A 57,671-nucleotide genomic window follows, 5' to 3' on the forward strand; every position below is an offset into this window, starting at 1 on the left:
ACCGAACCATCTGGATTGCCTGTGACATTGACCACTGGTGCTGTTGGGGCAGTTGTAGTATTGATAGCAAAGTTGGGACCAACACCACCAATACCAACATTACCTGTAATATCTGTAAAACTTCCTGCAATCACACTAATTTTATTATTGCTTGCCAAGAAATTTGCGTTGGGTGTGAAAATGGCTGTCCAAGTTAGACCACCATCATTACTGCTTACTGGACTTAACGTCCCATTTGATACCAAGATATCATCATTACCAAAGTTTTTTACGATCTCACTAAAACTAAAAGTTACAAGCGCTGATTCACCTATAGTTAGAATCGTATCACTCATACTAATAATGACTGTTGGTGCTGTACTATCTACTATTACTACCGCAGGCGGACTAACATTTCCCGATGCATCTACAGCGGTCACTTTAAGCGCTGTACCATCTGGAATAGGTGTTGTTGGTGTAAATGTAAATTTACCGTCTGATCCTGCTGTTGTAGTACCAATGACTTTACCTGAACTATCAGTAATATTTACCGTACTTCCTGCTTCTGCTGTCCCTGTAATTGGACTACCGTCTGTAGGATCAACGATGGGTTGAGCTGGTGCAGTACTATCAACAATCACTTGCGCAGGCGGACTAACATTTCCCGATGCATCTACAGCCGTCACTTTAAGCGCTGTACCATCTGGAATAGGGGTTGTTGGTGTAAATGTAAATTTACCGTCTGGTTCTGCTGTTGTAGTACCGATGACTTTACCTGAACTATCAGTAATATTTACTGTACTTCCTGCTTCTGCTGTTCCTGTAATTGGGCTACCGTCTGTAGGATTAACGATGGGTTGAGCAGGTGCAGTGCTATCCACAATGACTTGCGCAGGCGGACTAACATTTCCCGAGGCATCTACAGCCGTCACTTTTAGCGCTGTACCATCTGGAATAGGGGTTGTTGGTGTAAATGTAAATTTGCCATCTGGTCCTGCTGTTGTTGTCCCGATGACTTTACCTGAACTATCAGTAATATTTACTGTACTTCCTGCTTCTGCTGTCCCTGTAATTGGACTACCGTCTGTAGGATCAACGATGGGTTGAGCGGGTGCAGTGCTATCCACAATGACTTGCGCAGGCGGACTAACATTTCCCGAGGCATCTACAGCTGTTACTTTAAGCGCTGTACCATCTGGAATAGGGGTTGTTGGTGTAAAAGTAAATTTACCGTCCGGTCCTGCTGTTGTAGTACCGATGACTTTACCTGAACTATCAGTAATATTTACTGTGCTTCCTGCTTCTGCTGTTCCTGTAATTGGACTACCGTCTGTAGGATTAACGATGGGTTGAGCAGGTGCAGTGCTATCCACAATCACTTGCGCAGGCGGACTAACATTTCCAGATGCATCTACAGCCGTCACTTTAAGCGCTGTACCATCTGGGATAGGCGTTGTTGGTGTAAATGTAAATTTACCGTCCGGTCCTGCTGTTGTTGTCCCGATGACTTTACCTGCACTATCAGTAATATTTACCGTACTTCCTGCTTCTGCTGTTCCTGTAATTGGACTACCGTCTGTAGGATTAACGATGGGTTGAGCGGGTGCAGTACTATCCACAATGACTTGCGCAGGCGGACTGACATTTCCCGAGGCATCTACAGCCGTCACTTTTAGCGCTGTATCATCTGGAATAGGTGTTGTTGGTGTAAAAGTAAATTTGCCATCTGCTCCTGCTGTTGTTGTCCCGATGACTTTACCTGAACTATCAGTAATATTTACTGTACTTCCTGCTTCTGCTGTTCCTGTAATTAAACGACCATTAGTCGAATGAACAAGAGGCTGATTGGGTGGAGTCACATCTCCATTTTTTTTATCACTGGATGAATCGTTATTGGCTATAGCAGCAATAGCACCTATACCTAAAGCACCACCAATCACCCAAGGTAGAATCTCAATATTTACATCATGATATAGAAGTGGTTCTATATCATTGATAGAAATATAGTTTACAGTTTCTAAAACATCTTGTGTTTGATTTAATTCCAACAAAAATAATTTATTCTGGTCATCTTTTAAAACAATGTCATTATCTGAATGGGTAGCAAAAAAATTCTCAATTGAAATTTTCTCACCACTTTTTAATAGAATGACCAATGCATTTCCCACTCTTTCTGTTGATGCAATATCTTCTTTTTTCACATTAATAATAACAACTGAATTTTCAACCAACTTCACATCGGTTGAGCCCTTTAAGTCTAAAACCTGGTGAGTTTCTTTAGAAACTATTTGAATATTTAACATAATTTTTTCCCTTTATAATTTCATTAAATGTTTTGAATTTCATGTTTTTATTTGCAACGTTTTTGAGAGCACTTTTAATTGAATTGAACTATTTTTTAGTATTTTATTATTGAAATATAAAACGCACTAAACAAAATAACTAATATAAAAAGTCACAACATATACCCATGTTTTTTAATGATTTTATAAAAAAAATTAATCAAAAATTAAATAAAATAATTTAAATCAATATTTTTCAACATTTTATTATTTATTGTTTTTATCAAATTTAATAATCTATTAAATTAAATAATCATCATTATAAAATACATTCAAACATTAACAATAAATAGAACACAATATATAGAGTTAATGCAAACCACAACACATTAAATAAATAGTTAAATTCAAATATTCTAAGTATGAAATGCTAAAAAATATAAGTTTACTTTTGAACAAACATTCATCTTTTTTATTCCCAACATCTTGTCACAGATGAGCAAAAGAATTTCGACGCCTATATCTATAATTTTGTTGTTCTTTGAAAATGAAGTTTTTAGGATATTTCTAAAAGTGGTGAAGCTTTTTCAATCATGAAAGGTTAATCATTGTTTAACTAATGCCTAAGCCTTTAGGCTAATATTTAAAATAAAATACTAAAATTTATACAAGATTAACCCATTTTAAATGCTTAGTATAAAAACGCTAAACTCTAACTTATTTCAATTCAGTGGATGATTCGCATGGAAATACGTGATCAAATTATTCTTGTTACGGGTGGTGCACGTGGCTTAGGTCTTGCCATTACTCGTGCTTTAATACGAGAAGGTGCAAGGGTTGTTGTAAACTATTTCAATAGCGAAGAATCCGCACAACAACTTGCCAGAGAACATGCTGAACAAGTATTTATTTACAAGGCAGATGTGACTGACGAAGAGCAAGTGAACTTGATGTTCAAAAAAGCTAAATTGCATTATGGGCATGCCATTACTTCAGTCATTAATAATGCACTTTTATCTTTTAAATTTGATGGAGACTTACGTCCTAAAGTCGAAGCGCTGAGTTGGCATAGCATGCAACAGCAATTAGATAGTGCTGTTAAAGCAGCTTTAAATACAACTCAAGCTGCCTTAGAAGATATGAAGAAAGATCATTTTGGTCGTATTATTAATATTGGAACAAACCTCGTACAAAATCCTGTGGTTCCATATCATGATTATACAGCAGCGAAAGCAGCACTTTTGGCTTTTACTCGAACAACATCACATGATCTTGGACAGTATGGAATCAATGTCAATATGCTTTCAGGTGGTCTATTACGTAAGACTGATGCCAGTAGTGCAACACCAGATCAAGTCTTTGACTTAATTGCTGCATCGACACCATTACAAGAAGTCACAACCCCTGAGCAGTTTGCAGATGCAATATTGTTATTTTTATCGCCTTGGTCTAGAGCAGTGACAGGACAAAACCTCATCGTTGACGGTGGCTTAGTCAAAGGTTAATGATATAGCGAAGATTGAAGCAAATAAAATAAACAGTTAAAACAAAAATGAGAGCCTTTAGACTCTCATTTTTTAGATCATTTTTGAAATACCGGGATTAAGCCAAACCTTTCTTTTTCAATACATCAAGCATTGTTGAACCGAGTTCAGCAGGACTGCGCGTATATGCCATGCCTGCTTTTTCAAATGCAGCAAATTTCTCTTCAGCAGTACCTTTACCACCAGAGATAATCGCACCAGCATGTCCCATACGTTTACCCTTAGGCGCAGTAACACCAGCAATATAACCCACCACTGGTTTAGTGACATTTGACTGGATATACTCAGCAGCTTCTTCTTCCGCAGAACCACCAATCTCACCAATCATGATGATTGCTTCAGTTTGTGGATCTTCTTGGAAAAGTTTTAAGCAGTCAATTTGGTTCATACCCGGAATTGGGTCACCACCGATACCGATACAAGTCGACTGACCTAGACCAAGCTTGGTTGTTTGTGCAACTGCTTCATAAGTCAATGTACCAGAACGTGAAATAATCCCGATTTTACCTGGCTGATGGATATGACCTGGCATGATCCCGATCTTACATTCACCCGGTGTGATAATCCCTGGACAGTTAGGACCGATTAAACGTGCATTATTACCATAAGTTTCAAGGTAACGTTTTGCTTTAAGCATGTCTAAAGTCGGTACGCCTTCAGTGATCACAACGATCAATTCAATACCTGAATCAATCGCTTCAACGATTGAGTCCAATACAAATGGAGCTGGAACATAGATCGAGGTTGCATTAGCACCTGTCTCTTTTACTGCTTCACGCATCGTATTAAATACAGGCAAACCGATATGCGTTTGACCACCTTTACCTGGTGTTACACCACCAACAACTTTTGTGCCGTATGCAATTGATTGCTCAGAATGGAATGTACCATTTTTACCCGTAAAGCCTTGTACCAATACTTTTGTGTCTTTATTTACTAATACGCTCATGATTGATACTCCTTACGCTTTCACTGCAGCAACAACTTTTTCTGCCGCATCGGCTAAACCGTTTGCAGAAATTAATTTTAAACCTGATTCATCAAGTAATTTTGCACCTAACTCTGCATTGTTCCCTTCTAAACGAACAACCACAGGCACAGTTACATTTACTTCTTGAACCGCTGCAATAATCGCTTCAGCAATCATGTCACAACGAACAATACCACCGAAGATATTGATCAATACACCTTGTACTGAACTATCTGAAAGAATGATTTTGAAAGCTTCAATAACACGATCTTTCGTTGCACCACCACCTACATCAAGGAAGTTAGCAGGTTGACCACCGTACAGTTTGATAATGTCCATGGTCGCCATCGCAAGACCTGCACCATTCACCATACAACCAATATTACCTTCTAATGCAACATAGTTTAGATCAAATTCAGATGCTTTTAGCTCACGTTCATTTTCTTGAGATTTGTCGCGCATTGCAGCAATCTCAGGTAAACGATATAACGCATTTGAATCGATGCCAACTTTTGCATCTACACACAAAATTTCACCATTTTCACGAACTGAAAGTGGGTTAATTTCAAACAATGCAAAATCATTTTCAACAAATGCTTTATATGCACCCGTCATAATCGTTACAAACTGATTGATTTGTTTGTCTTTAAGCCCCAATTGGAAGCCAACATCACGTGCTTGGAAAGGCAATAAACCTACCAATGGATCAACTTCAACTTTAATAATTTTTTCTGGTGTTTCTTCTGCAACTTTTTCGATTTCCACACCACCCTCAGTCGACGCCATAAAGGTCACGCGACGGCTAGAACGATCGACAACTGCACCGAGGTACAATTCACGCTCTACTGGGTATACATCTTCACAAACAAGAATACTATTTACAGGCTGACCATTTGCATCAGTTTGATAGGTGACTAATCGCGTACCTAATAAATTTTTTGCGTATTCAGCTGCTTCTTCTTTTGACTTAACAACTTTCACACCACCCGCTTTACCACGACCACCTGCATGAACTTGGGCTTTCATCACCGCGAATTTGCCACTAATCTGGTCAAATGCTGCTGATGCCTCTTCTGGAGTAGTGATTAAAATGCCTTCTTGAACTGGCATACCATATTTTTTCAACAGCGCTTTCGCTTGATACTCATGTAGATTCATCTTTTACCTTTTACTACTTTTCACATTGTTATGACACACCAATACCTAGACTTCCATCACAATAACTATTGGCATTTATTAAAAATTGTTGTTGTATTCTTAGATGATTATTCAATTAAAAACAACCATCAAAAGTAAAAAGAGCGGTCGAAACCGCTCTTTTTTGTTTTATTTACGTTTACGTTGGATGGCGTGAATCGCACGACCATCAACTGCAAGAGCAGCTTCGTGAACGACTTCTGAATATGTTGGGTGACCGAAAGTCATCAATTGTAAATCTTCTACAGAAGATACAAACTCAAGCGCAATCATACCTTGGTGTACGATGTCTGAAGCGCCAGGACCGATGATATGCATACCCAATAAACGATCTGTTTTAGCATCCGCAACGAATTTCACAAAACCTGCTGATTCATTTGCAGCTAAAGCACGACCATTCACAGCAAACGGGAATTGACCAGTTTTAACTTCATGACCTTTTTCTTTAGCCTGTTCTTCAGTTAAACCTACCCAAGCCGCTTCAGGATGTGTATAGATCACAGAAATAATGGTGTCATAGTTTACTTGTGCAGCATGACCGTGCATTCGCTCAACAGCCATTACACCTTCTTCCATTGCTTTATGTGCAAGCATTGGACCACGCACCAAGTCACCAATCGCATATACACCATCAACAGATGTTGCACACCAATCGTTTACTTCAACCAAACCACGCTCAGTCAATTTAATGCCTGAATCTTCAGCCAACAAACCTTCTGCATATGCTTTACGACCCACACAAACAATCAATTTGTCAAAAGTTTGAGTTTTGTCTTCACCAGCTTGGTTGTACTGAACAGTCACTTCACGACCGTTGATTTCAGTACCAGAAACTTTAGCGCCAATACGAATATCTAAACCTTGTTTCGTTAAAAGTTTTTGATAATCTTTTGCCAAAGCTTTGTCCGCCATTGGTAAAAATGTATCTAATGCTTCAAACACAACAACTTCAGAACCCAGACGACGCCATACTGAACCAAGTTCTAGACCAATTACACCAGCACCAATCACACCTAAACGCTTAGGTACTTCTTGGAATTCAAGTGCACCAGTAGAGTCAACAATTAAGTCTTCATCTACTTTTGCAACTGGAATATTTACAGGAACAGAACCAGTCGCAAGAATCACATATTTAGGCTCTAAAACTTGAACGTCACCACCTTCTAATGGTGTAAATTCAACTTTTTTACCCGCAAGTAATTTACCAGTACCTTGTAACCATTCGATGCCGTTTCCTTTAAGGAGCTGAGCAACACCGCCAGTTAAATTGTCAACAACTTTGTCTTTACGAGCAAGAAGCTTTTGAAGATCAAGTTGTACATTTTCAACTGAGATTCCGTGTACATCTAAGCCATGAAGTGTGTCTTCATAGTGATGTGAAGAATCTAATAATGCTTTAGAAGGAATACATCCTACATTCAAGCAAGTACCACCTAAAGATGGCTTACCTTTGTGTACACGTTTTTCGATACACGCAACTTTAAAACCAAGTTGTGCAGCGCGAATTGCCGCTTCATAACCACCTGGTCCACCGCCGATTACAACAAGATCAAACTGTTGAGACATGCTTATCTCCAAGAACAAGCCTAGAGGATCGCCCTAAGCTTGTGATGTTATTCTAAAGAATTAAAGGTCAAGGATAAGTTTAGCTGGCTCTTCAAGTAACTCTTTAACCGTTACCAAGAAACCAACAGCTTCTTTACCATCAATCATACGATGGTCATAAGAAAGCGCTAAATACATCATTGGAAGAATTTCAACTTGACCATTCACTGCCATAGGACGCTCTTGGATCTTGTGCATACCTAAGATTGCAGTTTGTGGTTGGTTCAAAATAGGCGTTGAAAGTAATGAACCGAAAGTACCACCGTTGGTAATTGTGAACGTACCACCAGTCATTTCTTCGATAGACAATTTACCTTCACGTGCTTTAGCAGCATATGCACCAATACCAGATTCAACTTCAGCATAGTTCATGCGGTCAGTATCACGAAGAACTGGAACAACAAGACCACGATCAGAAGAAACCGCAACACCGATATCATAATAACCATGATAGATGATGTCATCGCCATCAATTGATGCATTTACAGCTGGATAACGTTTAAGCGCTTCAGTACAAGCTTTAACGAAGAATGACATAAAGCCTAGACGTGCACCATGACGTTTTTCGAAAGCATCTTTGTATTGCTTACGCATTTCCATGATTGGCTTCATGTTCACTTCGTTAAACGTTGTCAACATTGCAGTTTGCTGAGTTGCAGCAAGAAGGCGCTCAGCAACACGTTTACGTAAACGCGTCATTGGAACACGTTTCTCGATACGCTCACCTACAGCAACACTCAATGGGGTTGCAGGAGCAGCAGCTGGTTTAGTTTGATGATTGGCAACATCTTCTTTGGTGATGCGACCACCACGACCAGTACCATCAACATCTGCAGCAGCAATACCTGTTTCAGTAAGTGCTTTACGTACTGCAGGTGCTTGATCTTGCACTTGAGCACGCTCAACAACAGGTGCATTACCTGCTTGAGTTTGTGCAGCAGCTTGCTCAACTTTCTCTTCAGATTGAACTGCTTGAGTTTGAGCTGCACCAGAAACTGCACCCTCTTCAAATGTTGCGATTACTTCAGCAGAAAGAACTGTATCACCTTCATTTTTGATGATTGCAGAAATAGAACCATCAGCAGGAGCAACAACTTCTAAAACAACTTTATCCGTTTCAATATCACAGATCACTTCATCACGTGATACTGCTTCACCTGGTTGTTTGTGCCAAGTTGCGATTGTTCCGTCAGCAACTGACTCTGGGAACACAGGTGCTTTAATTTCGGTTGCCATTATTTAGATTCTCCTGATTGATCAGCCACGATCGCTAAAGCGTCATTTACGAGCTGAGCTTGTTGTTTTGCATGCAAATATGGTGAGCCACATGCAGGTGCAGCTGAAGCTTCGCGTCCTGCATAGCTAATTTGAACTTGTAGACCAGATTTCATTACACCTTCATATAAACGAGGAGCAATGAACAACCATGCGCCTTGGTTTTTCGGTTCTTCTTGACACCAAACGAGTTCTTTCACGTTTGGATAAGTAGCAAGAACTTCTGCAAGACGTTTTTCTGGGTACGGATATAACTGTTCAACACGTACAACTGCAATGTTCAAGTTTTCTTCACGACGTTTTTCAAGTAAGTCGTAATAAACTTTACCACCACAAAGTACAACACGTGTTACATCTTGTTTGTTGATTTGATCCACTTCATCAATCACAGTCTGGAACGTACCAGTTGCAAGCTCATCTAAAGTAGATGTTGCAAGTTTGTGACGAAGTAATGATTTAGGCGAAGTCACAATCAACGGTTTACGGATTGGACGTACCGCTTGACGACGCATTGCATGGAAAATCTGTGCAGGTGTTGTTGGTGTAATCACTTGCATGTTTTCTTCAGCACATAACTGTAAGAAACGTTCAAGACGTGCAGATGAATGCTCTGGACCTTGACCTTCGAAACCATGTGGAAGAAGAAGTGTTAAACCACAAACACGCTCCCATTTGGTTTCACCAGATGAGATAAATTGGTCAATTACCACTTGCGCACAGTTTGCAAAGTCACCGAACTGAGCTTCCCAAATCACTAAGCTTTTTGGCAATGTAGTTGCATAACCATATTCGAATGCAAGAACCGCCATTTCAGACAATAATGAGTCATAAATTGCAGTACGTGGCTGGTTTTCTTTGATATGACAAAGTGGGATGTAAACAGAACCATCAACTTGGTTATGTAGTTTTGCATGTCGGTGTGAGAATGTACCACGACCAACGTCTTCACCTGTCAAACGAACCAAATAACCATCATCAAGAATAGAAGCATACGCTAGAGTTTCTGCTGCACCCCAGTTGAGTGGCATTTCACCTGTTTGCATTTTAAAGCGATCATCAATTACTTTTGAAACTTGGCGTTGCATCACGAAGCCTTCTGGAAGCTCACGCATTTTTGTACCAAGTTCTTTTAAACGCTCAATCGGGAATGTTGTATCCCAATCATCGGTATAGTCATGACCAAGGTATGGTGTCCAATCAACAAACATTTTTTTGTTTGGCTCAAGCACCAATGCATTTGCAACGTGATTTCCTGCTTCAAGATCTTCACGGTATTTTTCAACCATCGCATCAGCAGATGCACGGTCTAATACTTTTTCTTGTACCAATTGGTCAGCATAAAGCGTACGGGTCGTCGGCTTTTTGCTAATAACTTGATACATCATCGGTTGAGTTGCTGCTGGCTCATCTGCTTCGTTGTGTCCACGACGACGGTAACAGAACATGTCAATCACAACATCTTTACGGAATGTATGACGGAAATCATGTGCCAATTGAGAAACAAACAATACTGCTTCAGGATCATCACCATTGACATGGAAGATCGGTGCCTGAATCATTTTAGCGATATCAGTACAGTATTCTGTTGAACGCGCATCACGTGGATCAGAGGTTGTGAAACCCACTTGGTTGTTCACTACAATGTGAACTGTACCACCTACGGTATAACCACGAGTTTGTGACATTTGGAAGGTTTCTTGGTTGACACCTTGACCTGCAAATGCAGCATCACCGTGAACAATCACTGGCAATACGTCATCACCACCAATGTCTTTACGACGGACTTGGCGAGCACGTACAGAACCTTCAACAACAGGTCCAACGATTTCTAAATGTGATGGGTTAAATGCCAAAGCCAAGTGAACTTCACCACCAGGTGTCATTACATTTGAAGAGAAACCTTGATGGTATTTTACGTCGCCTGAACCTTTTTTATTCAGTGCTTTACCTTCAAACTCACCAAATAAATCAGCAGGGTTTTTACCCATGATATTGACAAGTAAGTTTAAACGACCACGGTGAGGCATACCAATAACGACTTCTTTACAACCTACAGAACCTGCACGTTGAATCAGTTCGTTTACCATAGGAATGAAAGATTCACCACCTTCCACACCGAAACGCTTAGCACCAACATATTTATTGCCAAGGAATTTTTCTAAACCTTCAGCCGCTGTTAAGCGTTCAAGTACATGTTTCTTTTGATCTGCTGAAAAGCCAAATTGACCACGCGCACTTTCAAGGCGTTGTTGAATCCAACGTTTTTCTTTTGTGTCAACGATGTGCATATATTCTACACCAATAGAAGCACAATACGTCGCTTCCATTGCGTTAACCATTTCACCTAAAGTGGCTTCAGTTTTACCAATCGCCAAGTTACCCGCATTAAAAACCGTATCTAAATCAGACTTGGTTAAACCATGGGCAGCAAGGTCTAAATCAGGCACGTCTTCGCGTTTAGCCAAACCAAGTGGATCAAGTTTTGCTTTTTGATGACCACGGTTACGATATGCTGCAATCAGTTGCAATACACCGATTTGACGACGTTCATGCTCAGTACTTACTTCGCTTTGAACCACTGGCTGAACACGACTTGAATTACGACCTAATAATAAGAATTGCTCACGAATATTTCCGTGTGGTTGGTCGCCTTTAGGGAATTTATCGAAATATTGACGCCAATCCTCACCTACTGAGGTTGGAGAAGAAAGGTACTGTTCGTAAAGCTCTTCAATATACGCTGCGCTGTCAGCGGAAAGTTCAGTATCAAGACGCAATGCGTCAGCAACTTCTTGCATTTGTGGACCCATTTCCTATTGCAAAAACATTAGAGGGTGCTTTTTAAGCACTCCCATGATTGATAATGCCAAATCGGTAAATTGACATTCACCCATCAGGTACTAATGACCATGGGGCGTTATAAACATTAGCTTATTACTAATGCATACAATGAATCATAACGCCTTCATTGGCATCATCACTCACTTATATACTCAACCGAGGCTGAGCAATTTTTTGCAAATCGACTTAGAAAAAACAAAAGACTTTTTGCTTTTTCTAAAGCGGTTCTAAACGGCATCTATAAAAAAGATTTATAAACCGATCTGAGTCACACTTATGTTGAAAAAATGTACCAAAAACAAAGTCACTTTTTCACATATAGTGGTTTGTTAAATCGTAACATGATCTGCCACTTCAATTGATTTTTTTGACACATACCATCTATAAATTAGCGAAATACATACAAGAAATAATCAATTATTATCCCTCCATTTATATCGGGTCAGTTGTTCTGTTTTCAACGCTTTTATCGCAAATCATCACAATAAAAAACAACATTCTCCTTTCCTGCTCTCTCCTCAATGAATTTGCATAAAAAAAAGAGCGCACATCTAGGATGTGCGCTCTTTATTGACGTCGTATTAACCTGCTTGGTCAAGCAACATGCTACGGATATGACCGATTGCTTTTGTTGGGTTTAAACCTTTAGGGCATACAGATACGCAGTTCATGATTCCTTTACAACGGAACAATGAGAATGGGTCATCAAGACGTGATAAACGGTCTTGAGTTGCTGTATCACGAGAGTCAATGATAAAGCGATACGCATTCAATAATGCTGAAGGACCCAAGAATTTATCCGGGTTCCACCAGAATGATGGGCATGAAGTTGAACAACATGCACAAAGAATACATTCATACAAACCATTTAAGTGTTCACGCTCTTCTGGAGATTGTAAACGCTCTTTAGGTGGCGCAGGTTGGTTATTGATCAGGAATGGCTGAATTTTGTCATACTGATCGTAGAACTGATTCATATCCACAACTAAATCTTTAACCACTGGCAAACCAGGTAATGGACGAATGACGATTTTTTCAGGTAAATCGTTCAAGTTCCATAAGCAAGCAAGACCGTTTTTACCATTGATGTTCACACCATCAGAACCGCAAATACCTTCGCGGCAAGAACGACGGAATGTCAATGATTCGTCTTGAACTTTCAATGCTAGAAGTGCATCAAGCAACATACGATGCTTATCTGTCAACTCTAGTTTAAAAGTTTGCATATACGGCGCTTTATCCTTATCAGGATCATAGCGGTAGATTTCGAACGTACGAGTACCTCTACTCATCTTATCTCTCCCGATTAGAATGTACGTGGTTTAGGTTCAATTGGGTCTACAGACAATGGGCTGTAACGTACAGGTTTGTATTCAAGATGATTATCTGCTGAATACCATAACGTATGTTTCATCCACTCATCATCACGGCGACCATATGAATAGTGCTCATCATCAGCAGGCAATTCATAATCCACAACTGTGTGTGCACCACGACATTCTTTACGCGCAGCAGCAGAAATCAAGGTTGCTTTTGCGACTTCATATAAGTTTTCAACTTCTAAAGCTTCAATACGTGCTGTATTAAATACTTTTGATTTGTCTTTCAAATGAATGTTACGTACACGTGGTTCAATCGCAAGGATTTGTTTAACACCCTCATCAAGCAATGCTTGAGTACGGAATACACCTGCGTGGTCTTGAACGATGTCACGAATCGCATCTGCAACTTCTTGGGCATTTTCACCAGAAGTTGAATCATCTAAATGACGAATACGCTTCAAAGTGTTTTCAAGCACATCATTTGGAAGTGGTTGATAATCATCACCGTGGTGTTTTGTCACATAATCAATGATGTGCTCACCTGCAGCTTTACCGAATACAACCAAGTCAAGAAGTGAGTTAGTACCCAGACGGTTTGCACCATGTACAGATACACATGAACATTCACCAATTGCATAGAACCCTTTTACAGGTACTGTGTAATTCATTGTGCCATTGGTTGTATATTCATTGGCTGCTTTATCAAATCCAGCATAGAAGCCTGGTTCATTTTTAGCTGCTTCAGGAATAACCACTTGACCATGAATATTCGTTGGAATACCACCCATTTGATAATGGATTGTTGGTACCACTGGAATAGGCTCTTTGGTAATATCCACGTTGGCAAATTTCTTACCAATTTCGAATACTGAAGGTAAACGTTTCATGATCGTGTCCGCACCTAAGTGCGTCATATCAAGAAGAATATAGTCACCTTTAGGACCACAACCACGACCTTCTTTGATTTCTTGGTCCATTGAACGTGATACAAAGTCACGTGGTGCCAAGTCTTTCAAAGTTGGTGCATAACGCTCCATGAACGGTTCGCCGTCTTTGTTACGAAGGATTGCACCTTCACCACGACAACCTTCAGTCAACAATACACCCGCACCAGCAACACCCGTTGGGTGGAATTGCCAGAATTCCATATCTTGTAATGGAATACCAGCACGTGCAGCCATACCTAGACCATCACCCGTATTGATATAAGCATTGGTAGATGCTCGGTAAACACGACCAGCACCACCCGTAGCGAATAAAGTTGCTTTTGCTTGAAATACTGCAATCTTGCCTGTTTCTTGGTCAATTGCAGTTACACCAAGTACATCACCTGCTTCGTTACGAATTAAATCCAATGCGATCCACTCAACAAAGAATTGAGTACCCATTTTCACATTGCTTTGATACAGCGTATGAAGAAGCGCATGACCTGTACGGTCAGCAGCAGCACATGCACGAGGAACTGGTTTTTCACCATAGTTCGCAGAGTGACCACCAAAGGGACGTTGATAAATTGTACCGTCAGCGTTACGGTCAAATGGCATACCTAGGTGTTCAAGTTCATAAACAACTTTAGGTGCTTCACGACACATGAACTCGATTGCATCTTGGTCACCTAACCAGTCAGAACCTTTTACTGTGTCATAAAAGTGATAGTGCCAGTTATCATCTTGCATATTACCAAGTGATGCACCGATACCACCTTGTGCCGCAACAGTATGAGAACGTGTTGGGAATACTTTAGTTAGCACTGCAACTTTCAAACCTGCTTGAGCAAGTTGATATGAAGCACGCATACCTGAACCACCACCACCAACGATGACTGCATCGAAGAACTGGCTTGGAATATTTGAATAATCTTCTTTAGGGGTTAAAGCGCCCATGACATCTTCCTATCAATTCGCCCAAAAAATCTGGATTGCCCAGATCGCATATGCAATTACAGCAATAATCACTGCTGAAGTTAACACGATGCGTAAACCTGAAGCTGAAGGCCCCATTTGACGAGTAGTCACATAGTCAGTGAATACTTGCCACATGCCAATCCAAGCATGCGCAACAAGAGATAAGACTGCCAATAAAGATAAAATCTTCATTGGAAGTGTCATCATAAAGCCGAACCATTGCTCATAGTTAAATCCGCCATTGCACAGAATCCAACCTAATACCACAACAGTATAAACAGCTAGAACAACAGCACTTACGCGTTGGATATACCAATCACGAGAACCTGACCCCGTTAAACCTGTAGCACTTTTCATTAGAGAACAATCCATACGAATGATGCGATAATTGCTATCACAGCCAAGATTAATGCAATAGTTGCTGCTACGCGACCACTTTGCAACTCTTCAGCAAAACCTAGGTCAGCAAGTAGATGCTTAATACCCATAATGAAATGGAATAATAAACCAGCGACAAATACCCATACGATGAAGCGTACAACGAAGCCACCAAAGATTGCTTGAACTTGAGCAAAACCTTCAGGCGAAGACAAAGACTTGTCTAAAAGCCACAAAAGTACCGGTACGAGTAAAAATACGATGACACCTGAAAGACGGTGTAGAATTGATGCAATAGCCACAGGGGATTTTAAGTTTACATCTAAAACTTGACCCATGGACAAATTGACAGGTCTGTTGCTTTTCACAGCGGGCATCCTGTAAGTAAAAACTCCATCCGGAGTTTGTTGGAATTAATTCGAAGGAAAGCTAGCATTGTCAGACAAGTTAAATTGTCTGAACTTTAAACGACACTGAATTATAAAACGTGAACAGTCAAATTACAAACTGTCGGAATTGGCTTTTTCTTTAAAAAACACTCAAATAAGAATCATTTACATTCATTTGTAAGCTTATATCAATATTTTAAATCAAGCATTTAGCGCTATCCCTTTATTTTTTATGATTTTTAAACATAATACTTTTCGACATCATAATGGTGGATATTATTTTCATAAATTTAGACTAAAGCACAACAATACGGACAAAAGCGTCCTCTCCTACCCTTATCCTAGAATTTTAAATTCTGTATTCAATTTAACCCTATACAGATACCCATTATGTCGCTTCTAAATATCGCTTTATTTTCATTTTTAATGGTCATTATTTTATTCTGTGATTTAATTTAAAGCTTTACAATAAGAAAGAACGACTTAGTTTGTGAATAATTCAATTTTGACTGCTCAATATTGCGCACATTTGCTTGTTTTAACAACATGTAAAACCTGATTTAACGGTTGTTTTGGGTGTTTTTTGTACCAAAAACTAGATTGCAAAAACTATTTTTTAATCAATTAAGCACTAAAATGAAAATAAATATTTCATCATTTCATTTGGATGCTTTTCATACTGCCATTACATTAAAAGCTATGTAAGTCGTGAAATTTAGAAGTTTTTAAAACATGGAATCTAAGGAATTTGGCTTACAAAAACATCAAAATATTGGTCTAAAATGCCATTTCCTGTCTAGCAATCCTAATTATTTTTCTGCACCTAACTCTGAATTTACCTTATTATACTGACCGACTCTGAAATTTGATGCTCAATCTAACTGGTTAAAGTTGGACTAACTGTAGATGAAAACATGACTTTTTCATCCATAAGTATAATTGACAAAATTTCAGTACTCACTAAGCTAAATAGCAATTTTTGATCCGTCTGACTTGTGCATTACAAGATGACTAAGCAAGTTAGATAAAATATCCACCAGGACAGGAGATCTATTGAATGTCTGCAGCAACTGGCAAGAAAGCCGTTCTAGAGCTTGATGGCAAAAAAATTGAATTACCAATTTACAGCGGCACATTGGGCCCAGATGTAATCGACGTTAAGGATGTGTTGGCTTCAGGTCACTTTACTTTTGATCCTGGTTTTATGGCGACAGCTTCTTGCGAGTCTAAAATCACTTTCATCGATGGTGATAAAGGCGTTCTTTTACACCGTGGCTATCCTATTGCTCAACTTGCGACTCAAGCTTCTTACTTAGAAACTTGCTATTTATTGTTAAGCGGTGAGCTTCCAACTGCTGAACAAAAATCAGACTTCGAAAACAAAGTCCGCAACCACACTATGGTTCATGACCAAGTAAGCCGTTTCTTCAATGGTTTCCGTCGTGATGCTCATCCAATGGCTGTGATGTGTGGTGTTGTTGGTGCGTTATCTGCGTTCTATCACAATGGTTTTGACGTTGAAAACGTAGATCACCGTGAAATCACTGCAGTTCGTTTAGTTGCTAAAATTCCTACTTTAGCTGCTTGGACTTACAAATATACTATCGGTCAACCGTTCGTATATCCACGTAACGATTTAAGCTATGCTGAAAACTTCTTATACATGATGTTTGCTACTCCAGCAGATCGTGACTATAAAGTTAACCCTATTCTTGCTAAAGCAATGGACCGTATCTTTACGCTTCATGCTGACCATGAACAAAATGCCTCTACGTCTACAGTACGTTTAGCTGGTTCTACTGGTGCTAACCCTTACGCTTGTATTGCTGCAGGTATTGCTGCGCTTTGGGGTCCTGCTCACGGTGGTGCAAACGAAGCAGTTCTTAAGATGCTTGATGAAATTGGCACTGTAGAAAACGTTGCGCCGTTCATGGAAAAAGTTAAAACTAAAGAAGTTAAACTTATGGGCTTCGGTCACCGAGTTTATAAAAACTTCGATCCACGTGCGAAAGTTATGAAAGAGACTTGTGACGAAGTGTTAAGTGCACTTGGTATCAATGATCCACAACTTGCGCTTGCAATGGAACTTGAACGCATTGCGTTAAGCGACCCGTACTTCATTGAACGTAAACTTTACCCGAACGTAGACTTCTATTCAGGTATCATCCTTAAAGCGATTGGTATCCCAACAGAAATGTTTACTGTAATCTTTGCGCTTGCACGTACTGTGGGTTGGATCAGCCACTGGTTAGAAATGCACAGCGGACCTTACAAGATCGGTCGTCCTCGTCAGCTTTATACTGGCGAAACTCAACGCGATATCAAACGTTAATTCGTTACGCGTTCAGATCGAACAAGAGACCACCCTTTGGGGTGGTTTTTTATTACATATTCATACCAGCTGGCACAATCTATTTATTTTAAAATTCTTTTAAAAATCAAAATATAACAATATTAATAATAAGTATTGAAAGCTCAAATTCATATGTTCTCGATAAAACTTACAAATCACTACTTTATAAAACATCCAACCAATAACTTTATTTTATATATTGTTTAAAAATTTTTAATCATACATTTTCAAAGGAATTGAAGATGCCTCAATATTTATCCAAACAAGTGCTCGACCCAGACCAAGCTTTTTTTGGTCACCCTAAACCATTAAAAGGTTTATTTTTTACCGAGCTTTGGGAACGTTTTTCCTATTATGGTATTCGCCCTCTATTAATCCTCTATATGGCGGCTTTAGTTGCTGATGGCGGTCTCGGTTTAGATCGCCCAACAGCATCAGCAATTGTCGGCTTATTTGCAGGCAGTATGTATTTAATGACCGTATTGGGTGGATGGGTTGCTGACAATTATCTCGGTCAAGAGCGCGCTGTGTGGTATGGCTCACTGATCATCGCACTCGGACATTTATCCATTGCATTGGCAGCCTTATTTGGACATTTCTTTTTTTATTTTGGTTTAGTTTTGATTGTGATCGGTTCTGGTTTATTTAAAACCTGTATTTCCGTCATTGTTGGCACTTTATATCAGGCTCAAGATTCACGGCGTGATGCAGGATTTTCCATTTTTTATATGGGAATTAATCTAGGTTCATTGACTGCCCCACTATTGACTGGTTTATTGGTAAAAGAACATGGTTGGTACTGGGGATTCGGCATCGGTGGGGTTGGAATGTTAATCGCCTTACTGATTTTTAAGTTAATCACTGTGCCTCAATTAAAACAATTTAATCATGTGCGTGGCAATGAAAATAACTGGGCTCGTCCTGTACATTACAATCCTAAAGCACCCCAAATGATCATAGGATTTCTTGCAGTTGTTGGCTTGATTATCGCTCTAGTTTCTTTTGGAATAATCAACATCAATCCAATTCAGATCGCCACATATTTCACAATCACAATTTGTATTTGTATTGCCTTATATTTCTGCTATCTATTGCTCTTTGCAGGTTTGAATAATACCGAGAAAAAACAAATCATCATCTGTTTTATTTTACTCATCACTGCTGCACTGTTCTGGTCAGCATTTGAACAAAAGCCAACATCTTTTAATCTTTTCGCCCAAGACTTTACAGATCGCCAATTCTTTGGCTTTGAAATACCCGCCGTTTGGTTTCAATCAATTAACCCGCTTTTCATTATTATTTTCGCACCAATCCTGGCATGGCTTTGGGTTAAATTAGGCAAACAAAACCGTGACCCTGGCTATATCACCAAATTCATTATTGCTTTACTCCTCGCTGCGGGTGGTTTCCTCGTAATGAGCATTGCCAGTTACTTGATCACCCAAAATGGTGGAACTGTTTCTGCATTGTGGATCGCATCAAGCCTCCTGCTTTTAACGCTAGGTGAATTATGCTTAAGCCCTGTTGGGCTCTCAACAATGACCAAACTTGCTCCAACCATCATTCGTGGACAAGTGATGGGACTTTGGTTTACAGCATCTGCTTTAGGGAATTTGATGGCAGGTTTAATCGGTGGTCATGTTTCTATCAATGAAGTTGAGCAATTACCCCTCCTATTTATGCGATGTGTCATCGCTTTACTTCTAGGCGCACTCGTTCTATGGTTAATGAAAAAACCGATTCGTAAATTACTCAATCAAACATCAACCCCCTCTCAAAAATCTCTTGATATGCAATTGGAAAAAGTATGAACGCTTTATCACCTGCCAACAAATTAGAAAACCTTCGTACAATTATGAAGAAATATCAGCAGGATGCTTTTATCGCCATGAGTGCAGATCCACATATGTCAGAGTATCTACCTGATTATTGGAAAATACGCCAATGGCTAACAGGCTTTACAGGTTCAGTTGGCACAATTGTCGTCACTCAAAACTTTGCAGGTTTATGGGTAGATGGTCGATATTGGGTACAAGCTGAACAGCAACTGGAAAATACAGGTTACGTTTTACAAAAGCAGACACCTGATCCTGCTTCAACACATTTGTCTTGGCTTTCACAACATTTAGCCAAAGATGCAAAAATTTGTGTCAATGGAAATACCATTTCAACTCAACAATATAGCGCATTATCAGCGCTTGCAATAGAACACAATTTCTTTATCCAAACAGACTTCGATTTAATTGATGAAATTTGGACTGAACGCCCAGCACTGCCCCTACAACCCATTTGGCAAATGGCAGATGATTTCAATGCACAAACACGTTTAGAAAAAATAATTGCGATCCGTGACAAACTTATTCAGAAAAAAGCAACGGGGCATTTTATTTCTGCACTCGATGATATTGCTTGGATTTTAAATTGTAGAGGCAGTGATGTTGAATATAATCCCGTGTTCTTAGCACACTTATATATAGATCATTCTCGAACTGTGCTTTTCATTGATGATGCAAAACTTTCGACTGAAATACAGCGAAGATTTGCTTTGGATAACATCGAAATCTTACCTTATAACGCAAGCATCGAGTTTTTGGTCGAACTTAAACAACAAAATATTTTAATTGATCCAGCAAAAACATCGATTGCTCATACACAAGCGATTGAACACCATAATCACTTGATTCTAGATATCAATCCCAGCACATTATTTAAATCCCAGAAACACCCTTCAGAAATTCAGCATGTGCGCAATGCCATGATCAAAGATGGTGTAGCCTTGTGCCATTTTTTTCAATGGTTAGATACAGCGCTAACAAATAATGAATCCATCAATGAATTAACGATCGATGAGATGATCACTGGTTTCCGCGCCAAGCAAAAGGACTTTCTAGGACTAAGTTTTTCAACGATTGCAGGTTTTAATGCCAATGGGGCGCTACCCCATTATCGAGCAACTAAAGAAAGTTTCAGTGAAATCACGGGTGACGGCTTGTTACTGATTGATTCAGGTGCGCAGTATGCAGATGGTACGACAGATATCACCCGAGTTGTCCCTATCGGAAACACAAGTATTGAACAAAAACGTGATTATACGCTGGTATTGAAATGTCATATTGCGCTTGCTCAAACTGTCTTCCCAGAAGGCATTGAATCACCTCTTTTAGATTCGATCACACGTCAAACCCTGTGGAAATATGGTTTGGATTATCGTCATGGTACAGGTCACGGTGTAGGCTATGCATTGAATGTTCATGAAGGACCTCAAGTCATCTCTTATTATGCGCCAGCGACATCTTTTACCAAGATGCGTGAAGGCATGATTAGCTCTAATGAGCCAGGCTTATACCATCAAGAAAAGTATGGGATTCGCATTGAAAATCTTGTCGTCAACAAAATTAAGCATTTTGAAGATACGACTTATGGTCAGTTCTTAGAATTCGAAACACTTACACTGTGCCCGATTAACCGAAGCTGTATTATTTTAGAGTTGTTAAATGATGATGAAAAAGCATGGCTGAATCAATACCATCAAATAGTCAGAGAACGATTAGCGTCCCACTTAGAAGGTGATGTTTTAAACTGGCTAAATGAAAATACCCAAGCAATTTAACTCTCTATATCAATCAAAAAAGCGCAGAGCCTTTTGACTGTGCGCTTTTTTGAAAATCCATATACCATTGATGCGTATAATAAATATAAAATTCCGTACTTTATTGCATAGTGAGTTTATGAAAAACACATACAATAAAATATCGTTTATCTTCAATAATAAAATTAACCATCGAATATATTGGGTGATGATATGAGTGTTGTGACCACCCTGCCTTATGTTTAAAGTTTAATGACTTTGCACAGATGATGCTTCATTTCTTCAAAGATGGAAAAAGTGAATCCGATCTGATCGAATCACCGAACACTGCAATCAACAAGAGCACTTATAGTACGATTTTGATTCTTTCCGTTTGGGTTGTGACTTTTGCATTTTTACATGCATTGGATGATTGAATAGTTTTAATCACTTCATTGCGACGGGGTAAAATCTTTAAACTTGAAACAATTTCCCCACCCGTTTTACAATCTTGCTCACCCAACTTCTCACTAAAACGACCCGGATGACTCGAAGATTCAGCAGTTGCAATAATTTTAGCTTTCCACCCATCAAAATAGACTAAATCCGTTGTCTGGGAAACTTGCCCCTGCCCCGAGCCAGCAGACTCTATTTCAACCAAATCGATTGGTTTTGCTCGATATTGCACCGTATGTACTGTGAAATCATTGGCTTGACCACCGAACTCAAGTATTCGAGATTGTTTTAACTTTGGGCGCGTCAATATATAGCCTCCCCAAAAATTTCGTCCTGCATTTTCAAATGTTACACCAGAGAGATAAGCCAGCTCTCCAGACAACAAATGAACCTCTTTCATATAATCAATCATGATCGCTTTGGCGGGTGTCGCTTGAGAATCGTTTAGGTTCGTTATACTGTTGATCACTGCTTGATCTGTAGGAGTTGCTGCAAAACTCAGGGCAGATGCGCTTAGAACAAAAACCATAGTACTCAATCGAACTGAAGAATAGTAAAGCATAAAATAAACGCTCAAATTTTGTGATGGATTGTGTGCTTAACGTCCCCATTCCATTTTAGCCATGTATGGACGTATTTTTTTAATTCGTTGAATATTGGTTTTTTCAATCTGAGTTAATTGGTTTTCTACATTGGTACTACATGGCATATACCAGTTTTGATCAGCAAATTGATTGGCAATTTCACGATTTGCAAATGAATAACCATGTCGTGCATAAATTTCATTACGCATCCAATCCAGTTCTTCTGCGGGAATTTGTATATCTTGATCTTTCAATAAACGTTGAGAAGCAACAGGATAATCACCCACATCTTTTTGATAACGACATTGTTGCGGTTTTAAGTCAAAATATTTAGGTTTTACTTTTGCTGTTGTAGACTCCCAACTCGACTCCAACAAATTAGGTTGACTATGACTTACCACAAAAGTAAATACCCCACTGCTTGAAGGTGCACCGCTTTCAGTTGCGGTAATTTTATAGCCTTGAGCTGTGTTCTGCACCTTACCTGTGAAGTTCTGTTTGTTCTTACCCAAAATACTGTAACCTTTGACCTGATTTCGATCTATTGATTGAATAAAAACACCGATTTTTTGTTCATCATATTTTCCAGACCAAGATTTCTGTAATTGTTGAATATCCAGTGCATAGCCACTTTGAGTAAAAATTGCGGAAAGCCCTATACATGTTATTAATCGCTTATTCATTGTTATTCCTATTTGTTATGACGATGAGTGATACATATTCACGGTAATTTTAAAACAAATTATCGTATTTGTGGTGCAACATGATGCAAAAAAATCAAATTCAATCCAAATATAAACACTGTGTTTGGATATATCTTTGATTATAATTTACTGAACCCGTTTTATTACATAACAGTATGGCAAAAATAAAAAACAATCTGCCCACGATAAGTTTAGGTATAGTTTCTCTCTTGGTCTATGCCTATCTGTGTTACCTCATGGTCGCAATATGTTTGCAATATTTTCCTTGGAACACAGAACAGCATTTTTTATTGCTTAAGCAAGATGTAGTCAATACTCAACCTTGGCAGACGGCTTTTAAAATCCATGTGATCAGCAGTAGCTTTGTACTCATCGCTGGATTTACACAGTTTTTCCGTGTCTTTCGCACGCGTTTTCCCCGAATTCATCGTTGGAGTGGTTGGCTGTATCTGATCACCATTTTAGGGTTTTCTTTACCCAGTGGTTTAATTCTAGCTTTTTCAGCAGCTGGAGGGTTATCTACCCAAATCAGCTTTGTCTTATTAAGTTCACTCTGGGCAATTACCACCCTATCCGCGTTGTACTTTTTATTGAAAAAACGTTGGATTTTACATCGTGACTGGATGATTCGGAGCTTCGCTCTCAGCCTTTCTGCATTAAGTTTAAGAACATGGAAAATGGGACTTTACACTTTACAGCCCTATTTTGATTGGCTGACACCTGTGCATATCTATCAATTGGAGTCTTGGTTAGGTTGGGTGGTTAATTTAATTGTCGCAGAGATCATTATTCTCAAATTGCATTTATACAAGACAGAAAAGCCCTAAATAAATTTAGGGCTTTCGAATCACCTTCTACAATTTAGTGAACGTTTTAATCTTTTCGCGTCACCGTGTAATGATTTAAATCCAGTTGTTTTAACTGATTACGAAGCTCTTGCAATGACCAAGGCCATGCCGCAAAATTTCGTCCATTTTCATCCAGATAATAAGACTTACAGCCACCTGCATTGAATACCGTTGTTTTTAGATGCTTTTGTAGACGTCGATTATGTTGGGTAATCACATCTCCCTTAATTTCAAAACGGGTGAACTTCTGATCACGCATTTTTAGTAAACCATCAACAATATAGCCGACTTGCGCTTCCGCAATACCAATAAATGAATCATAGACCAGAATATTTGGACCCAAGACCAAGAATGCATTGGGAACATGTTCAATGCTTGCACCTAAATACGCTTCTGGAGAACTGTTTTTCCATCGCTCTGCAAGGACTTGACCATTGGCATCATAAACACGTTTACCAATCGGCGGATGAGAAACTTCAAAACCTGTTCCCCAAATGATCACATCAACTTCATGACACTCACCATTGGCTGCAATCACCGTATTACCGTCTATTTCCACCAAACCATGAGGAACAAGGTCAACATTGTCTTGTTGTAAGGCTGGATAATAATTGTTCGCAAACAATAAACGCTTACATCCAATGGTAAAGTTAGGGGTCACGTCTTTACGCAGTTTTTCATCTTTAATTTGTAATTTGAGTAATTGCTTACTTAAAAAATTGACAGGTTCGAGTACTTTCGGATTGCGTAACCCAAAGTTAATCCCATTTAAAATCTGAGCAATACTGTTGCGCCAAGTTTGTTGAATGACTGGAAACTTAGAAATAATCCCTTTCGCAGTTTCATTCAATTCCATGTCAGCCTTAGGAAGTACCCATGGTGCTGTGCGCTGGAACACAATCAATTGTTTCGCTAAAGGTTGAACTTGTGGAATAAATTGAATTGCTGAAGCGCCCGTACCAATGACAGCCACACGTTTACCTGTTAAATCATAATCATGATTCCAACGTGCAGAGTGAAACATTTCCCCCTTGAATGTTTCAATACCTTTTAATTTAGGCATCGAAGGTTCAGTAATTGGACCTGTAGTAAAAATCACTGTTTTTGCTTGGTAAGCGCCTTTAGATGTTTCTAAGTGCCAAATATGTTGTACTTCATCCCATTTGGCACTGATCAATTCATTATTAAATTCAATTTTCTCACCAAGGTCGTATTTTTCCACCACCTCTTCTAAATAACTTAATATTTCAGGCTGTTTGGCAAACAGATGACTCCATTTATGACTAGGAGAGAATGAAAAAGAATAAAGCGCAGATGGCACATCACAACCGCAACCTGGATAATTGTTATCACGCCACGTACCACCAACACGGTTGGCTTTTTCTAGTACAACATAGTCATGATAGCCCACTTGATTCATTTGATAAGCCGCAGCAATTCCAGAGATACCTGCCCCGACCACAATAGTATCATAGGTATGAACGGGCTGTTTTTTCTGAGCACTGGTTACTTTTTTATCAGCAGTCTGTTCAGCGCTCTCTGGTTTCACTGTTGTTTGAGTTGTAGCTTTTTGTTGAGTCGACTTTACCGCAGCTTTAGCCGTTTTTTGAATCTCCGCTTTAGCAGCGCCAACTTTCGCAGCAGTGGATTTCGCAGGCTTGGATACGGTTTTTACTTCTAATGCTTTGTCTTCTAAATTTGCAGATTGTGCTGTGTTCGGTTGAGTCACATGCTTAATCTCTTCCAACGTTGTTTGCGTTGTCGTCTTTTTCACGCTTTTATCTTCTGGATGTGTATCTAAAGTGGTTTCAGTCGTCATAGTCGTCTACTCAAATCTTATTTTACGTATTTATTAAATAATGGATAACCAATACCCAACATCTTGGCATACAATGCTGGCGAAGCACGTTTCATGATCCAGAACAGCTTTGCATCGGGTTGCGGAATGGTATAAAGCTTGTTTGCATCCAGATTATTTAAGGTCTTGATAGCAACTTGATCGCTGGTGGTAAATGCATGATTCATTAGCAAATCATCGGCTAGCCCTGCGTAATGTCCCGGTAAACGACCATTTTTCATAATATTGGTTGGTACCAATGTTGGACATAACACATTGACGCGAATATTGTCTTTGCGAAGTTCAGCGGATAGGGTTTCTGACAAAGCCAATACACTGGATTTGGTCACGTTATAAGCCGTCATCTCTGGTGCTGCGGTATAACCAGCCGCTGAAGCCACATTAATAATTGCGCCGCGACCTTGTTGTTTAAACTTTGGGACAAAGTAATGACAGCCGTGAATCACTCCCCACAAATTGACATGCATACACCATTGCCAATCCTCTAAAGAAACTTCATCAAACTTGCCACCTAAACCGACACCCGCATTATTAATAACCAAACTCACAGGATGATTCATTAATTTTTCAGCCTGTTCAGCCAGCGCTTTGACTTGCTCTTTCAGTCCAACATCACATTGCACCGCAAAGGCTTTTCCAGAAGTTTGTGACTCAATCAAATTTACCGTTTCTTGAGCAGCGTCTAAATTAATATCAGCACAAACAATCGTTCCACCACGCTTGGCAAGCTCCAAGGCAAAACTACGACCAATTCCACTGCCAGCACCAGTCACCACTGCATAAGCATTTTGGCTAGGTTTTGCCTTTTTAGAAAAAAATCCCATATCTCTTCAATCCATCTATTTTTTTATTTTACGAACGCAATGTCGGGTAAAATTCTTTCGTTAAATAAGGCGTAAGAATACCGTTCTCAGGGTTCAGCAACTTTTCTTTGTAATATTCCAAAAATTCAGAGGTATCATGATCATTTGGATGAAAATTTGGACGTAGATAATCAAAAATATGCTTAAAGCTACTGCCATAAACACCATCTTTTAAACCAAAAATCAGGCGAAAATTGTAAGGAATCTCACGCCAATAACGTAAGCTGATTAAATTTTTTGGATTCCGATAAAAAGGAACCAAAAATGAAGCTGCTGAAATCAATACAAGAATCGTGATCAAAGCAGGGAAAAATCCAGCAATACGTAATAAATAGTTATTTGATAATTCTTGAAAAACATCAAAGGCAATGTCTTTATGCTCAGATTCTTCAAGCATATGCCACATCCAGATCGCACGCTGTTTTTCATCTTGAGAACGGAAGAAAATTTCCTCATGATTCATCATGTATTCCGCCAAAACAGCCGTGAAATGTTCAATTCCCGCCATCAATGAAAGTTTCATTGGCTGAGGAAGACGTTCAAATCCATATTCAAACGCCCATCCTGCCCAAGTACGGAAAAGCTTTACAGGCAAATCACGAATTAAATAGGCTTCGTTTAACTCTTCATGCATTTTAGAATGAATGGCTTCTTGACCAATCAATGATGTTACACGTTGCTTAAGCAATGGATCAGTGATGAAATCACGATGATATCGTGCTGTATCAATCACCAAATCTTCACCGCGTGTCAAAAAAATTGACAATGAAGCAAAGTAAGCACTTGCTAACTCGGCATCCATATAAAATCTGTGATCGAGTTTTGCTGGATCAAAATCAAATTTCATATGCCGAATAGGAATAATCGGTGTTTGATTTGCCAAACTAAATGGCGCTGCAGCAAACATTTTAGCGACAGCTTTTTTTAACGGTTTCACGAACATAGAAAATACTCTTTATTCATTTAATCTGGTCACCCATGCACAGGTCTATTTAACACATGGCACAGCTTGCCTTTTGAGTAAAAACTCTAATTTGATCACTAAAAATTACGACATGCTTTGTCAATTACCATTGGCATATGCAGACATTCGATTAGCAAATTATGACAACCACAATGGATTGTCTAACAATTACTCTACAGTGTTGTTCTTCAAGATAGAAAATGTCCTATGAAGATAAGTTCTGTGATGTGTTGAGAAATCAAAACGGGTCAAATGTGCTATTAAGCAATACAAAAAAAGAGCAACTATTTAGTCACTCTTGTTTAAAAAGATGTTCAATTCACTCAGATTTAGCTGCGGATCGCTGGCGTAAATTCTTTGATAAAATATGGAGTCAGCGTTCCTGTCTCTGGATCAAGTAGCTCTTTCTTGAAATAGTCCAATAGTTCACTGGTGTCATGATCATTGGGATGAAAGCTTGGACGTAGATAATCAAAAATATGCCCTAAACTACTGCCAAACACCCCATCCTTTAAGCCAAAGAGTAAATTCCAACTCCCCTTCGCTTCTCTCCAAAAGCTTAAGCTCAAGGTATTTTGCGGGCGCCGTAAAAACGGCAAAAATAATGCACCTGCACCGACACCTACCCCAAGCGTAATTAAGGCAATAAAGAATCCTAAAATGCGTAAACTATAATTTGCTGAAAGAACTTGATAGGTATCATATGCAATATCTTTGTGTTCAGATTCTTCAAGCATATGCCACAACCATAAAGCACGTGTTTTTTCATCGAGTGAATGATTAAAAATATCTTGGTGTGTCATGGCATATTGAGCAAAAACAGCAGTGAAATGCTCGATTCCAGCCATCATTGAAAGCTTCAATGGCTGTGGAAATTTTAGAAAAGTATTGTTAAATACTTGTTCAGCTAGAAAACGGTATAGTTGTACTGGCAAATGATTGGGAATCATCGTTTCATTATATTCTTCATGGACTTTAGAATGAATCGCCTCTTGCCCAATTAAACTGGTTAAACGCTGTTTCAAGATTGGATCTTTGATTTGGTCACGATGGTGACGTGCAGTTTCAATCACCAATTCTTCGCCATAAGTCAAAAAAATTGAAAGTGCTGCAAAATAAGCAGTCGCCCATTCCTTTTGCATAAAAAATTTGACATCCAGCTCATCAGGGCTGAATTTAAAATCAAAATGACGAATCGGAATATTAGCAACCTGCTCAGTTAAATCCACCAATTGGCTGGGAAAAACTTTTGCAAAGACCTTTTTGACTGGTTTAGCAAGCAACATATAAAACCTCATCTATTTATCTATAGTGCAAAGCTTTGTCTAAAAATCCAGTACAAATTCACATTCCTAGTCAAAACCATGCTTTTATACAGCCGAAATTAAGACATATTGCATCAAATACCATTAGCATTTACGGTCAATCGATTGGCAATTTATGACTATCCAACAAAGTGTCAGACAAATAACCGAAACAAGTGTATTTGCTGATAAATAATGACCCGAGAGGACATTTTTAATCATCCACTTAACTTGAACCTGAGTTTAAAAAGTCGTTATGGTGAGTCACAGATTGATTTGATGAAGAAATGAGATTGCCTACGATCGATTAGGCTTTGGACAATCATCTCCCCATCCCGACTTCTGGGATATTGATTTTGTGAAAAATGAAGCAATAGAAGGTTTTTCAGTCATTTTAGAGCAATTCAAAATTCAAGATTTTATGGTGATGGGACATAGTGTAGGTGGTGGGATGGCAACTCACTGTTCTGTTCAGTATCCAAAGCAATGTAAAGCCTTAATCACCATTTCAGCACAGGCTTTTGTAGAACAACAAACCCTTATTGGAATTCAAGATGCCAAAACCAACTTTCAACATCTAGGACAAATGAATCGTCTTAAAAAATATCATGGAGAAAAAGCTCAATGGGTTTTAAATGCTTGGACTGAAACATGGTTATCTTCCCAATTCCGCCATTGGCAGTTAAGAGACACGATAACACAAATACAATGTCCTCTCTTGGTCATTCATGGAGAACTGGATGAATATGGCTCTTTGGCTCAACCTCAACAGTTTATCGATTATGCAACTAAAACAGTTCAATTAGAAATTATTGCATGTGCAAAGCATATGCCACATAAAGAAAATCCTCAGCAAATATTAAATATTATTCATACTTTTATTGTAGGACTTGAAATTGCATAGCGTCATTTCATAAAAATGATTTGATTTCAATCTCATTCAATCCAATGAACTTTAGGGTCTGTGGACATTTCATAAATGGCTTGCGTTGTAGGTTAAAATTGAGCAGGCATGAGGAGTATACTCCGCAAGGAAATGAAGAGAATAGCGAGACTATTTTTAAGTTTCATAACGTAGCCTGAGATAATTTTAGCCACAACCCTGAGCCAGAACAAAGCACTGCTTTGTTTGCAGCGCAAGGCGCAGCGGGGACTAGCGTGTTTTTTGTCGCTTCGTCGTTACGAACTACTTATTTAGAATGACTAAATTTCGTATTTCGCGCCTAGAATCGCCTAAAAAACACACCTAGTCGCAAACATAGACGAATTGTCCACAGACCCTATACTTTTATCAAGATTCTTAGAAAATTTGTGAGTCACAGATAAGCATATTTAATTGATACAGATGATCTCGTTGGACTTCCTCATCATTATAAAATTGATTGTTATTTGGCTGTCCTATATTCAATGCTAAACTGATTCTAACTTTATTTTAATCCCTGCTAACAATGTTGAATTACTTTTGGCGCTTGGCAAAAATACTCAAAATTGATCAATTTAAATATCGCCCATTAACAAATGGAGAAATTCGAATTAGCCGAACTGTGTTTGGTGACTTGATTGATTATGATCAGGTAAAAATCATGAATCACCCATATTTGCCTTGGCAACCCGTTGGCATCTTAATGGCACCTAATGGCTATATTCATTTAAAAGATGCCGATTATTGTGAAGATTTTTCATGCATGAGTTTAGCCTATCAAGCTGTATTCATTCATGAAATGGCCCATATCTATCAATACCAACGCCATGAAAAAGTCCTGCTAAAAGGTGCAATTTTGCAGTCTGCAATGTATCTTAGTTTTGGTCGCTATAACCCTTATCGCTATACTTTGGTTCAAGGAAAGTCTTATTTTGACTATAATATCGAGCAACAAGGAGACATCGCTAAAGACATTTATTTAAATCGAATTGAAAATATCATTTTGAATTAAATCAAAGCTAAAATTTGACACTTTTCGCTTTGCTTCGGACTTTTTTGTGATCTATTTCATGATTTTTTTAAAAAGAACATTAATTCCGATGTAAAAAGCAAAAAATAATGAAAAATCACTAGTTTCTACAAAAAAAATACTCTAAATTCATGGTGTCATTGATGCTGCACTGAATAAACTTGATGAATCACTAGCTTCTGACATTTTTTTAGTTAAAATACTCAATGTCTGAAATTTTTGCCTTGCAAAAAAATAAAGATTTTTGATGATTTTTTGATGATTTTATAGCTTCGCCCTTTGGCAGTTTTTGTTGTGTCTATATATACATACGTTGAATAACTACATTTTAAAAATCAACAAAATGTATATAAATTACCCTATTGGAATAGGATTTGGTTTAAATGAAAAGTTTTAAAATTGCTCTTGCGCAATTCTCTCCATTCATTGGTGATCTTGATTCAAATGTTCAAAAGATGATTGAGCAAGCCAATGAAGCAAAAAAACAGAATGCTGAAATTATTGTTTTCCCCGAACTTTCTATTATCGGCTATCCAGCTGAAGATTTATTTCTACGCCCAAGCTTAGCTAAACGTACAGCTCAAGCTTTTGAAAAACTAGCCACGATCAAAGATATTGTTTTGGTATTTGGTTTTGTAAATCTTACAGATGATGGTCAACGTTATAATGCTGCTGCTGTCATGAAAGATGGTCAGGTACTCGGTATTTATAACAAACAAAATTTACCTAACTATAGTGTATTTGACGAAAAGCGTTATTTTAATGAAGGTCATCAACACCTCGTTTTTGAATACTTGGGTCATAAGTTTGGTGTATTGATCTGTGAAGATGTCTGGTCACTCAATACAGTTCAACAGTTAGCTCAATTGAATGTCGAAAGCGTATTGGTACTCAATGCTTCACCTTATGAAGTTGGTAAACCTCAACACCGTATCGTAACGCTGAAAGAATTAGCGAAACAATTGAATTTGCACTTGGTCTACGTCAACCAAGTCGGTGGGCAAGACGATCTGATTTTTGATGGTACAAGTTTTGTGATTAACCAATCAGGCGAAGTTGCATTACAAGCACCGAGCTTCATTGAAGACCTCTACTTTACAGAATACCAAATCGAAAACAAAAGCTATCAAGTCGTCGAAACTGCACCTGCTTTAAGTACCATGGCTGAGATTTACCAAGGTTTAGTTTTAGCAACACGTGACTATGTGCAACGCTCAGGCTTTCCTGGTGTAATTCTTGGATTATCAGGAGGTATTGACTCCGCTTTAACGCTTGCAATTGCTGTTGATGCCATTGGTGCGGATAAAGTTCAAGCGGTAATGATGCCTTATACTTATACCTCTCAAATCAGTGTTGAAGATGCTACTGAGCAAGCAAAGCGTATGGGAGTGACATTTGGTATTGCTGAAATTCATCCAATTGTAAACAGTTTCATGCAAACGCTCTATCCTTTCTTTGGCAACTCACCTGCTGATGCAACAGAGGAAAACCTTCAAGCTCGTGCGCGTGGCACACTGTTGATGGGTTTATCTAATAAATTTGGTAATTTAGTGCTTTCAACAGGCAATAAATCTGAACTTTCTGTCGGTTACTGTACTTTATATGGCGATATGGTGGGTGGTTTTGCAGTACTGAAAGACGTTTATAAAACCATCGTGTTTGAATTGGCGAAGTATCGTAACAGCATTTCTGAAACGCCTGTAATTCCTGAACGTGTGATTACCCGTCCACCTTCAGCTGAACTTCGTCCAGATCAAAAAGACCAAGATTCACTACCTGCTTACGATATACTCGATGCGATTTTATACGCCTATATCGAAGAAGAACAAAGCCAAGAGGACATCATCGCCAAGGGCTTTGAACGTGAAGTGGTCGAAAAAGTAATTCGTCTTGTTGATCGCAATGAATACAAACGCCGTCAAGGTTCAATTGGACCACGCATCAGTTCACGTGCATTTAGTCGCGAACGTCGCTACCCGATTGTAAATGGCTGGAAACCTGGTGTATAAGCCTCGTGAATGTGAATAATTCACTCCCAGCGAGCTTTGCTCAGGAACTTGCTCAAGCACTTTTGCTTGAGCAAGTGCGTTATACCAAACAACAATTACTTGATCAAAAAAATCCTCAATTCATTCAAAATTTTATTTCTCAAACTTATCAGAATGCTGACAAAATTCTTTTAAAAGACGTGATACAACTTGAACAACTCTGTTCAGTGGTTCAAAAATATGCATTTGAACTAAATTTGGGCGCTGATATTCTTGAGTTTATTGGTGTCGTTGCGCAAAAAATTCATCAATATGCAATTGGTAGCCAAACCGTTATCAATGATTTACTTTCAGATGAATCATTTGAATTATGGATGTTCAAAATTTTAGAACTTGAACAGCTCCGAGATTATCTTCAAGAAAATTTACAACATAATCCGCAGATTCAACAGGTCAGCTTACAACTCGCCAATCAAATTGTTGAAAGTAACACACCTTGGCTTAATCAACTTCGCCACTACACAGTTAAACAAAATCGTCTTGGTTCCAAAGTCATGAGCTTTATCCAAGACCAACAGCAAAATATTGAATTAAAATTAGAAAACCAACTTGCGTCAGCAATACGTAAACAACTCAGCACGATTATTATGCTTCCCAATGAGGATTTAGCAGATATCGCGACACACATCTGGACTGAAATCAAACAACGCTCCTTAAAAGAAACATTTTCTCAACTTCAATCCATAGATTTTGAAGAGTTCTTTATCTTAGTTTATGAAACATGGAAAGAGCTTCGTGAAACAGAATATATGCAACAGGTTATTCTTAACGTAGTAGAAGCATTTTATGAATATTTTGGTGAATACAGTCTACAGGAATTATTACACTCTGTAGGTCTAGATAAAAATGACTTATTCATTGAAGCAGATCGCTTTATTCCACATACATTAGGTGCATTAGAACAGCACGGCTTGTTAGACAGTATCATCCAATCTTTGATAGCACCATTCTACTTAGATCCACAAACCCAGCGCTTTATAGAAAATTTTCTTGCTGAGAAAGCATAACCATTGATAAAACATAGATCGTCTTTCTATAGACAACGTCTCAGTTAAGCGATTTAAATCATCAATATAAAGTACATTAACCTGAGTACGATAAAAATCCTTGATGAAAGATGATACAGTCAAACCGCCTGATTATTCATACAAGTGATTTGGATGATTCATTTATTTTGTACTTTTTGAATCATTGATGGTCTTGCTATCGTGAGGCGACATGAATGTCGCCATGTTGAGCGGGGGTAAAGGATGTACCCCTCGCTCAACGAGAGATTTTTGTCACTTTTCATCTCTGAAAAGTGAGCCATCGGCTACGCAAAAGAATTTAAACTTTAGCACTAAAGCGTGGCAGTACAAGCTTTAGATCATCAAACAATCTATTGATCGCCTTCATTTTATTGGTCAAGAGAAATAAAACTATATTGATGGTTGCGCTTACGGAGCTTCGCTCCTCATACCAAAACAAGTATGGCGAGCCCTTGCGGAGCTCCGCTCCTCATCCTAAAATCGGATGAAAATCCAGAAAAAATCCACATAGATTTATTATCTTTCAATGAGTTGAAGATTTAATTGTATCGAATTCACGTTACATTAATAAAAGCTTAATATCATCAAACAACATTTTCATATCATGGATTTTATGAGTCAAAGCAAATTAGATTTTACTGTAACTGCTTTCAACAGATTGAGGATATGTATATGTAGCACTAGAAATTTCATGGTTGATAAAGCTTGCACTTATTTAAAAAACCATCACGACACGTACATTGGTAAAAGGCTAATATATGACTACGATGTGTTGGATAAATTGAACATCCTCATGTAACAATTTCAGTTCTCTTGTTTTGGTTATAAACATATCAAGCTTTATTAAAATAATGTTTGATTTAATTCAGCCTGATCACACAAATTTTTTAAACTCATGTGCTCGACATAGGGTTTCGCGCTAAAAAAATTTGAGGACACAAAAAAAGAGACCATGCGGTGAGCATGGTCTATAAAAATGGTGGCTATGACGGGACTTGAACCTGTGACCCCCGCATTATGAGTGCGGTGCTCTAACCAACTGAGCTACATAGCCATAAACTGTGTGCGCATTATCTAAAGTTATACACCCTACGTCAAGCACTTAAATAAACTAATGCTCACACTTTAAACAATTGATATTTAAATGTTTAAAATTAATACATATTTATGTTTTTATCAGAAAATTAGCATATTCAAGCGATAAAATTATCCTGCAATCTACCTACAATATTTTAATCGTCGCTAAATTAAAGATTTAATTTTTTATAGATGAAGATGTTTGAATAAAATAAGACTTAAACAAAACAAACGACCCAAAATAATTTTATAACCATTGAGCACTATAGCAACTATCGAATTTTAATGTTTCCAAGATTCAAATCTTGCAATAAAAAAGAGAGTGTTTACCACTCTCTATTTGCAACCAGCTCTTCCATTTCAAGATCAAGATAACCTTGATCCTGTATCACCATCATCAACGCTTCAGCAATATAATCTGCAGCAGTATCATCCAGTGAGGAGTCTAAGTCTTCAAACTGAGGCTTCATTTCATTAATTTCAGTCACAGTCAGATTTGCCAAAGAGTAAATTTCAGCATCGCTAAAACTGGTTTTAGCCACCTTTTTAGCAAATTGTTCAATGAGTTGCTTTATTTCGGCAACTAGAATATCGGGATAATATTCATCATCGAACATTGGGAGAAGTAGATCGTTAAACATAGCAACCTAAAATAAAACAGCAATTCACGCGCTTATATAACACAAACCATACAATTCACCAAATCTACTTGCGACCTTAATGCTATTTTTTTAAATCACTTTTCTGGTTAGAGAGAGAAATGCGCTCCAATCGTCATACTTATACCTTTGAAGAAAGATCATTTGATCCAATCAAATTCAATTTGAAACACCTATCGCTAAATCGCGGTACGCATTGCCTGCCAAATTTGAATGGCGTCTGACATTGCTTTCACATCATGTGCACGTACCATACATGCACCTTGCTGAATACTCATCAAATGCGCAGCGACACTGCCTACTGCACGATTTTGAGCATCTGCTCCACCTAAAGCCTCTCCAATAAAACGCTTACGTGATAAGGCGGATAAAATGGGATATCCCATTGCGTTCAATTTATAAAACTCATTCAATAATTTTAAGTTCTGTTGCGCATTTTTAGCAAAACCAAAACCGGGATCAATCATGATGTTTTCAGGCTTAACCCCTGCTTGTATCGCTTGATCGACACGTTGTTGAAGTTCCTTAATCACATCCAGAGTTACATCCTGATATTGGTCCAGTTGGTTCATGGTTGATGGTTCACCACGCATATGCATAATAATCACAGGAATATCTAGTTCTGCAGCTGTTTGCAATGCATTTGGACGAGTTAATGCTCTTACATCATTCCAAATATGTGCGCCGACCTTGACTGCTTCACGAATCACTTCTGGTTGCGAAGTATCAACCGATATCACCACGTCATATTGGGCAAGCTCAGCAATTACAGGAATGACGCGTTGGATTTCCTCAGTGATTGCTACAGTTGATGCACCAGGTCGTGTAGATTCACCACCGACATCAATCACAGTTGCACCTGCATCAATCATTTGTCTAGCATATGCAATGGCTTGATCTTTTTGATTATGTAGCCCACCATCACTAAAAGAATCTGGAGTTACATTCAGTATCCCCATGACATGCGCTTTTGATAGATCTAAACTCAAACGCCCGCAACGCAAAATTTTATTCGGCAGTGACACCAATTGCATGTCGCTTCTCCATGATTAATTTGCATTAGTTTAGCAATTACACTCCATTTCAAGATAAATTCTTTTAATAATAAATTGTATTTGCATAAAAAAAGAGCCTCATATGAGACTCTTTTTTGATTTATTCCAATCAGGTTGCCGGTAATGGTGGCGGAGTTGACGGACCATCTGTAGGCGTCACATCAATCACTGGATTATCAGCAACATAAACCTTAGGTGGTTGCGGCTCACGACCTTCCATGATGTCACGGATTTGATCACGGTCAATGGTTTCCCATTCCATCAAGGCTTTCACCATTGCATGCGCAATATCTTTGTTATTTTCAAGAATATCACGTGCAACTTTGTACTGTTCATCAAGAATACGACGTACTTCTTGGTCAACTTGTTGTTGAGTTGCTTCAGAAATAGTGCGACTACCTACGTTTCCAAAGAAACCATTTTGGTTTTCATCTTCGTAAACCATCACACCCATTTTGTCAGACATACCGTACTTGGTGACCATTGCACGCGCCATTTTAGTTGCACGTTCAAAGTCGTTAGAAGCACCTGTCGACATTTGGTTAATGAATACTTCTTCTGCAATACGACCACCGAATAAGATAGAAAGTTCATTCAACATCTTAGACTTGTAATGGCTGGTTTGGTCATGTTCTGGCAGCTGCCAAGTCACACCAAGCGCCCAACCACGCGGCATAATGGTTACTTTATGTACTGGGTCTGTACCCGGAAGAATTTCCGCTACAATCGCATGACCTGCTTCATGATAAGCGGTCGCACGACGTTCTTCTTCACGAATCACCATCGACTTACGCTCAGGTCCCATATAGATCTTGTCTTTAGCATCTTCAAAGTCATGCATATCGACAGTGTTCTTATTGCGACGTGCAGCAAATAATGCTGCTTCATTGACAAGGTTTGCCAATTGCGCACCAGAGAAGCCCGGTGTACCACGTGCAAGTACTTTAAGATCAACACCTGTCACAGATGGAAGTTTCTTCAAATGCACTGCCAAAATCTGTTCACGACCTTTGATGTCAGGAAGACCCACCATCACTTGACGGTCAAAACGTCCAGGACGTAACAATGCTTTATCAAGTACGTCGGCACGGTTGGTTGCAGCAATAACGATAATACCTTCATTACCTTCGAAACCATCCATTTCAACCAACATCTGGTTTAATGTTTGCTCACGCTCATCATGACCACCACCAGTACCTGAACCACGATGACGACCAACAGCATCAATCTCATCAATAAAGATGATACATGGTGCATGACGTTTCGCTTGTTCAAACATATCACGTACACGCGAAGCACCCACACCTACAAACATTTCAACGAAATCAGAACCAGAGATGCTAAAGAAAGGAACTTTTGCTTCACCCGCAATCGCTTTCGCAAGTAAAGTTTTACCTGTACCTGGAGGACCAACCATCAACACGCCTTTAGGAATTGTTGCTCCTAAGCGTTTGAATTTTGCAGGGTCTTTTAAGAAATCTACGATTTCAACAACTTCTTGTTTCGCTTCATCACAACCTGCAACATCAACAAATGTTACTTTAATTTGGTCTTCCGAAAGCATTTTTGCCTTCGATTTCCCAAAACTCATTGGACCATTTTTACCGCCTGCACCACCGCCCATGTTACGCATGAAGAACATGAACAATAAAATAATTAAGAGTACAGGGAAACTTGCAATGAGAAGTTGCATCAACAAACCTTGACGTTGAGGTGCAGTACCTTCAACAACAACGTTATTTTTGATGAGTGTAGGCATCAGTTCAGGATCTTGAACTGCTGGGCGAATACTTTCAAAGTTCGAACCGTTCTTTTTTTCGCCGCTTATTCTTTCACCATCAATTGTGACTTTACTAATTTGACCAGCATTCACCGCTGTGACGAATTCAGAATAATTCATCGCAGAAGGCTTACTGCGGTCACTGAGATTGCTGAAGATTAAGATCAGCACACCCAGTATGACCAGCCACAATACGGCATTTTTGAAGTAATCGCTCAAAGCTTTATTCCCATATATAACTATTTTGATCAGGCTCAATCATGCTTGATCGTAACAAAAAGCGAGTAATGAATTTCGCAATAAAGATTAAAAAGGTACAAAATGCACAATTTTTAACAACTTGGCAAGCATTTGTTGGCAATTCATTACGAACTACGAACATACCTTAAAAATGCCCGCTATTGCGAAACTTTTTTACGACCCTGTCCAATTAAAAAAACTTCTTTTGAACGTGCACGTGAAGCAGCAGGTTTTGCTGTTTTCAATACATCAAAACTGTCCACGACTTGCTTTCGGAACTCATCAAATCCACTGCCTTGGAAAACCTTAACTACAAATTGCCCTTTAGGTCCTAAGACTTTATTGGCAAAATCTAACGCAAGTTCACACAAATAAATCTGGCGAGGTTGATCTACAGCCCTATTACCTGATGTATTGGGGGCCATATCTGAAATTACAACGTCTACAGTGCGTCCATTTAAAATATTTAACAATTTTTCGAAAACTTCTTCTTCTCTAAAGTCACCTTGTAAAAAAGTAACATCTGGTAAAGCGTCCATTTCCAAAATGTCTGAAGCAATCACTAAACCCTTATCACCGACCAGTTTTCCTGCGATTTGCGACCAGCTTCCTGGTGCAGCTCCCAAGTCAACTACAGTCATTCCGGGTTTAATCATTTTATATTTTTCTTGAATTTCAAGAAGTTTATATGCTGCGCGAGCACGATAGCCTTCTTTTTGTGCTTTTTTCACAAAAGGATCATCTAAATGCTCTCTCATCCACGCACGACTACTTTTGGATAACTTCTGGTTGGTAATGCGTGTAGCCATAACTCTCTTGATCTAAACAGATAACTAACTTGTGATTGTACGTGAAAAATATTCTCATTGCAGTATACATATGGATTAAAATCGATAGATATTGATATGTTTTTTTGAATAAGCCTCATCGAATATTTCTACAGAATTTACAGCGCAGCGATATGGCTTTTGTTATACTAAGTCGTTTTTAAAATCAGGTTATTTTTTATGGCGACTCTATCTATCCAAGAACGTAAACGTTTACGTCAAATCGGACATGCATTAAATCCAGTTGTAATGCTTGGTGATAAAGGCTTGACTGAAAGTGTCGTTGAAGAATTAAACCGTGCTTTAAATGATCATGAGTTAATTAAAGTTAAAATTGCGGGTGAAGATCGCGAAGCACGCACAGCAACCATCACTGAAATAGCTGAAACAACTGGCGCAGAAGTGGTGCAAACCATCGGTAAAATTGCTTTGCTTTACAAAAAAGCAGCCAAACAAAATCAAAAACTCTCTAATTTGGTTCGTCACGCTCATCTTTCTAATTAAGATTTATTTTCATGGCAAGTTACGAACTGAATGCTTTTGATCGTCGTTTTCAAAGTATCTCTTTAGTGGGTGCGATTGAGCAGGTCAATCCCTACACCTTAAATGTAGGTTATTGGTTAAGAGATCCCAATCAATTTATTGTATACCCTGAACCTGTTACAGCACATCCGCGTCAAGATTTTCTTTGGGAAAATACCTGTTTTGAAATTTTTATTGGCGTGCAGGGCGAAGATCAATATCGAGAAGTTAACCTCTCCCCTTCTCAAGCTTGGCAAGCCTATCAATTTGAAGAATATCGCTATCCTGAGAATATGCCTCCTGTAGTTGCATACGATATTGAATTAAATCAGCTTAAGCGTACACATTATGGATTAAATGTGAGTTTAGATCTGACTGAGTTTATGCTTGCACATAAACTCAAGTGGTCTGATCTATTTATAGGACTCAGTGCTGTTTTGAATACCACACAAGGTCAACACTTCTTCGCCATGCAGCATAGCGGACAGCAAGCTGACTTTCACAACAAACGCGACTGGTTACATACCTTTTAATCGTCACTGTTGAATTGTCTTTTAAATAAAAAGTGAGGCATTTGCCTCACTTTTTATTTAGGTATAGTTGTTTATATACAGCCCAAACAACAACTTATTGCTTTGTCGTAACTTTATGCCAAACTTCCAACGTATGCTCTTTAGAACGTTTTAGTGTTTCAGTGAGCTGAACTTTATGCTTAGAGGAAATTTGTGAAACATCTTCACGAATTTCTTTACCTACTTCAGTCAACTCTTTCACCAAAAGGCTTAATTCCGATTTTAACAAATCAGCTAATTCAACCAAGTCTTTTTGTGAAGTAGAAAATTGAGTTTTGATTACATCAAGACGTTGTACCAAATCTTGTTTGAAGTTTTTGACTTGATCTTGAACCTGTTCATTCAGTTGCTCTGTTTCAGCTTCCAGTTTTTTCTGAGTATCCGCCACAGCTTGAGAGACTTTTTGCTGCGCATCTTTGCCCAGTTTCTCTAAATTTTCCGCAGTTTCAGCTACAACCTCTTTCAAAGCTGCTGTATCTTTTGTTACTTTTTCAGTCACACTTTCTTTAGATATCGTCATATTGATTCCCCCTGGAATACGAAACAATAAGATAGCGTGAAGAAATAAATTTTAGATTTTGATTTGTCTGACAATTATTAAATACTTACAATTTCAAAAAATTCATATGAAAAGCAGAACTAGTAAAAAATAGCAAGGCATTTATCTCACAATATCCACCTAAATAAAATGGACTTTTAATCAGTTCATGCGTATAATGCGCTGTTAAGTTATAAGCGAGCAGACAAGAGGAGGGTAGGATTTAATTAGCCTTCCTTTTTTTTCGTCTACTCGCTTTTTTACAGCCCTATTTTTGTGGTTTTAGTTCAGGAGCTATGGTTTGAGCACCCCCGCCATTTTAGCCCTTGCTGACGGTACTGTTTTTAAAGGTACATCGATCGGCGCTACGGGAAGTACGACTGGTGAAGTCGTTTTTAACACTGCCATGACTGGTTATCAAGAAATTTTGACTGATCCAAGTTATGCACAGCAACTTGTAACTTTAACTTATCCTCATATCGGTAATACTGGTTGTAATGAAGAAGACACTGAATCAGGTCGAATTCATAAAGTCTGGGCGAATGGTCTCATCATTCGTGACCTACCTTTATTACACAGCAATTTCCGCGCAAATCAATCTCTTGGCGAATATTTAGAACAACATAACGTCGTTGCCATTGCTGATATTGATACACGAAAATTAACACGAATCTTACGTGACAAAGGTGCACAGAACGGTTGTATTCTTGCAGGTGAAAACATCACTGAAGAAGAAGCAATTGCTCAAGCACGTGCCTTTGGTGGCTTAAACGGTTTAGACCTTGCTAAAGAATGTTGCGATCCTGAAGGTTTTGAATGGACTGAAGGTTCATGGACATTAGGCAAAGGCTTCTCTCAACCTGAAACTAAATTTCATGTAGTTGCATACGATTATGGTGTCAAAACCAACATCTTACGTATGCTTGTAGATCGCGGTTGTAAGTTGACTGTGGTTCCTGCTCAAACCCCTGCTGAAAAAGTGCTCGCACTTAATCCAGATGGTGTGTTCCTTTCAAATGGTCCTGGCGATCCAGCAGCATGTGATTATGCGATTGAAGCTGTGAAGACTATTGTTGAAACTACAAACCTGCCTGTATTTGGTATTTGTTTAGGTCACCAAATTCTTGCTTTAGCATCTGGTGCTAAAACAGTAAAAATGCCACATGGTCACCATGGTGCAAACCATCCTGTACAAAACATTGATGACCAAAGTCAATACCACGGTACAGTGATGATTACTTCTCAAAACCATGGCTTCGCTGTAGATGCAGAAACTTTACCTGCAAATCTTAAAGCAACGCACAAATCTTTATTCGATCAAACTCTACAAGGGATTCATCGTACAGATAAACCTGCGTTTAGCTTCCAAGGTCACCCTGAAGCAAGCCCTGGTCCACATGACTGTGCCCCATTGTTCGATCATTTCATCGAACTTATTGAAGCATCTAAGAAGTAATTAAGGAAGCGACCATGGCTAAACGTACAGACATTAAAAGCATCTTAATTATTGGTGCGGGTCCGATTGTCATCGGACAAGCATGTGAGTTCGATTACTCAGGTGCACAAGCATGTAAAGCCCTTCGTGAAGAAGGCTATCGTGTTATTTTGGTGAACTCTAACCCAGCCACCATTATGACTGATCCAACAATGGCAGATGCAACGTATATTGAACCGATTACGTGGCAGACTGTAGCTGCGATCATTGAAAAAGAGCGCCCAGATGCTGTTCTTCCAACAATGGGTGGTCAAACGGCATTGAACTGTGCACTTGCACTTGATGCCAACGGTATCTTAAAAAAATATAATGTTGAATTAATCGGTGCAACCAAAGAAGCGATTGAAAAAGCTGAAGACCGTAAATTGTTCGACATCGCAATGCGTAAGATCGGTTTAGAATGTCCTCGTGCCGATGTTGCTGAAAGCATGGAACATGCACTTGAAATTCAAGCGCGTTTTGGTTTCCCTGTCATCATTCGTCCATCATTTACGATGGGTGGTTCAGGTGGTGGTATCGCTTACAACAAAGAAGAATTTATTGAAATTTGTGAGCGTGGTTTCGATCTTTCGCCAACTAAACAATTGTTGATCGATGAATCATTGATTGGTTGGAAAGAATACGAGATGGAAGTTGTTCGTGACAAAAACGACAACTGTATCATTGTCTGTACCATTGAAAACTTTGATCCAATGGGTGTCCATACAGGTGACTCAATCACTGTTGCGCCTGCACAAACACTGACTGATAAAGAGTTCCAATTACTCCGTAATGCGTCTTTGGCTGTACTTCGTGAAATTGGTGTAGAAACCGGCGGTTCAAACGTTCAATTCGGTATTAATCCGAAAGACGGTCGTATGGTCGTGATCGAGATGAACCCTCGTGTATCTCGTTCTTCTGCTCTTGCATCTAAAGCAACAGGTTTCCCTATTGCAAAAATTGCAGCGAAACTTGCAGTCGGTTATACCCTTGATGAATTGAAAAATGACATCACTGGCGGTACTACACCTGCATCATTCGAGCCTGCAATTGACTATGTAGTGACTAAAATTCCTCGTTTCAACTTCGAGAAATTCCCACAAGCTGACGCAACATTGACAACACAGATGAAGTCGGTGGGCGAAGTGATGGCGATTGGTCGTAACTTCCAAGAGTCTGTACAGAAAGCATTACGTGGTCTTGAAGTCGGTACTTGTGGTTTCGATGAACAAATCGCTGTGGGTACAGAAGGCGCAAAAGATAAAATCTTAGTTGAGCTTAAAGTACCTGGTCCAGATCGTATTTGGTATGTTGCTGATGCCTTCCGTCATGGCTTTACTCTAGAAGAAGTTTTCGCTGCAACCAATATTGATCGTTGGTTCTTGATCCAAATCGAAGACATCATCAAGACTGAAGAACAAATTAAAACTTTAGGTTTTGGTGACTTAAACGCTGACAATATCCGTTCATTTAAGCGTAAAGGTTTATCTGATTTGCGTATCGCAAACTTAATGGGTATTTCGCAAAAGCAATTCCGTAAGCATCGTTGGAACTTGGGTGTATATCCAGTTTACAAACGTGTTGATACCTGTGCTGCTGAGTTTGAATCAGATACAGCCTATATGTATTCAACTTATGATGAAGAATGTGAATCTAATCCGTCTAGCAAAGACAAAATTATGGTCATCGGTGGTGGTCCTAACCGAATTGGTCAAGGTATTGAGTTCGATTACTGCTGTGTACATGCTGCGCTTGCTATGCGTGAAGATGGTTATGAAACCATCATGGTCAACTGTAACCCAGAAACTGTTTCAACAGACTATGATACTTCTGACCGTTTGTACTTCGAACCAATCACACTGGAAGACGTACTTGAAATCGTACGTACTGAAAAGCCAAAAGGCATCATTGTACAGTACGGTGGTCAAACACCATTGAAATTGGCGCGTGCTTTGGAAGAAGCTGGTGCTCCAATTATTGGTACATCTCCTGATGCAATTGACCGTGCAGAAGACCGTGAACGTTTCCAACAAATGGTTCAACGCTTAAATCTTCGCCAACCAAGTAACAGCATTGTCAAATCTGCTGAAGAAGGTATGGCTGAAGCATCTAAAGTGGGTTATCCATTGGTGGTACGTCCTTCTTATGTGCTTGGTGGTCGTGCAATGGAAATCGTCTACAATGACGATGAACTTAAGCGCTACTTACGTGATGCGGTTCAAGCATCTAACGAAGCACCTGTATTACTCGATCACTTCCTTGATGATGCGACAGAAGTTGATGTTGACTGCGTATCTGACGGTAAAGATGTTGTGATTGGTGGAATTATGCAGCACATCGAACAAGCAGGTATTCACTCTGGTGACTCAGCATGTTCGATTCCACCTTACTCTCTTTCTCAAGAGATTCAGGATGAAATGCGTCGTCAAACAGTGGCTATGGCGAAAGAGCTTGGCGTTATTGGTTTGATGAACGTTCAATTTGCTGTAAAAGGCAACGATGTTTATATTCTTGAAGTTAACCCACGTGCATCTCGTACAGTACCATTTGTATCGAAATGTATTGGTGAATCGTTAGCAAAAGTTGCTGCACGTTGTATGGCGGGTCAATCTTTAGAATCTCAAGGATTCACAAAAGAAATTATCCCAACTCATTTTGCAGTAAAAGAAGCAGTATTCCCATTCAATAAATTCCCAGGTGTTGATCCAATTCTTGGACCAGAGATGAAATCTACTGGTGAAGTTATGGGTGTTGGTAAAACTTTTGGTGAAGCTTTCTACAAAGCTGTGTTAGGCTCTAATGATCGTTTACCAGGAAAGCCAACTGAAGGTGAAGTGAAACATGTATTTATTTCAGTACGTGATTCAGACAAACCTCGTGCACCAGGTATTGCGAAACAATTGGTGGATTTAGGCTTCAAAATTATCGCAACTGGCGGTACTTATGATGTCATTAAAGACGCTGGTATTGAATGTGAACGTGTGAACAAAGTCACTGAAGGTCGTCCTAATATTGTTGACCGCTTGAAAAATGGCGAGATTCACCTCATTATCAATACTACTGAAGGCAAACAAGCTCAGCAGGATTCATTCTCAATCCGTCGCTCTGCACTCCAAGGTAAAGTGTATTACACAACAACCTTGAATGGTGCTGATGCTGTATGCCAAGCTTTAGCAATTCAATTGCCAATGGATGTATATCGCTTGCAAGATTTGCAAACACTAGGTTAATTCGTTTCCGATAAGTCCCGTCACCTTATCGGTGGCGGGCTTTTTTCATTTCTAAACCAGTATTTTTTAAATACGAAACTGAGGGACAACAATGCAACGTTATCCTATGACTCCCGAAGGCAAGGTTGCCTTAGAGAAAGAATTACAACAGTTGAAATCTGTTGATCGTCCACGTATTACTGCTGCAATTGCAGAAGCTCGTGAACATGGGGATTTAAAAGAAAACGCAGAATACCACGCAGCACGTGAACAACAAGGTTTCTGTGAAGGTCGTATTCAAGACATTGAAGGTAAACTCGGTGCTTGCCAAGTGATCGATGTAAAAGAACTTGAGCAAACAGGTCGTGTTGTTTTTGGTGTAACAGTAACGATTGAAAACTTAGATACTGAAGAAAAGAAAACCTATAAGATTGTAGGTGATGATGAAGCAGATTTTAAAATTAATAAAATCTCAGTGAACTCTCCTATCGCACGTGGTCTTTTAGGTAAAAATGAAGGCGATGAAGTAAAAATCGTCACGCCTCAAGGCGAAGTAGAATATGAAGTGGTAAGTGTTGAGTATATCTAAGTAACACTACTCATCATATTGAGGGCTGATTATTCAGCCCTTTTTCTTTTCGAGAATAATATTTGATTCTACAACAACAATAATTCAAATAACCTGTAAAAACTAATCCATCATATGCAATTGTTAAGGAGGCATCGCTTGCGCAAATCAATTTACACTTTAGAGCTAAAATAACAAAATAAAAATTATATTTTTCAAATATATATTATAATTTTTTAATCTTTTCACTCAGGATAAATTATATTTTCCTGGATGAGTTTTTAACAAATTGGCTATACAGAGAAAGATCTGATGCCTTAAAAATAGCAATTATCACCACCTTGTCCAAATTTATTGCCATTGTTAAATAATCTATTTGCATTAGATTGATGGAAAATAAAAATTTCTTGAGGAACAATATGAAAGCTGGGCGTGTAAGTCGCACAGCAGAAGCAGCGGCTGCTCTGCGTGCCAACCACCATTTAAACGCTAGCGATCCTGTATTTTCAGATCCGTACGCTTTAGCAATGACCAATAGCCGCTGGCGGGTATTACTGAATAATGCCTTGTTTTGCAAAACACTTAATTCAAAGTTGATGAATCAAACCTTTGGTAAATTGACTGGGCAAGTGGTTGGTCGTTCACGATATTGTGAAGATCTTTTACAACATGCAATTGAGAACCATCAAATTCATCAATATGTCTTGGTCGGTGCAGGCTTAGATTCATTTGTTTTACGTTTAGCAGCTCAATATCCGCAACTTAAAATATTCGAAGTTGATCATCCTGATACACAGAAGACCAAAATACAAAAGTTAAAAAAGATTTCTACATCCCAACAATTGCCTGAAAATGTTGAATTTGTCAGCATTGATTTTGAAAAAGAAAAGCTTTCTGAAGTTTTAACCCGAAGTGGTTTCCAATCTAAACACCCTGCTTTTTTCTCTTGGTTAGGCACAACGCATTATTTAACACCGCAAACCACATTAGCCACTTTGAAAAATATTGCCTCGATTGCACATAAACAAAGTGAAGTGGTTATGGACTACTCGATTGATTATAGAGAATTACAAGGTATAGAACGGTTTGGTGCGTTTGCTTTAACTCAATTTACTCAATTTCTTAAAGAACCTTTGATCGGTGCTTTTGGTTCAGATGCTTTACATCAGGCAGTGATCAAAATGGGATATCAAGTCTTGGAAGATTTATCAGGTCAACAGATCACTGAGCGCTATTTTAACCATCGTGCAGATCATATTCGTCATACGCATGGCTCGCATTTGCTTCATTTAAAACTTATTTAAAACAAACCAAGTTGAAATATCATTCAGATATTTCTCACTTTTTAAAGATAGAACATGGAAATGATGCTGATTTACTTAGGCTATTTTATTGAATTTATATAGCTCAATCCTATAAAGCTCATATAAAATAGTCACAACACTCTCCGCACATCAAGCAACCTTTAGAATGCCTAACTCGATAAATTCACCAGTAAAACACTGGTGTGAATTTGAATTTATTTCCAAAACTGTTAAAAATCCAAACATTCATATAAAAGGTAATTACTCCTATTACTCAGCGTATTGGGATCAAGGTTTTGAGCGTTGTGTAGTGCGTTATTTACATGACAAAGCATCCACTACCGAAAAGCCGATTGACCAATTGTATATCGGTAACTTCGTTTGTTTTGGTGCTGAATCCGTAATCATGATGGGAGGGAATCAGTTACACCGCCCTGACTGGATCTCAACATTTCCTTTTGATACCCGTAGTTTTTTACCTGCCGGGGATACAGTCATTGCGGATGGTTGTTGGATTGGGAGTCGTGCCATGATCATGCAAGGCGTAAAACTCGGTGAAGGTGCTGTTGTTGCAACAGGTGCAGTAGTCACCCAAGATGTCCCACCGTATGCAATTGTGGGCGGTGTACCTGCGAAGCTCATTAAATATCGCTTTACTGAGCAAGAGATTGCACAACTACTCTCCCTAAGGCTTTATGACCTTGATGAAAAGCAAATATTGAAAATGCGAGCGCAATTACAGACTGATGATCTACTTCAACTAATACAATTCTTAAAAAATCAAACCAATGAGTAAAATGTAGGCTCAATCTTATCAAAACAAAAAAGGGTTAAATTTTCATTTAACCCTTTTTATAAGATTTAACCAATTGTTGCTTATAGATCTGAATTTAAAGCTACATTGCGATGCGCATTCTTTAACTTTTTTTGTTTTAGATAGTAGGCAAACATCAAACACAATATCCAAGCAGGAATCATCATTACGGCGATGCGCATATCAGGGGTAAATGACATCACAACAAGAATACCGAACATAAAAATCATGCACAGATAATTACTGAATGGATAAGCAATGCTAGGGAATTTGGTGGTTTGCCCTTGCGCTAGCATAGCTTTACGGAATTTTAGATGTGTCCATGAAATCACCACCCAGTTAATCACAATCGCGGCAACCACGAGCATCATTAACAAACCAAATGCTTTTTCTGGAAATGCATAATTCAACAATACACATAAAACAGTGACAAATGCAGAAACAAGCACTGCATTGGTTGGGATGCCACGTTTATTGATATGTTTAAGAAACTTCGGTGCATTGCCCTGTTGAGCCAAACCCAATAACATACGGCTGCTACAATAGCTCGTTCCGTTATAGACCGAAACTGCTGCAGTAAGAATCACAAAGTTCAACAGAGTCGCTACGCCTTGACTATCCAGCGAAGCAAAGACCATAACAAAAGGGCTTCCACCTTCCGCCATTTTGTTCCAAGGGAACAAGGCAAACAAAATAAACAGTGTCGCGATATAAAAAATCAAAATACGATAAATAATTTGATTCACAGCCTTAGGCAAAGTTTTATCAGGATCTCTCGCTTCTGCGGCAGTGATTCCAAATAATTCAATACCGCCAAAAGCAAAAATAATCACTGCCATTGCCATGATCAGACCTTCAACACCAAATGGGAAGAAACCGCCCAATGCCCAGAGATTGGTAATACTTGCTTGTGGTCCTGCTGTACCCGTTGCAAGTAAATAGGAACCAAAGCCAATCATCGCCAAGATTGCCAAAATTTTGACGATGGAGAACCAAAACTCCATTTCACCAAAAAATTTTACATGCAAAAGATTAATGCCGTTAATTAAAATAAAAAACGCCAATGCTGAAATCCATGTTGGGATTTCAGGCCACCAATATTGGATATATAAACCAATTGCACTGAGTTCAGCCATACAAACCAGAACATTGAGTACCCAATAGTTCCAGCCTGACATAAACCCTGCAAATGAGCCCCAGTACTTATAAGCAAAATGGCTGAATGAGCCACTGACTGGCTCTTGCACCACCATCTCACCTAACTGTCGCATCATAAGAAACGCAATCAGCCCTGCAATCGCATAACCGAGGATCACTGAAGGTCCCGCAAGCTTGATCGACTGCGAGATCCCGAGGAACAACCCAGTACCAATTGCACCACCCAGTGCAATCAACTGAATATGGCGATTGCTTAAACCATGTTTCAGGTTTCCTTGCTCGTGTTCTGACATATGATTATTCTCATCCTTGTCGCGTAATTTTTATATTCAAAATTACGTATATCATAAGTTAATCAAAAATGCCTATATCTAATCGAAAAATAATTGATTTACTTTTCTCATAACTGCGCATATAAGCAGAAATTTCAACAAATAACAATTATTATGAATTATGTAATTAAATTATGTATTGCGTAATTATTAATTTTCAGTATGATAGAAATCATCATGTAGATCATTCTGGACTAGTCAGCATAATGAAGACGAATAAAAACAATAATATTTATTTGTTTTTCATAAGCTTGAGTGGAAAAAGAGAAAACGAAATAAGTTCTCATTCATAAGAGACAAGGAAAGCGCACCATGACACAACATTTAACGACCTTTCTTGAGATTGCACCTCAATCTGATTTCAGCATTCATAATTTACCTTATGGCATTTTTAGTGAAACCGCTCAGGGAGATAAACGTGTCGGTGTCGCGATTGGTGATTGGGTAATCGACCTCGCTGCTTTAGAAACATTAGGATTACTTCCAAATTGCAAAACTCAGTGTTTTAATCAAAGCAGCCTGAATAAATTTATCGAAACAGGTAAAAAAAATTGGCATTACATTCGCCAAACCCTACAAGACTTGCTTTCTGCAGACAATCCAACCCTTCGTGATCATCCAGAATTACGCCAAAAAGTATTATTCAAACAAAATACAGTCACCTTACATTTACCAGTACAAATCTCTGGCTATACGGATTTCTACTCCTCTAAAGAACATGCAACCAATGTTGGAACTATGTTTAGAGATCCTAAAAATGCCTTGCTTCCAAATTGGAGTGAGCTACCTGTGGGTTATAATGGTCGTGCCAGTTCTGTGGTTGTTAGCGGTAAGGAGATTGTCCGCCCTTCTGGTCAAATTAAACTTCCTCATGAAGAACGCCCTCTCTTTTCGGCAACCCGTAAACTCGACTTTGAACTCGAAACAGCTTTTATCGTAGGTAAGACAACTGCGTTGGGTGAACCGATTGCAATTGAAGATGCGTGGAATCATATTTTTGGCATGGTCTTGCTGAATGATTGGTCTGCACGTGATATTCAACAATGGGAATATGTGCCCTTAGGTCCATTTAATGCCAAGACCTTTGCCAGTTCAATTTCACCTTGGGTGGTAACGATGCAAGCCTTAGAACCCTTTAAAGTCAAAGGTCCGCAACAACTCCCAGAGCCATTAGATTATTTAAAAGAACATACTCCCAACAGTTTTGATATTCATCTCAGTGTGGAACTACAAAGCTCACAATCACAGCAAAGTGAAGTGATTTGTCAAACCAACTTTAAATACATGTACTGGTCGATGGCGCAACAGCTGACCCATCACACCATTTCAGGTTGTAATGTTCAAGTTGGAGATTTAATGGGTTCTGGCACAATTTCAGGTCCTACAGAAAATTCTTATGGAAGCTTACTGGAACTTACTTGGAACACCACAAAACCCCTCACCTTATCCAATGGTGAAAAGCGCGGCTTCCTTGAAGATGGCGACCGTGTAGTGATGAAAGGCTATGCTGAAAAAGGTGCTATTCGAGTGGGCTTTGGTCAAGTCACAAATACGATTTTACCAGCCAAACAGTTTAGCTTTAAGCAACACAAGGAATTGTGTGATGAAACTGTATAGTTATTTTCGTAGCTCTGCGGCTTATCGAGTTCGGATCGCTTTAAACCTGAAGCAATTGGATTATGTCATACAGCCTGTCCATTTGCTCAAAAATGAGCATCAACAAGAAAGCTACATCGCACTCAATCCAAGCCAGCTTGTACCAAGTTTGATTAATCAAGATCAGTCTTTTATACAGTCGCTCAATATTTTGGAATATCTGGAAGAACGTTACCCATCACTTCCTTTATTACCTACAGATCTTGTTGAGCGCGCCAAAATCCGTGCTTTTTCACAAACCATCGCCTGTGATATTCATCCCTTAGATAATCTCAGAGTGCTGAAATATTTAAAACATGAACTCGCTGTAAATGATGAACAGAAAAGTCAATGGTACCAACACTGGATTATTGAAGGTTTTAAAAGCTTAGAGATGCAATTAAAAGACTCAAATGGTCAATTCTGCTTCGGCACTCAAGCCACATTTGCAGATTGTTGTTTGATTCCTCAAGTGTATAACGCCAAACGTTTCAATGTTGATCTAAGCGACTTTCCAAAGATTCAATCCATTGATCAACACTGCCTAAGCCTGCCTGCATTCTTAAGGGCGATCCCAGAACAACAACCAGATTGGGAATAAACAAAAAAGGAGTTTTATCATGAGCTTTGCAATTAAAAAAATTCATCACGTGGCTTATCGTTGTAAAGACGCCAAAGAAACGGTGGAATGGTATAAAAAAATGCTCAACATGGAGTTTATTTTGGCTTTTGCAGAAGACCATGTTCCATCAACTAAAGCATTTGATCCTTATATGCATTTATTCCTTGATGCAGGTCAAGGCAATGTGTTGGCGTTTTTTGAATTACCGACTCAACCAGAAATGGGACGTGATGAAAATACGCCTCAATGGGTTCAACACATCGCATTTGAAGTTGAAGACTTAGATGCACTGCTTTCTGCAAAATCGCATCTTGAAGCCAATGGTGTCAAAGTGCTCGGTATTACCAATCATGGGATATTCCACTCGATTTACTTCTTTGATCCGAATGGACATCGTTTAGAACTAACATATAACGATGTTCATGCCGATGCGAAAATTTCAAAAATTACTGAAGAAATGAAGGTCGATATGCTGGATGAATGGAGCAGAACCAAACGCGCACCTCAACATACGCATTTCTTACACGAAGCTGAGTTAGGGTAATCATTATGGTCAATAAAGTATCAACGAGTGCCGAAGCAGCCCTGCAAAGTATCGTGCAAGATGGACAAACCATTGCTGTGGGCGGATTCGGACTTTGTGGTATTCCTGAAGCTTTGATCAAAGCGCTTAAACAAAGTGGAGTAAAGCAACTAACCTGCATCAGTAATAATGCAGGCGTGGATGATTATGGTTTAGGGCTGTTATTGCAGTCTAAACAAATCAAAAAAATGATTTCATCCTACGTTGGGGAAAATAAAGTGTTTGAACGACAGTTTTTAAATGGTGAACTTGAAGTTGAATTGACACCTCAAGGCACATTGGCAGAAAAACTTCGTGCAGGCGGAGCTGGAATCCCAGCGTTCTATACTGCAACTGGTGTTGGTACCAGTATTGCTGAAGGTAAAGAGCTTCGTGAGTTTAATGGTCAGTCTTTTCTCCTAGAGACTTCACTTTGTGCAGATATTGCATTAATCAAAGCTTATAAAGCGGACAAAGCTGGTAATCTGGTATTCCGAAAAACTGCACGTAATTTCAATCCTGAGTGTGCAATGGCAGGTCGTTATACGATTGTTGAAGTTGAGCATATTGTTGAACTTGGTGAAATTGATCCTGATGACATTCATTTAGCAGGAATCTATGTCAATGCCATTGTACTCAATGCTCAGCCTGAAAAGCGTATCGAACAGCGTACATTAAAAGTTGCAGTATAAGGAGTGACAGAATGGCTTGGACAAAACAACAAATGGCTCAACGTGCTGCCAAAGAGTTGCAAGACGGTTTCTATGTCAATCTCGGCATTGGCTTACCGACTTTGGTTGCCAATTACATCCCCGAAGGAATGGATGTATGGTTACAATCCGAAAATGGTTTATTGGGCATTGATGAATTTCCAACTGAAGACAACGTAGATGCGGACTTGATCAATGCTGGTAAACAAACTGTCACCGTTAAAAAAGGTGGTGCATTTTTTTCAAGTTCAGAATCATTTGCCATGATTCGCGGTGGTCGGGTTGACCTTGCTATTTTAGGTGCTATGGAAGTTTCTGAACATGGCGATCTCGCCAATTGGATGATTCCGGGTAAAAAAGTCAAAGGCATGGGCGGTGCAATGGATCTTGTTGCAGGTGTTCGAAAAGTCGTGATTTTAATGGAGCATACGACCAAAGAGGGTCAAGCTAAAATTTTACCTCAATGCACCCTACCATTGACTGGTCGCCGAGTGGTTCATCGTATTATCAGCGACTTAGGTGTACTCGATGTAACTCAAAATGGTTTAGAACTGGTTGAGTTAGCAGATAATGTCAGTTTTGATGACATTCAAGCGGCGACAGCAGTCAGGATTAAAAATATTCAAGCTGCATAAAGCACAATCTGACCGGGATGGAAGATCAATGGCTTCGATCCCGATTTTTATTGCCTAAATTTCAGCAAGGTCTGTTATTTTAACTTGAGCATGTTGATATACAATACGTGGTAAAGTCACACTAAAATGCTCAATGCATAGTATGCTTATGCTATTCATCTATTTATCTCATTTAAAAAGATGATTTCTATTTTGTAGCATGCTCAGGCATTATGTGCTGAATGTAAAATCAAATATCGACAGCAAATCAAAGCTGCAAGATTAAATGCGATCAAGGGTTGTTGAATGATTGAAGAAAAGTTATCTGGTGGCGTTCAATCACTTGAAGTGGGCTTAGCCGTTCTCAATGCCCTTTTGGAACATAACAAACCGATTATATTAAAAGAACTATCAAGCAAGCTGGATATGCATCCTGCCAAAGTACATCGTTATTTAGTCAGCCTCATACGCATGAACTATGCAAAGCAACTGGAAGATGGTCAATATGCACTGGGTGATCAGGCTTGGCGTTTAGGTTTAAACTGCATTCAACATACCGATGCCCTACAGTTGGTACAGCATCGAATTTATGAATTACAAAATAAAATTGGCTGTGGTATTCAAATCAGTAAATGGTCACCTAAAGGTCCTTTGGTTGTACAATCGATTGAATCTAATCACCCAATTTCAATAGTCACCAAAGTCGGTTCAATTATGCCATTGGTCAACTCAGCTGCTGGGCGAGTTTTTGCAGCATATTTACCTGAGCCAATCATTAAACCATTGATATTTGCGGAATGGGAAAAAGCCGCAATCAATCATTATCAGATTAAACCGAGTCATTGGGATGAATTTATTCAACTTAAAGAAACCACTTTAGAACAAGGTATGGCAATTGCTCAAGGTGATCTTCTTACAGGCATCAATGCTATTGGTTTACCTATTTTTAATGCACATCAAGCTATGGAATTCTGCATTGTGGCTCTGGATAGTGAAGTATTTCTACCTGTGCATAATGGCAGTGAAAAACTTGAACTATTTAAACATGAAGTGGCTGCAATTAATCAATACATTCAAACGCGTTAAGTTATAGCTTTATCTCCCAAATAAAAAAGCCAAGAAAATACTTTCTTGGCTTTTTCTGCTGATACCAATCACTTTATTTGGCTTCTAATACACCACGACGGATTTGATCACGTTCAATAGATTCAAACAATGCTTTAAAGTTTCCTTCACCGAAGCCATCATCATCTTTACGTTGAATAAACTCAAAGAAAACTGGTCCAAGCATGTTTTCAGAGAAAATCTGTAATAACAGCTTTTTCTCGCCTTCTTTGGTATTTCCATCTAACAAAATACCACGTTTTTGTAACTCTTCAGTTGGCTCACCGTGACCAGGTAAACGATCTTTTAACATTTCATAATAAGTTTCTGGTGGCGCGGTCATAAACTTCAAACCTAAACCTTTCAACTTATCCCAGGTTGAAATTAAATCGTCTGTGATAAAGGCAATATGCTGAATACCTTCACCATTGAAATCAGCCAGAAATTCTGCAATTTGACCATTCCCTTTGTCTGAGTCTTCATTCAATGGAATACGGATCATACCATCTGGCGCAGTCAATGCTTTAGAGGTCAAACCGGTATATTCACCTTTAATGTCAAAGTAACGAATTTCCTGAAAATTAAAGATTTTTTCATAGAAATTCGCCCAATATTCCATGCGACCTTTATACACATTATGGGTTAAATGATCAATTTCATTAAGCCCTGCGCCACGCGGATTTTTTTCTACATCATCAAAGAAAACAAAATCATTTTCGTAAATATCACGATCCACAAGGAAAATTGGCATTCCTCCAATTCCCTTAATCGCTGGAATATTCAATTCCATCGGTCCTGCTTGTGAATACATAGGTTCAGCGCCTAGTGCTATAGCATTTTTAAAAGCTTTAGCTGCATCACGGGTTCTAAATCCCATTGCACAAGCAGAAGGTCCATGCTCTTTGAAAAAGAATGAAGCATAAGACTCTGGTTGATAATTCAAAATAATATTGATATTACCTTGACGCCACAAATACGCTTTTTTAGATTTATGTTTTGCAACTTTGCTAAAACCAATGGTTTCAAAAATTTGATCTAATCCATTTTCCGTCGATACAAATTCAATAAAAGCAAAACCACATAATTCTAATGGGTTATCTAAAATATCCATCTAGTTTCCCTTATTTAGATAAATTCATCCGTTTTTTAATGCTGAGAACAGCTTATCGTTACTTTGATTCATTGATCAAAGCACCATGAAAGCTGGTCCTTTTCATTCCATCATTCAGCCTGTCTAATGCCAAAAATATCAGTTTGGTGACAGTGAACTTTTACTCTAAATTCATCCTATAAGAAATTTATAATTTATGCAATACATAATTAAATTATGTATTGTGTAATTTTATTGATTATTTACTCAAAATATCAGGTCACTATTTTTGCTGAAAAGGCACCACAATGTTATACGACTTTTCTACAACTTTTGATGATTCAGGTTTGAACGCTTCCCAATTAAAATCGTTAAAATTTAACCGCCATTGATAATATTCTTTGCCAATATCTTTAAATTGAATGGATAAATTAGAACCACTTTCATCATGACAGTGTGGAGAAGATTGATATTCCTCTTGAGAAAAACAGGCTCGAATCATCTCATATGAATGAAAAGCAACATCAGCCAACGCCAGCTTATAGGCATGATTCGGTTCTAACATGACAAAATCAGCGATCTCTTCTGCTCGTCCACCTCCAGAGTAAGTCGTACTCCAGCGCTTAACTACAGCAATAGCAAGCTTTTGACGATTTAAAGGATAAAATGCAGGATAAATACTCAATCCATCATTGTTTAATTCCTTATCAAAATCACTGTTACGACCATGATGCTGATACTGCTGAAAACTCCAAGAATTCAGTACAACATACTGATTGTTTTCTTTTATAAATTCGATTAATTGCGGTGTATCGTCAGTTAAATATAAATGAGTGTCAGCCCCTGATTGCTTTTTCCAAACTTCTACATCCTTTCCACAATTGACTTTTAATGCCTGACAAATTTGCTTGGCTTGTGAGCTTTCTGTTTTTAGCTTTATCCAAGGAATGGCTTTAATTTGATCGGCAACAGCAGCATGAGAGAGCAAG

The 57,671-nt window shown here is 38.8% G+C and carries 46 protein-coding genes and 1 tRNA gene (1 of these 47 only partly in view); 22 read left to right on the top strand and 25 right to left on the bottom strand.

Annotated features, from left to right (window positions below):
- Nucleotides 1–2,282: Ig-like domain-containing protein (locus tag F938_RS24515; RefSeq protein ID WP_005032924.1), on the bottom strand; the 2,282-nt coding region annotated here is incomplete at its 3' end.
- 722 nt (nucleotides 2,283–3,004) lie between these two features.
- On the opposite strand from F938_RS24515, the gene F938_RS14670 reads away from it, so the two are divergent.
- Complete coding sequence (locus tag F938_RS14670; protein ID WP_005032926.1) at nucleotides 3,005–3,766, top strand: 3-oxoacyl-ACP reductase; 762 nt, start codon at nucleotides 3,005–3,007, stop codon at nucleotides 3,764–3,766.
- Between the two features lie 97 nt (nucleotides 3,767–3,863).
- Here F938_RS14670 and sucD read toward each other — a convergent pair whose 3' ends face one another.
- The 9 genes from sucD to sdhC form a co-directional block, all read right to left on the bottom strand.
- A complete protein-coding gene (gene sucD, locus F938_RS14675) occupies nucleotides 3,864–4,754 on the bottom strand; it encodes a succinate--CoA ligase subunit alpha (protein WP_004829423.1) in 891 nt (296 codons plus the stop codon).
- A 12-nt stretch (nucleotides 4,755–4,766) separates the two neighbouring features.
- Complete coding sequence (sucC, locus tag F938_RS14680; RefSeq protein WP_004829424.1) at nucleotides 4,767–5,933, bottom strand: ADP-forming succinate--CoA ligase subunit beta; 1,167 nt, start codon at nucleotides 5,931–5,933, stop codon at nucleotides 4,767–4,769.
- A 168-nt stretch (nucleotides 5,934–6,101) separates the two neighbouring features.
- Nucleotides 6,102–7,538: a dihydrolipoyl dehydrogenase gene (gene lpdA / locus F938_RS14685; RefSeq protein WP_005032929.1), complete on the bottom strand. Its 1,437-nt coding sequence runs from the start codon at nucleotides 7,536–7,538 to the stop codon at nucleotides 6,102–6,104.
- Between the two features lie 60 nt (nucleotides 7,539–7,598).
- Complete coding sequence (gene odhB, locus F938_RS14690) at nucleotides 7,599–8,813, bottom strand: 2-oxoglutarate dehydrogenase complex dihydrolipoyllysine-residue succinyltransferase (RefSeq protein WP_004829426.1); 1,215 nt, start codon at nucleotides 8,811–8,813, stop codon at nucleotides 7,599–7,601.
- A complete protein-coding gene (locus F938_RS14695) occupies nucleotides 8,813–11,650 on the bottom strand; it encodes a 2-oxoglutarate dehydrogenase E1 component (RefSeq protein WP_005032931.1) in 2,838 nt (945 codons plus the stop codon). Before F938_RS14695 ends, odhB begins: the two co-directional genes overlap by 1 nt.
- Nucleotides 11,651–12,274: 624 nt before the next feature.
- On the bottom strand, nucleotides 12,275–12,985 hold the full coding sequence (locus tag F938_RS14700; protein ID WP_004829428.1) for a succinate dehydrogenase iron-sulfur subunit: 711 nt from the start codon (nucleotides 12,983–12,985) through the stop codon (nucleotides 12,275–12,277).
- A gap of 14 nt (nucleotides 12,986–12,999) precedes the next feature.
- Nucleotides 13,000–14,898: an FAD-binding protein gene (locus F938_RS14705; RefSeq protein ID WP_005032935.1), complete on the bottom strand. Its 1,899-nt coding sequence runs from the start codon at nucleotides 14,896–14,898 to the stop codon at nucleotides 13,000–13,002.
- A 12-nt stretch (nucleotides 14,899–14,910) separates the two neighbouring features.
- Nucleotides 14,911–15,276, bottom strand: coding sequence for a succinate dehydrogenase, hydrophobic membrane anchor protein (gene sdhD, locus F938_RS14710; protein ID WP_004717289.1), 366 nt, complete (start codon nucleotides 15,274–15,276; stop codon nucleotides 14,911–14,913).
- Nucleotides 15,276–15,665 carry a succinate dehydrogenase, cytochrome b556 subunit gene (gene sdhC / locus F938_RS14715; RefSeq protein ID WP_004829430.1) on the bottom strand — a complete coding sequence of 130 codons (390 nt, stop codon included), beginning with the start codon at nucleotides 15,663–15,665 and terminating at the stop codon, nucleotides 15,276–15,278. The genes sdhD and sdhC overlap by 1 nt, the downstream gene beginning before the upstream one ends.
- Nucleotides 15,666–16,743: 1,078 nt before the next feature.
- Here sdhC and gltA point away from each other — a divergent pair.
- The 3 genes from gltA (at nucleotide 16,744) to F938_RS14730 (ending at nucleotide 21,649) form a co-directional block, all read left to right on the top strand.
- Nucleotides 16,744–18,018, top strand: coding sequence for a citrate synthase (gltA, locus tag F938_RS14720; RefSeq protein WP_004829431.1), 1,275 nt, complete (start codon nucleotides 16,744–16,746; stop codon nucleotides 18,016–18,018).
- A gap of 263 nt (nucleotides 18,019–18,281) precedes the next feature.
- Complete coding sequence (locus F938_RS14725; RefSeq protein ID WP_005032940.1) at nucleotides 18,282–19,850, top strand: peptide MFS transporter; 1,569 nt, start codon at nucleotides 18,282–18,284, stop codon at nucleotides 19,848–19,850.
- A complete protein-coding gene (locus F938_RS14730) occupies nucleotides 19,847–21,649 on the top strand; it encodes an aminopeptidase P family protein (RefSeq protein WP_005032941.1) in 1,803 nt (600 codons plus the stop codon). Before F938_RS14725 ends, F938_RS14730 begins: the two co-directional genes overlap by 4 nt.
- Nucleotides 21,650–21,974: 325 nt before the next feature.
- On the opposite strand, the gene F938_RS14735 is transcribed toward F938_RS14730, so the two are convergent.
- Together F938_RS14735 and F938_RS14740 are read right to left on the bottom strand one after the other, a co-directional pair.
- On the bottom strand, nucleotides 21,975–22,592 hold the full coding sequence (locus F938_RS14735) for a hypothetical protein (RefSeq protein WP_010590881.1): 618 nt from the start codon (nucleotides 22,590–22,592) through the stop codon (nucleotides 21,975–21,977).
- A gap of 69 nt (nucleotides 22,593–22,661) precedes the next feature.
- Nucleotides 22,662–23,330, bottom strand: a complete 669-nt coding sequence (locus F938_RS14740) for a YARHG domain-containing protein (RefSeq protein ID WP_004829446.1) — start codon at nucleotides 23,328–23,330, stop codon at nucleotides 22,662–22,664.
- Nucleotides 23,331–23,506: 176 nt separating this feature from the next.
- Between F938_RS14740 and F938_RS14745 the strand changes: the two genes are divergently transcribed.
- Nucleotides 23,507–24,178, top strand: a complete 672-nt coding sequence (locus F938_RS14745) for a DUF2306 domain-containing protein (RefSeq protein WP_005032945.1) — start codon at nucleotides 23,507–23,509, stop codon at nucleotides 24,176–24,178.
- A 46-nt stretch (nucleotides 24,179–24,224) separates the two neighbouring features.
- On the opposite strand, the gene F938_RS14750 is transcribed toward F938_RS14745, so the two are convergent.
- The 4 genes from F938_RS14750 to F938_RS14765 all read right to left on the bottom strand — a co-directional run bounded on the left by F938_RS14750 (nucleotide 24,225) and on the right by F938_RS14765 (nucleotide 29,170).
- Entirely contained in the window at nucleotides 24,225–26,018 is a 1,794-nt protein-coding gene (locus tag F938_RS14750; RefSeq protein WP_005032947.1) for a flavin-containing monooxygenase, read from the bottom strand.
- A gap of 17 nt (nucleotides 26,019–26,035) precedes the next feature.
- A complete protein-coding gene (locus tag F938_RS14755) occupies nucleotides 26,036–26,881 on the bottom strand; it encodes an SDR family NAD(P)-dependent oxidoreductase (RefSeq protein ID WP_005032950.1) in 846 nt (281 codons plus the stop codon).
- 28 nt (nucleotides 26,882–26,909) lie between these two features.
- Nucleotides 26,910–27,863 carry a metal-dependent hydrolase gene (locus tag F938_RS14760; protein WP_005032952.1) on the bottom strand — a complete coding sequence of 318 codons (954 nt, stop codon included), beginning with the start codon at nucleotides 27,861–27,863 and terminating at the stop codon, nucleotides 26,910–26,912.
- A 350-nt stretch (nucleotides 27,864–28,213) separates the two neighbouring features.
- Complete coding sequence (locus F938_RS14765) at nucleotides 28,214–29,170, bottom strand: metal-dependent hydrolase (protein WP_005032954.1); 957 nt, start codon at nucleotides 29,168–29,170, stop codon at nucleotides 28,214–28,216.
- A 310-nt stretch (nucleotides 29,171–29,480) separates the two neighbouring features.
- On the opposite strand from F938_RS14765, the gene F938_RS14770 reads away from it, so the two are divergent.
- The 4 genes from F938_RS14770 to F938_RS14785 all read left to right on the top strand — a co-directional run bounded on the left by F938_RS14770 (nucleotide 29,481) and on the right by F938_RS14785 (nucleotide 34,195).
- The gene (locus tag F938_RS14770) at nucleotides 29,481–30,092 is read left to right on the top strand and encodes an alpha/beta fold hydrolase (protein WP_080740841.1); all 612 of its coding nucleotides are present in this window, start codon (nucleotides 29,481–29,483) and stop codon (nucleotides 30,090–30,092) included.
- Nucleotides 30,093–30,636: 544 nt separating this feature from the next.
- A complete protein-coding gene (locus F938_RS14775; protein WP_004829453.1) occupies nucleotides 30,637–31,122 on the top strand; it encodes a hypothetical protein in 486 nt (161 codons plus the stop codon).
- Between the two features lie 401 nt (nucleotides 31,123–31,523).
- Nucleotides 31,524–33,149: an NAD+ synthase gene (locus F938_RS14780; RefSeq protein ID WP_005032961.1), complete on the top strand. Its 1,626-nt coding sequence runs from the start codon at nucleotides 31,524–31,526 to the stop codon at nucleotides 33,147–33,149.
- A gap of 5 nt (nucleotides 33,150–33,154) precedes the next feature.
- Nucleotides 33,155–34,195: a hypothetical protein gene (locus F938_RS14785; RefSeq protein WP_005032964.1), complete on the top strand. Its 1,041-nt coding sequence runs from the start codon at nucleotides 33,155–33,157 to the stop codon at nucleotides 34,193–34,195.
- A gap of 998 nt (nucleotides 34,196–35,193) precedes the next feature.
- Here the strand turns inward: F938_RS14785 and F938_RS14790 are convergent.
- From F938_RS14790 to rlmE, 5 genes are all read right to left on the bottom strand, one after another.
- Nucleotides 35,194–35,270: transfer RNA gene (locus tag F938_RS14790), tRNA-Met, on the bottom strand.
- Between the two features lie 349 nt (nucleotides 35,271–35,619).
- On the bottom strand, nucleotides 35,620–35,934 hold the full coding sequence (locus F938_RS14795; protein WP_004829456.1) for a DUF5713 family protein: 315 nt from the start codon (nucleotides 35,932–35,934) through the stop codon (nucleotides 35,620–35,622).
- 197 nt (nucleotides 35,935–36,131) lie between these two features.
- Nucleotides 36,132–36,986 carry a dihydropteroate synthase gene (gene folP / locus F938_RS14800; RefSeq protein ID WP_005032968.1) on the bottom strand — a complete coding sequence of 285 codons (855 nt, stop codon included), beginning with the start codon at nucleotides 36,984–36,986 and terminating at the stop codon, nucleotides 36,132–36,134.
- Between the two features lie 130 nt (nucleotides 36,987–37,116).
- Complete coding sequence (gene ftsH / locus F938_RS14805) at nucleotides 37,117–39,006, bottom strand: ATP-dependent zinc metalloprotease FtsH (RefSeq protein ID WP_004829458.1); 1,890 nt, start codon at nucleotides 39,004–39,006, stop codon at nucleotides 37,117–37,119.
- Nucleotides 39,007–39,185: 179 nt separating this feature from the next.
- The gene (rlmE, locus tag F938_RS14810) at nucleotides 39,186–39,836 is read right to left on the bottom strand and encodes a 23S rRNA (uridine(2552)-2'-O)-methyltransferase RlmE (protein ID WP_004829459.1); all 651 of its coding nucleotides are present in this window, start codon (nucleotides 39,834–39,836) and stop codon (nucleotides 39,186–39,188) included.
- 198 nt (nucleotides 39,837–40,034) lie between these two features.
- Here rlmE and yhbY point away from each other — a divergent pair, with 198 nt between their 5' ends.
- Together yhbY and F938_RS14820 are read left to right on the top strand one after the other, a co-directional pair.
- A complete protein-coding gene (gene yhbY / locus F938_RS14815; RefSeq protein WP_004829460.1) occupies nucleotides 40,035–40,358 on the top strand; it encodes a ribosome assembly RNA-binding protein YhbY in 324 nt (107 codons plus the stop codon).
- A gap of 11 nt (nucleotides 40,359–40,369) precedes the next feature.
- Nucleotides 40,370–40,909 (top strand): DOMON-like domain-containing protein, encoded by a 540-nt coding sequence (locus tag F938_RS14820; RefSeq protein ID WP_004829461.1) that lies wholly within the window; start codon nucleotides 40,370–40,372, stop codon nucleotides 40,907–40,909.
- A gap of 94 nt (nucleotides 40,910–41,003) precedes the next feature.
- Here F938_RS14820 and F938_RS14825 read toward each other — a convergent pair whose 3' ends face one another.
- Nucleotides 41,004–41,468 (bottom strand): hypothetical protein, encoded by a 465-nt coding sequence (locus tag F938_RS14825; protein ID WP_005032972.1) that lies wholly within the window; start codon nucleotides 41,466–41,468, stop codon nucleotides 41,004–41,006.
- A 319-nt stretch (nucleotides 41,469–41,787) separates the two neighbouring features.
- Here F938_RS14825 and carA point away from each other — a divergent pair, with 319 nt between their 5' ends.
- The 5 genes from carA (at nucleotide 41,788) to F938_RS14850 (ending at nucleotide 48,837) form a co-directional block, all read left to right on the top strand.
- Nucleotides 41,788–42,942: a glutamine-hydrolyzing carbamoyl-phosphate synthase small subunit gene (gene carA / locus F938_RS14830; protein WP_004829463.1), complete on the top strand. Its 1,155-nt coding sequence runs from the start codon at nucleotides 41,788–41,790 to the stop codon at nucleotides 42,940–42,942.
- Between the two features lie 14 nt (nucleotides 42,943–42,956).
- The gene (carB, locus tag F938_RS14835) at nucleotides 42,957–46,190 is read left to right on the top strand and encodes a carbamoyl-phosphate synthase large subunit (RefSeq protein WP_004829464.1); all 3,234 of its coding nucleotides are present in this window, start codon (nucleotides 42,957–42,959) and stop codon (nucleotides 46,188–46,190) included.
- Between the two features lie 91 nt (nucleotides 46,191–46,281).
- Nucleotides 46,282–46,758 (top strand): transcription elongation factor GreA, encoded by a 477-nt coding sequence (greA, locus tag F938_RS14840; protein WP_004829465.1) that lies wholly within the window; start codon nucleotides 46,282–46,284, stop codon nucleotides 46,756–46,758.
- Between the two features lie 398 nt (nucleotides 46,759–47,156).
- A complete protein-coding gene (locus F938_RS14845) occupies nucleotides 47,157–48,041 on the top strand; it encodes a class I SAM-dependent methyltransferase (protein WP_005032976.1) in 885 nt (294 codons plus the stop codon).
- 166 nt (nucleotides 48,042–48,207) lie between these two features.
- Nucleotides 48,208–48,837 carry a CatB-related O-acetyltransferase gene (locus F938_RS14850; RefSeq protein WP_005032978.1) on the top strand — a complete coding sequence of 210 codons (630 nt, stop codon included), beginning with the start codon at nucleotides 48,208–48,210 and terminating at the stop codon, nucleotides 48,835–48,837.
- An 80-nt stretch (nucleotides 48,838–48,917) separates the two neighbouring features.
- Here F938_RS14850 and F938_RS14855 read toward each other — a convergent pair whose 3' ends face one another.
- Complete coding sequence (locus F938_RS14855) at nucleotides 48,918–50,306, bottom strand: amino acid permease (RefSeq protein ID WP_005032980.1); 1,389 nt, start codon at nucleotides 50,304–50,306, stop codon at nucleotides 48,918–48,920.
- Between the two features lie 351 nt (nucleotides 50,307–50,657).
- On the opposite strand from F938_RS14855, the gene fahA reads away from it, so the two are divergent.
- From fahA to F938_RS14885, 6 genes are all read left to right on the top strand, one after another.
- Nucleotides 50,658–51,962 carry a fumarylacetoacetase gene (fahA, locus tag F938_RS14860; protein ID WP_005032982.1) on the top strand — a complete coding sequence of 435 codons (1,305 nt, stop codon included), beginning with the start codon at nucleotides 50,658–50,660 and terminating at the stop codon, nucleotides 51,960–51,962.
- Nucleotides 51,949–52,581, top strand: a complete 633-nt coding sequence (maiA, locus tag F938_RS14865) for a maleylacetoacetate isomerase (protein ID WP_005032984.1) — start codon at nucleotides 51,949–51,951, stop codon at nucleotides 52,579–52,581. Before fahA ends, maiA begins: the two co-directional genes overlap by 14 nt.
- Nucleotides 52,582–52,600: 19 nt before the next feature.
- Nucleotides 52,601–53,146, top strand: coding sequence for a VOC family protein (locus tag F938_RS14870; protein ID WP_005032987.1), 546 nt, complete (start codon nucleotides 52,601–52,603; stop codon nucleotides 53,144–53,146).
- 5 nt (nucleotides 53,147–53,151) lie between these two features.
- Nucleotides 53,152–53,856 carry a CoA transferase subunit A gene (locus tag F938_RS14875; RefSeq protein ID WP_005032989.1) on the top strand — a complete coding sequence of 235 codons (705 nt, stop codon included), beginning with the start codon at nucleotides 53,152–53,154 and terminating at the stop codon, nucleotides 53,854–53,856.
- Nucleotides 53,857–53,867: 11 nt separating this feature from the next.
- The gene (locus F938_RS14880; RefSeq protein WP_005032991.1) at nucleotides 53,868–54,509 is read left to right on the top strand and encodes a CoA transferase subunit B; all 642 of its coding nucleotides are present in this window, start codon (nucleotides 53,868–53,870) and stop codon (nucleotides 54,507–54,509) included.
- 285 nt (nucleotides 54,510–54,794) lie between these two features.
- Complete coding sequence (locus tag F938_RS14885) at nucleotides 54,795–55,574, top strand: IclR family transcriptional regulator (protein ID WP_005032993.1); 780 nt, start codon at nucleotides 54,795–54,797, stop codon at nucleotides 55,572–55,574.
- Between the two features lie 73 nt (nucleotides 55,575–55,647).
- Here F938_RS14885 and hppD read toward each other — a convergent pair whose 3' ends face one another.
- Nucleotides 55,648–56,703, bottom strand: a complete 1,056-nt coding sequence (gene hppD, locus F938_RS14890) for a 4-hydroxyphenylpyruvate dioxygenase (protein ID WP_005032996.1) — start codon at nucleotides 56,701–56,703, stop codon at nucleotides 55,648–55,650.
- Nucleotides 56,704–56,965: 262 nt separating this feature from the next.
- Nucleotides 56,966–57,671: the 3' portion of a hypothetical protein gene (locus tag F938_RS14895; RefSeq protein WP_005033000.1), read on the bottom strand. 62 nt of this gene lie beyond the right edge of the window; 706 of the gene's 768 nt are visible here — the last part of the coding sequence; its start codon lies beyond the right edge, outside the window — the gene reads right to left on this strand; the stop codon is at nucleotides 56,966–56,968.

This window comes from Acinetobacter bereziniae LMG 1003 = CIP 70.12 (genome assembly GCF_000368925.1).
Taxonomy (GTDB): domain Bacteria; phylum Pseudomonadota; class Gammaproteobacteria; order Pseudomonadales; family Moraxellaceae; genus Acinetobacter; species Acinetobacter bereziniae.

Bases quoted from the DNA above. Each gene is read 5' to 3' on its own strand.
- F938_RS14670 (WP_005032926.1), top strand. From the start codon at position 3,005: ATGGAAATACGTGATCAAATTATTCTTGTTACGGGTGGTGCACGTGGC.
- sucD (WP_004829423.1), bottom strand. From the start codon at position 4,754: ATGAGCGTATTAGTAAATAAAGACACAAAAGTATTGGTACAAGGCTTT.
- sucC (WP_004829424.1), bottom strand. From the start codon at position 5,933: ATGAATCTACATGAGTATCAAGCGAAAGCGCTGTTGAAAAAATATGGT.
- lpdA (WP_005032929.1), bottom strand. From the start codon at position 7,538: ATGTCTCAACAGTTTGATCTTGTTGTAATCGGCGGTGGACCAGGTGGT.
- odhB (WP_004829426.1), bottom strand. From the start codon at position 8,813: ATGGCAACCGAAATTAAAGCACCTGTGTTCCCAGAGTCAGTTGCTGAC.
- F938_RS14695 (WP_005032931.1), bottom strand. From the start codon at position 11,650: ATGCAAGAAGTTGCTGACGCATTGCGTCTTGATACTGAACTTTCCGCT.
- F938_RS14700 (WP_004829428.1), bottom strand. From the start codon at position 12,985: ATGAGTAGAGGTACTCGTACGTTCGAAATCTACCGCTATGATCCTGAT.
- F938_RS14705 (WP_005032935.1), bottom strand. From the start codon at position 14,898: ATGGGCGCTTTAACCCCTAAAGAAGATTATTCAAATATTCCAAGCCAG.
- sdhD (WP_004717289.1), bottom strand. From the start codon at position 15,276: ATGAAAAGTGCTACAGGTTTAACGGGGTCAGGTTCTCGTGATTGGTAT.
- gltA (WP_004829431.1), top strand. From the start codon at position 16,744: ATGTCTGCAGCAACTGGCAAGAAAGCCGTTCTAGAGCTTGATGGCAAA.
- F938_RS14725 (WP_005032940.1), top strand. From the start codon at position 18,282: ATGCCTCAATATTTATCCAAACAAGTGCTCGACCCAGACCAAGCTTTT.
- F938_RS14730 (WP_005032941.1), top strand. From the start codon at position 19,847: ATGAACGCTTTATCACCTGCCAACAAATTAGAAAACCTTCGTACAATT.
- F938_RS14735 (WP_010590881.1), bottom strand. From the start codon at position 22,592: ATGGTTTTTGTTCTAAGCGCATCTGCCCTGAGTTTTGCAGCAACTCCT.
- F938_RS14740 (WP_004829446.1), bottom strand. From the start codon at position 23,330: ATGAATAAGCGATTAATAACATGTATAGGGCTTTCCGCAATTTTTACT.
- F938_RS14745 (WP_005032945.1), top strand. From the start codon at position 23,507: ATGGCAAAAATAAAAAACAATCTGCCCACGATAAGTTTAGGTATAGTT.
- F938_RS14750 (WP_005032947.1), bottom strand. From the start codon at position 26,018: ATGACGACTGAAACCACTTTAGATACACATCCAGAAGATAAAAGCGTG.
- F938_RS14755 (WP_005032950.1), bottom strand. From the start codon at position 26,881: ATGGGATTTTTTTCTAAAAAGGCAAAACCTAGCCAAAATGCTTATGCA.
- F938_RS14760 (WP_005032952.1), bottom strand. From the start codon at position 27,863: ATGTTCGTGAAACCGTTAAAAAAAGCTGTCGCTAAAATGTTTGCTGCA.
- F938_RS14765 (WP_005032954.1), bottom strand. From the start codon at position 29,170: ATGTTGCTTGCTAAACCAGTCAAAAAGGTCTTTGCAAAAGTTTTTCCC.
- F938_RS14775 (WP_004829453.1), top strand. From the start codon at position 30,637: ATGTTGAATTACTTTTGGCGCTTGGCAAAAATACTCAAAATTGATCAA.
- F938_RS14780 (WP_005032961.1), top strand. From the start codon at position 31,524: ATGAAAAGTTTTAAAATTGCTCTTGCGCAATTCTCTCCATTCATTGGT.
- F938_RS14795 (WP_004829456.1), bottom strand. From the start codon at position 35,934: ATGTTTAACGATCTACTTCTCCCAATGTTCGATGATGAATATTATCCC.
- folP (WP_005032968.1), bottom strand. From the start codon at position 36,986: ATGCAATTGGTGTCACTGCCGAATAAAATTTTGCGTTGCGGGCGTTTG.
- rlmE (WP_004829459.1), bottom strand. From the start codon at position 39,836: ATGGCTACACGCATTACCAACCAGAAGTTATCCAAAAGTAGTCGTGCG.
- yhbY (WP_004829460.1), top strand. From the start codon at position 40,035: ATGGCGACTCTATCTATCCAAGAACGTAAACGTTTACGTCAAATCGGA.
- F938_RS14820 (WP_004829461.1), top strand. From the start codon at position 40,370: ATGGCAAGTTACGAACTGAATGCTTTTGATCGTCGTTTTCAAAGTATC.
- F938_RS14825 (WP_005032972.1), bottom strand. From the start codon at position 41,468: ATGACGATATCTAAAGAAAGTGTGACTGAAAAAGTAACAAAAGATACA.
- carB (WP_004829464.1), top strand. From the start codon at position 42,957: ATGGCTAAACGTACAGACATTAAAAGCATCTTAATTATTGGTGCGGGT.
- greA (WP_004829465.1), top strand. From the start codon at position 46,282: ATGCAACGTTATCCTATGACTCCCGAAGGCAAGGTTGCCTTAGAGAAA.
- F938_RS14845 (WP_005032976.1), top strand. From the start codon at position 47,157: ATGAAAGCTGGGCGTGTAAGTCGCACAGCAGAAGCAGCGGCTGCTCTG.
- F938_RS14850 (WP_005032978.1), top strand. From the start codon at position 48,208: ATGCCTAACTCGATAAATTCACCAGTAAAACACTGGTGTGAATTTGAA.
- F938_RS14855 (WP_005032980.1), bottom strand. From the start codon at position 50,306: ATGTCAGAACACGAGCAAGGAAACCTGAAACATGGTTTAAGCAATCGC.
- fahA (WP_005032982.1), top strand. From the start codon at position 50,658: ATGACACAACATTTAACGACCTTTCTTGAGATTGCACCTCAATCTGAT.
- maiA (WP_005032984.1), top strand. From the start codon at position 51,949: ATGAAACTGTATAGTTATTTTCGTAGCTCTGCGGCTTATCGAGTTCGG.
- F938_RS14870 (WP_005032987.1), top strand. From the start codon at position 52,601: ATGAGCTTTGCAATTAAAAAAATTCATCACGTGGCTTATCGTTGTAAA.
- F938_RS14875 (WP_005032989.1), top strand. From the start codon at position 53,152: ATGGTCAATAAAGTATCAACGAGTGCCGAAGCAGCCCTGCAAAGTATC.
- F938_RS14880 (WP_005032991.1), top strand. From the start codon at position 53,868: ATGGCTTGGACAAAACAACAAATGGCTCAACGTGCTGCCAAAGAGTTG.
- F938_RS14885 (WP_005032993.1), top strand. From the start codon at position 54,795: ATGATTGAAGAAAAGTTATCTGGTGGCGTTCAATCACTTGAAGTGGGC.
- hppD (WP_005032996.1), bottom strand. From the start codon at position 56,703: ATGGATATTTTAGATAACCCATTAGAATTATGTGGTTTTGCTTTTATT.